The sequence below is a fragment of the Rothia endophytica genome (assembly GCF_928381505.1).
Lineage (GTDB): Bacteria > Actinomycetota > Actinomycetes > Actinomycetales > Micrococcaceae > Rothia > Rothia endophytica_A.
In genome coordinates this window covers 1-57,671 of the sequence record NZ_CAKMSJ010000004.1, presented here as the reverse complement: position 1 = coordinate 57,671, position 57,671 = coordinate 1, and the positions used below count along the sequence as shown (strand labels likewise).

At 55.3% G+C, this 57,671-nt stretch carries 52 protein-coding genes (1 of these 52 running past the window's edge); 27 read left to right on the top strand and 25 right to left on the bottom strand.

Going from position 1 to position 57,671, the window contains the following annotated elements:
- Positions 1 to 1,512: the 3' portion of a M13 family metallopeptidase gene (locus tag L6990_RS05950; RefSeq protein WP_237203165.1), read on the top strand. The gene continues 468 nt to the left of window position 1, outside the view; 1,512 of the gene's 1,980 nt are visible here — the last part of the coding sequence; its start codon lies off the left edge, out of view; it ends in the stop codon at positions 1,510 to 1,512.
- Positions 1,513 to 1,595: 83 nt separating this feature from the next.
- On the opposite strand, the gene L6990_RS05945 is transcribed toward L6990_RS05950, so the two are convergent.
- Complete coding sequence (locus tag L6990_RS05945) at positions 1,596 to 2,780, bottom strand: tyramine oxidase subunit B (protein WP_237203164.1); 1,185 nt, start codon at positions 2,778 to 2,780, stop codon at positions 1,596 to 1,598.
- A gap of 524 nt (positions 2,781 to 3,304) precedes the next feature.
- On the opposite strand from L6990_RS05945, the gene L6990_RS05940 reads away from it, so the two are divergent.
- Entirely contained in the window at positions 3,305 to 4,543 is a 1,239-nt protein-coding gene (locus L6990_RS05940) for a sensor histidine kinase (protein WP_237203163.1), read from the top strand.
- A gap of 40 nt (positions 4,544 to 4,583) precedes the next feature.
- Positions 4,584 to 5,246 carry a response regulator gene (locus L6990_RS05935; protein ID WP_237203162.1) on the top strand — a complete coding sequence of 221 codons (663 nt, stop codon included), beginning with the start codon at positions 4,584 to 4,586 and terminating at the stop codon, positions 5,244 to 5,246.
- A 20-nt stretch (positions 5,247 to 5,266) separates the two neighbouring features.
- Here the strand turns inward: L6990_RS05935 and L6990_RS05930 are convergent, their stop codons facing one another.
- From L6990_RS05930 to L6990_RS05880, 11 genes are all read right to left on the bottom strand, one after another.
- Positions 5,267 to 6,181, bottom strand: a complete 915-nt coding sequence (locus L6990_RS05930; RefSeq protein ID WP_237203161.1) for a hypothetical protein — start codon at positions 6,179 to 6,181, stop codon at positions 5,267 to 5,269.
- A gap of 13 nt (positions 6,182 to 6,194) precedes the next feature.
- On the bottom strand, positions 6,195 to 7,454 hold the full coding sequence (locus tag L6990_RS05925; protein ID WP_237203160.1) for a M16 family metallopeptidase: 1,260 nt from the start codon (positions 7,452 to 7,454) through the stop codon (positions 6,195 to 6,197).
- 23 nt (positions 7,455 to 7,477) lie between these two features.
- On the bottom strand, positions 7,478 to 8,341 hold the full coding sequence (locus tag L6990_RS05920; RefSeq protein WP_237203159.1) for a phosphotransferase: 864 nt from the start codon (positions 8,339 to 8,341) through the stop codon (positions 7,478 to 7,480).
- The gene (locus L6990_RS05915; protein ID WP_237203158.1) at positions 8,338 to 8,973 is read right to left on the bottom strand and encodes a flavoprotein; all 636 of its coding nucleotides are present in this window, start codon (positions 8,971 to 8,973) and stop codon (positions 8,338 to 8,340) included. Before L6990_RS05915 ends, L6990_RS05920 begins: the two co-directional genes overlap by 4 nt.
- 207 nt (positions 8,974 to 9,180) lie before the next feature.
- Positions 9,181 to 9,336 (bottom strand): hypothetical protein, encoded by a 156-nt coding sequence (locus L6990_RS05910; protein ID WP_237203157.1) that lies wholly within the window; start codon positions 9,334 to 9,336, stop codon positions 9,181 to 9,183.
- 215 nt (positions 9,337 to 9,551) lie between these two features.
- On the bottom strand, positions 9,552 to 9,710 hold the full coding sequence (locus tag L6990_RS05905) for an LxmA leader domain family RiPP (RefSeq protein ID WP_237203156.1): 159 nt from the start codon (positions 9,708 to 9,710) through the stop codon (positions 9,552 to 9,554).
- A 91-nt stretch (positions 9,711 to 9,801) separates the two neighbouring features.
- The gene (locus L6990_RS05900) at positions 9,802 to 10,752 is read right to left on the bottom strand and encodes a T3SS effector HopA1 family protein (RefSeq protein ID WP_237203155.1); all 951 of its coding nucleotides are present in this window, start codon (positions 10,750 to 10,752) and stop codon (positions 9,802 to 9,804) included.
- Positions 10,749 to 11,861 (bottom strand): class V lanthionine synthetase subunit LxmK, encoded by a 1,113-nt coding sequence (gene lxmK / locus L6990_RS05895; RefSeq protein ID WP_237203154.1) that lies wholly within the window; start codon positions 11,859 to 11,861, stop codon positions 10,749 to 10,751. Before lxmK ends, L6990_RS05900 begins: the two co-directional genes overlap by 4 nt.
- A 61-nt stretch (positions 11,862 to 11,922) precedes the next feature.
- Entirely contained in the window at positions 11,923 to 12,060 is a 138-nt protein-coding gene (locus L6990_RS05890; protein WP_237203153.1) for a hypothetical protein, read from the bottom strand.
- Positions 12,061 to 12,127: 67 nt separating this feature from the next.
- Positions 12,128 to 13,033 (bottom strand): ABC transporter permease, encoded by a 906-nt coding sequence (locus tag L6990_RS05885; protein WP_237203152.1) that lies wholly within the window; start codon positions 13,031 to 13,033, stop codon positions 12,128 to 12,130.
- Between the two features lie 11 nt (positions 13,034 to 13,044).
- Entirely contained in the window at positions 13,045 to 14,019 is a 975-nt protein-coding gene (locus L6990_RS05880; RefSeq protein WP_237203151.1) for an ABC transporter ATP-binding protein, read from the bottom strand.
- Between the two features lie 213 nt (positions 14,020 to 14,232).
- Here L6990_RS05880 and L6990_RS05875 point away from each other — a divergent pair, with 213 nt between their 5' ends.
- From L6990_RS05875 to L6990_RS05865, 3 genes are read left to right on the top strand one after another with little or no spacing between them, the layout of a single operon-like run.
- On the top strand, positions 14,233 to 15,954 hold the full coding sequence (locus L6990_RS05875) for an urea amidolyase family protein (RefSeq protein WP_237203150.1): 1,722 nt from the start codon (positions 14,233 to 14,235) through the stop codon (positions 15,952 to 15,954).
- A complete protein-coding gene (locus L6990_RS05870) occupies positions 15,947 to 17,698 on the top strand; it encodes an acetyl/propionyl/methylcrotonyl-CoA carboxylase subunit alpha (protein WP_237203149.1) in 1,752 nt (583 codons plus the stop codon). Before L6990_RS05875 ends, L6990_RS05870 begins: the two co-directional genes overlap by 8 nt.
- 60 nt (positions 17,699 to 17,758) lie before the next feature.
- Positions 17,759 to 18,445 carry a GntR family transcriptional regulator gene (locus L6990_RS05865; RefSeq protein WP_237203148.1) on the top strand — a complete coding sequence of 229 codons (687 nt, stop codon included), beginning with the start codon at positions 17,759 to 17,761 and terminating at the stop codon, positions 18,443 to 18,445.
- An 87-nt stretch (positions 18,446 to 18,532) separates the two neighbouring features.
- Here L6990_RS05865 and L6990_RS05860 read toward each other — a convergent pair whose 3' ends face one another.
- Positions 18,533 to 19,765, bottom strand: a complete 1,233-nt coding sequence (locus tag L6990_RS05860) for an NRAMP family divalent metal transporter (RefSeq protein WP_237203147.1) — start codon at positions 19,763 to 19,765, stop codon at positions 18,533 to 18,535.
- Between the two features lie 326 nt (positions 19,766 to 20,091).
- Between L6990_RS05860 and L6990_RS05855 the strand changes: the two genes are divergently transcribed.
- From L6990_RS05855 to L6990_RS05835, 5 genes are read left to right on the top strand one after another with little or no spacing between them, the layout of a single operon-like run.
- On the top strand, positions 20,092 to 22,155 hold the full coding sequence (locus tag L6990_RS05855) for a TIGR03773 family transporter-associated surface protein (RefSeq protein ID WP_237203146.1): 2,064 nt from the start codon (positions 20,092 to 20,094) through the stop codon (positions 22,153 to 22,155).
- The gene (locus tag L6990_RS05850; RefSeq protein WP_237203145.1) at positions 22,148 to 23,722 is read left to right on the top strand and encodes an anchored repeat ABC transporter, substrate-binding protein; all 1,575 of its coding nucleotides are present in this window, start codon (positions 22,148 to 22,150) and stop codon (positions 23,720 to 23,722) included. Before L6990_RS05855 ends, L6990_RS05850 begins: the two co-directional genes overlap by 8 nt.
- A gap of 54 nt (positions 23,723 to 23,776) precedes the next feature.
- On the top strand, positions 23,777 to 24,817 hold the full coding sequence (locus L6990_RS05845; RefSeq protein WP_237203144.1) for a choice-of-anchor M domain-containing protein: 1,041 nt from the start codon (positions 23,777 to 23,779) through the stop codon (positions 24,815 to 24,817).
- Between the two features lie 5 nt (positions 24,818 to 24,822).
- Positions 24,823 to 25,536 carry a metal ABC transporter ATP-binding protein gene (locus tag L6990_RS05840; protein WP_237203143.1) on the top strand — a complete coding sequence of 238 codons (714 nt, stop codon included), beginning with the start codon at positions 24,823 to 24,825 and terminating at the stop codon, positions 25,534 to 25,536.
- On the top strand, positions 25,533 to 26,375 hold the full coding sequence (locus tag L6990_RS05835; RefSeq protein WP_237203142.1) for an anchored repeat-type ABC transporter permease subunit: 843 nt from the start codon (positions 25,533 to 25,535) through the stop codon (positions 26,373 to 26,375). The genes L6990_RS05840 and L6990_RS05835 overlap by 4 nt, the downstream gene beginning before the upstream one ends.
- A gap of 74 nt (positions 26,376 to 26,449) precedes the next feature.
- Here L6990_RS05835 and L6990_RS05830 read toward each other — a convergent pair whose 3' ends face one another.
- Both L6990_RS05830 and L6990_RS05825 read right to left on the bottom strand, forming a co-directional pair.
- Complete coding sequence (locus tag L6990_RS05830; RefSeq protein ID WP_237203141.1) at positions 26,450 to 27,508, bottom strand: zinc-dependent alcohol dehydrogenase family protein; 1,059 nt, start codon at positions 27,506 to 27,508, stop codon at positions 26,450 to 26,452.
- A gap of 159 nt (positions 27,509 to 27,667) precedes the next feature.
- Positions 27,668 to 29,125: a protein adenylyltransferase SelO gene (locus L6990_RS05825; RefSeq protein ID WP_237203140.1), complete on the bottom strand. Its 1,458-nt coding sequence runs from the start codon at positions 29,123 to 29,125 to the stop codon at positions 27,668 to 27,670.
- A gap of 132 nt (positions 29,126 to 29,257) precedes the next feature.
- On the opposite strand from L6990_RS05825, the gene L6990_RS05820 reads away from it, so the two are divergent.
- The 3 genes from L6990_RS05820 to L6990_RS05810 all read left to right on the top strand — a co-directional run bounded on the left by L6990_RS05820 (position 29,258) and on the right by L6990_RS05810 (position 31,368).
- Entirely contained in the window at positions 29,258 to 29,578 is a 321-nt protein-coding gene (locus L6990_RS05820; protein WP_237203139.1) for a putative quinol monooxygenase, read from the top strand.
- 125 nt (positions 29,579 to 29,703) lie between these two features.
- Positions 29,704 to 30,531, top strand: a complete 828-nt coding sequence (locus L6990_RS05815; protein WP_237203138.1) for an NUDIX hydrolase — start codon at positions 29,704 to 29,706, stop codon at positions 30,529 to 30,531.
- The gene (locus L6990_RS05810) at positions 30,532 to 31,368 is read left to right on the top strand and encodes a thermonuclease family protein (RefSeq protein WP_237203137.1); all 837 of its coding nucleotides are present in this window, start codon (positions 30,532 to 30,534) and stop codon (positions 31,366 to 31,368) included.
- An 86-nt stretch (positions 31,369 to 31,454) separates the two neighbouring features.
- Here L6990_RS05810 and L6990_RS05805 read toward each other — a convergent pair whose 3' ends face one another.
- Positions 31,455 to 32,087: a superoxide dismutase gene (locus L6990_RS05805; protein ID WP_237203136.1), complete on the bottom strand. Its 633-nt coding sequence runs from the start codon at positions 32,085 to 32,087 to the stop codon at positions 31,455 to 31,457.
- Between the two features lie 710 nt (positions 32,088 to 32,797).
- Positions 32,798 to 33,316: a MarR family winged helix-turn-helix transcriptional regulator gene (locus L6990_RS05800; protein ID WP_237203135.1), complete on the bottom strand. Its 519-nt coding sequence runs from the start codon at positions 33,314 to 33,316 to the stop codon at positions 32,798 to 32,800.
- Between the two features lie 297 nt (positions 33,317 to 33,613).
- Between L6990_RS05800 and nhaA (L6990_RS05795) the strand changes: the two genes are divergently transcribed.
- The 8 genes from nhaA (L6990_RS05795) (at position 33,614) to L6990_RS05760 (ending at position 44,982) form a co-directional block, all read left to right on the top strand.
- On the top strand, positions 33,614 to 34,960 hold the full coding sequence (nhaA, locus tag L6990_RS05795) for a Na+/H+ antiporter NhaA (protein ID WP_237203134.1): 1,347 nt from the start codon (positions 33,614 to 33,616) through the stop codon (positions 34,958 to 34,960).
- A gap of 223 nt (positions 34,961 to 35,183) precedes the next feature.
- Positions 35,184 to 36,530, top strand: a complete 1,347-nt coding sequence (gene nhaA, locus L6990_RS05790) for a Na+/H+ antiporter NhaA (RefSeq protein WP_237203133.1) — start codon at positions 35,184 to 35,186, stop codon at positions 36,528 to 36,530.
- A 227-nt stretch (positions 36,531 to 36,757) separates the two neighbouring features.
- A complete protein-coding gene (locus L6990_RS05785) occupies positions 36,758 to 38,308 on the top strand; it encodes an alanine/glycine:cation symporter family protein (protein ID WP_237203132.1) in 1,551 nt (516 codons plus the stop codon).
- 180 nt (positions 38,309 to 38,488) lie between these two features.
- On the top strand, positions 38,489 to 39,151 hold the full coding sequence (locus L6990_RS05780) for a hypothetical protein (RefSeq protein ID WP_237203131.1): 663 nt from the start codon (positions 38,489 to 38,491) through the stop codon (positions 39,149 to 39,151).
- A complete protein-coding gene (locus L6990_RS05775; protein ID WP_237203130.1) occupies positions 39,144 to 40,244 on the top strand; it encodes an XRE family transcriptional regulator in 1,101 nt (366 codons plus the stop codon). Before L6990_RS05780 ends, L6990_RS05775 begins: the two co-directional genes overlap by 8 nt.
- A gap of 38 nt (positions 40,245 to 40,282) precedes the next feature.
- The gene (locus tag L6990_RS05770) at positions 40,283 to 40,729 is read left to right on the top strand and encodes a hypothetical protein (protein WP_237203129.1); all 447 of its coding nucleotides are present in this window, start codon (positions 40,283 to 40,285) and stop codon (positions 40,727 to 40,729) included.
- Between the two features lie 73 nt (positions 40,730 to 40,802).
- Positions 40,803 to 42,275, top strand: a complete 1,473-nt coding sequence (locus tag L6990_RS05765) for a TIGR01777 family oxidoreductase (RefSeq protein ID WP_237203128.1) — start codon at positions 40,803 to 40,805, stop codon at positions 42,273 to 42,275.
- A gap of 226 nt (positions 42,276 to 42,501) precedes the next feature.
- Positions 42,502 to 44,982 (top strand): 5'-nucleotidase C-terminal domain-containing protein, encoded by a 2,481-nt coding sequence (locus L6990_RS05760; RefSeq protein WP_237203127.1) that lies wholly within the window; start codon positions 42,502 to 42,504, stop codon positions 44,980 to 44,982.
- A gap of 184 nt (positions 44,983 to 45,166) precedes the next feature.
- Here the strand turns inward: L6990_RS05760 and L6990_RS05755 are convergent, their stop codons facing one another.
- Positions 45,167 to 46,417, bottom strand: a complete 1,251-nt coding sequence (locus tag L6990_RS05755) for an amidohydrolase (protein ID WP_237203126.1) — start codon at positions 46,415 to 46,417, stop codon at positions 45,167 to 45,169.
- Positions 46,418 to 46,465: 48 nt separating this feature from the next.
- The gene (locus L6990_RS05750) at positions 46,466 to 48,103 is read right to left on the bottom strand and encodes an AbgT family transporter (protein WP_237203125.1); all 1,638 of its coding nucleotides are present in this window, start codon (positions 48,101 to 48,103) and stop codon (positions 46,466 to 46,468) included.
- Positions 48,104 to 48,267: 164 nt separating this feature from the next.
- Here L6990_RS05750 and L6990_RS05745 point away from each other — a divergent pair, with 164 nt between their 5' ends.
- The 3 genes from L6990_RS05745 to L6990_RS05735 all read left to right on the top strand — a co-directional run bounded on the left by L6990_RS05745 (position 48,268) and on the right by L6990_RS05735 (position 50,945).
- Entirely contained in the window at positions 48,268 to 48,507 is a 240-nt protein-coding gene (locus tag L6990_RS05745; protein ID WP_237203124.1) for a PLDc N-terminal domain-containing protein, read from the top strand.
- 52 nt (positions 48,508 to 48,559) lie between these two features.
- Complete coding sequence (locus L6990_RS05740; protein WP_237203123.1) at positions 48,560 to 49,624, top strand: NAD(P)-dependent alcohol dehydrogenase; 1,065 nt, start codon at positions 48,560 to 48,562, stop codon at positions 49,622 to 49,624.
- A 136-nt stretch (positions 49,625 to 49,760) separates the two neighbouring features.
- The gene (locus L6990_RS05735; RefSeq protein WP_237203122.1) at positions 49,761 to 50,945 is read left to right on the top strand and encodes an acetyl-CoA C-acetyltransferase; all 1,185 of its coding nucleotides are present in this window, start codon (positions 49,761 to 49,763) and stop codon (positions 50,943 to 50,945) included.
- Between the two features lie 123 nt (positions 50,946 to 51,068).
- On the opposite strand, the gene L6990_RS05730 is transcribed toward L6990_RS05735, so the two are convergent.
- Positions 51,069 to 52,142, bottom strand: coding sequence for an alkene reductase (locus L6990_RS05730; RefSeq protein WP_237203121.1), 1,074 nt, complete (start codon positions 52,140 to 52,142; stop codon positions 51,069 to 51,071).
- 178 nt (positions 52,143 to 52,320) lie between these two features.
- Between L6990_RS05730 and L6990_RS05725 the strand changes: the two genes are divergently transcribed.
- On the top strand, positions 52,321 to 53,337 hold the full coding sequence (locus L6990_RS05725) for a DUF808 domain-containing protein (RefSeq protein ID WP_237203120.1): 1,017 nt from the start codon (positions 52,321 to 52,323) through the stop codon (positions 53,335 to 53,337).
- Between the two features lie 419 nt (positions 53,338 to 53,756).
- Positions 53,757 to 54,149: a Gp19/Gp15/Gp42 family protein gene (locus L6990_RS05720; protein WP_237203119.1), complete on the top strand. Its 393-nt coding sequence runs from the start codon at positions 53,757 to 53,759 to the stop codon at positions 54,147 to 54,149.
- A gap of 200 nt (positions 54,150 to 54,349) precedes the next feature.
- On the opposite strand, the gene L6990_RS05715 is transcribed toward L6990_RS05720, so the two are convergent.
- From L6990_RS05715 to L6990_RS05695, 5 genes are all read right to left on the bottom strand, one after another.
- Positions 54,350 to 54,568 carry a hypothetical protein gene (locus L6990_RS05715; RefSeq protein ID WP_237203118.1) on the bottom strand — a complete coding sequence of 73 codons (219 nt, stop codon included), beginning with the start codon at positions 54,566 to 54,568 and terminating at the stop codon, positions 54,350 to 54,352.
- 397 nt (positions 54,569 to 54,965) lie between these two features.
- Positions 54,966 to 55,799 (bottom strand): RHS repeat-associated core domain-containing protein, encoded by an 834-nt coding sequence (locus L6990_RS05710; RefSeq protein ID WP_237203117.1) that lies wholly within the window; start codon positions 55,797 to 55,799, stop codon positions 54,966 to 54,968.
- A 146-nt stretch (positions 55,800 to 55,945) separates the two neighbouring features.
- A complete protein-coding gene (locus L6990_RS05705) occupies positions 55,946 to 56,227 on the bottom strand; it encodes a hypothetical protein (RefSeq protein ID WP_237203116.1) in 282 nt (93 codons plus the stop codon).
- A gap of 22 nt (positions 56,228 to 56,249) precedes the next feature.
- Positions 56,250 to 56,606, bottom strand: a complete 357-nt coding sequence (locus L6990_RS05700; RefSeq protein WP_237203115.1) for a hypothetical protein — start codon at positions 56,604 to 56,606, stop codon at positions 56,250 to 56,252.
- Between the two features lie 50 nt (positions 56,607 to 56,656).
- A partial coding sequence (locus L6990_RS05695; protein WP_237203114.1) for a hypothetical protein occupies positions 56,657 to 57,671 on the bottom strand: 1,015 nt, incomplete at its 5' end.

Genomic DNA, 57,671 nt, shown 5'->3' with positions numbered 1-57,671 from the left:
TACCGCGAAGAAAAGTACGCTGAACTGCGCGACGCCTACACCGCCCATATGGGCCGCATGTTTGAGCTGACTGGTCTGGCCGAACCCTTTGGTCTCAGCCCCCAGGACGCCTCCAAGGCGGTCATGGCGCACGAGACTCTGCTGGCCTCCCACCACTGGGATAACGTCAAAAACCGTAACGCTGACCTACGCTACAACCCGGTAGCTGCCGCTGACCTGGACGCCACGTTCCCCGGCTTCCCTTTTAGCAGCTGGATTGATGCTATGGGTTCCTCCACCGATCAGTGGGGCACCGTAATTGTTAGCCAGCCCTCCTATTTTGAGGCCGCCGCACAGATGTGGGCTAGCGAGCCGCTCTTCATCTGGAAGCTCTGGTATATCTGGCACATGGCGCACAGCCGCGCCCCTTACCTGACCGAAGCGATTGTTGAAGAGAACTTCGATTTCTACGGCCGCACGCTCTCTGGCTCTGAAGAACTGCGTGACCGCTGGAAGCGCGGCGTTGGCCTGGTTGAGAACGCCCTGGGTGAGGAGGTTGGCAAGGAATATGTTGCCGTTCACTTCCCGCCGGCTCATAAAGAGAAAATGCTGGCCCTAGTCGATGATCTGCTGGAGGCCTACCGTCGGTCGATTATTAACCTGGATTGGATGACCAATGAGACCCGCGAGCGCGCTCTAGAGAAGCTGGGCAAGTTCGTCACCAAGATCGGTTACCCCGATAAGTGGCGTGACTACTCAGCGCTGAGCCTGACCGATGATCTCTTTGAGAACCTGCGCCGCTCTGCTTTCTTTGAGCACGAGTTCCAGTTGGGCCGCATTGGTCAGCCGGTGGATAAGACTGAGTGGCTGATGACTCCGCAGACCGTCAACGCCTACTACATGCCCCCAGCTAATGAGATTGTATTCCCGGCAGCGATTCTGCAACCGCCTTACTTTGACCCCGAGGCTGACGATGCGGTCAATTACGGTGCTATTGGCGGCGTGATTGGTCACGAGATTGGCCACGGTTTTGATGATCAGGGCTCTAAGTATGATGGCACCGGTGCACTGAATAATTGGTGGACCGACGCTGACCGTGAGGAGTTCACCCAGCGCACTGCTACCCTGGTGGACCAGTACAACGGTTACACCCCGGATGGTCTAGACGCTGAGAAGTTTAAGGTCAACGGTGAGCTGACCCTGGGTGAAAATATTGGTGACCTGGGCGGTCTTTCCATTGCCCTGAAGGCATACAAGATTGCTCTGGAACGCCAGGGGCTGACCCTTGAGACCGCTCCCGAGCTGGACGGGATGACCGCCACCCAGCGGGTTTTCTACTCCTGGGCGCAGGCGTGGCGCATGAAGACTCGACCCCAGACCGCGGAGATGTTCTTGGCGGTGGACCCGCACTCGCCCGAGAAGTTCCGCGTCAACGGCGTGGTACGCAATGTGGACGAGTTCTACACCGCCTTCGATGTTCAGCCCGAGGACGCCCTCTACCTGGCACCCGAAGATCGCGTACGCATCTGGTAGTTCCACGCCAGCGTAGGTAAAACCCGAAGGACGCCGCACACTTACTGCGCGCGGCGTCCTTTCACCTTAAAAGCGAGGGCAGGCTATGCCATAGCGGGTGCGTCCCAGAGGTTCAGCACGGTGCCAACGCCCTTGCGCACGGCGTTGCGGTAGACCACAGTACCCCAGGCGACATCCTCAATAGGCATGCCACCCACGGAGTAGACGGTGATTTTCTCTTCATCATCCTGCGGCTCGGGGTGATTGAGTGCCTCACCCAAATCGCGCAGACGCTCGGCAGGGATCAGGCCGTTGTGCACGCGGTCGTTGAACTTACAACCAATGATTGAGACATAGTTATGGGAGGCTCCGGGTTCGGTTTCTTCAGCCCAAGCGTCGTACATGCCGGCGTTATCGACCAGTAGACGCACGTCGTCTTCAAACATCCCTTCATCCAAGTTGCAGGCAGCGGGCATGGCGAAGAAAGCGCCGGGCTTGACCCATTCGCGGCGCACGGTGGGGTAGGTTTCGGGGTCGCCCACGTGAATGGAGGTGCAAAAGGTGACGATGTCAGAATCGCGCACAACTTGCTCTAGTTCTTCAACCACTTCCACAGTTTTGGTGGGGTACTTGTCCTGCGCCCATTCAATGAAGCTCTCAATACCCTTGGTGCTACGCCCCAGCACCTTAATGTACTCCACGGTGGGTCGGGCATCGATGAGGGCAGCTACGGTTGCCTTGGCAATAACGCCAGGACCTAACAGGCCGAGCACCTTGGCGTTTTTGGGGGCGTAGTGGCGGGCGCCGACGCCGGAGGTGCAACCGGTGCGGTAGGCAGAGAGCAGGTTGGCGCTCATGTAGGCAAGAGGGGCACCAGTCACGGTGTGGTGCAGGGCCAGCATGAGAATGGAGCGGGGTAGACCCTGCTCGCGGTTACTCACATTAGAGCCGTAAGACTTCACACCGGTCATGCGGAATGAGCCGCCCAGGTAGGCGGGCATGGTGACAAAACGGCGGTCGGGGCCGTCCGCGGGCATACCCTCGTGCGTGGGGTTGATAGGGAACTGCACCTTGGAGCCATGGGATTCGCCCAGGTGACCTGCCATGCGGTAGTCGCCGCGAGCGTGCAGTGCCAGGGTTTCTTCCATGGCGTCGATGCAGGCGGTGACATCTTCAACGCCGGCTGCAATCATGTCGGTTTCGCTGAGATAACGGAACTCTGCTGCGGGGTAGCCGGGGTTCAGCTCAGCATCGACGGCTGCTTTGAGGTAAGCATCATTAGTGGGCAAGCGGGGGCACCTCGTGATTGTGTGGTAAAGATTTAGACGACTTAATCTACCATCTTTGAGAGCGCGAGATAAGAGAGTTTCTAGGCACAGCGACCGCTCATCTTCTGGTCGTAGAGGTATGCGAGCAGAGATTGCTTGTTAGGTGCAGAAGGCGGAATCTACAGATATTGAACTTAAGTACAAAAACAAGTACTCCACTTCTGAACTTTTGTATAGGTCCTAGCGGGACTCGTTATTTCACAATAGATAACGAAACAACAGTTTGACTCACACCACCAAGGACTCCAAACCATGAAGAATATCCGTAAGGCACTGGCAGTTACATCTATCGTCTCAGCTCTTACCCTCGGCTTTTCGCCTGCGCATGCTGCTACTTTGCCGCAGGATACTGATGTTAAAGCTTCCCCTGCCTCAGCATCTAGCATGTCTCCTACTTTCTTTCATTGGCTTTGCAAGTCAGGAATATGTGACTAACCCTCATACGTTCCGAGGTAGCACTGCACGAGGGTTGATAGCATAAACCCATGACGACGAGCCTCACTAGTGCTTCCCGTAAGAAGTGGTTTCCCCTTGGCCCCTACCTGAGGGCGCTGCTTATCTGCCTGGTATTTATTTTTATTGCGGTCGATTTATATTCGGGAATCTATGAAAATACAGATACGCAGAATCGTGTATGGGCTGTTGCAATTGCCTATCTGCCCGTTTTTATGATGGGATTCGGGCTCATGCCCGGCATTTATGGCTGGTATTTTTCTCTTGCCAACATCACGGTGCTTTATAACGATTCCAGTTTCGTTTGGGCTGGGTTCTCATCGGCGTCAATTCTGGTACCTGTGTATTGCGCTTACCTGGCTACAAAACGTCAGGTCGTGGTATTCGGTATTGTCCTGTGTGTTTTTGTTGTGTATCCGGGTTGGGACTTCGGCGCTTCAATCACTCAGCTCTTTACATCATCCGTGGCACTTTTTTCATACATCACAGGGCTAGTCCTCAGAAGGTTCCGGCTTCAGCGGGAAAAAGACCAGCAAAAGATTATCTCTATTCAGGAAGCCCAGCTCCAGGCACGGAATGAGGAACGCACGCGCCTTGCCTACGAGTTACACGATATTGTTGCCCATGAAGTCACCATCATTGCTATGCAGGCTCGGCGTGCACAGTTTGCAAAGGATCCAGAAAAAATAGCCGCTATTCTGACCGGAATCGGGGACTCTGCGAGTCAAGCGCTCGAGGATCTTCGCAAGCTGGTGACTGTCCTTAAAGCCGAGAAAAATGACTCACTGAACGGCGAGCTACCCAGCGCTCCCCAGGCGGAAGAGAATTTGCTGCTGGGCGACGCCTCTCTTTCAGGGGAAACCACATCGGCTCTAGCCCTGACTTACGATTTACATAAAATATCTGATGCCCTAGAAAATGCAGGCTTTACTGTTACGCTGACCGCTGATGGGGATGTAAGCCTTATTCCTTTGGCATCTCGACAGGCGCTAAGACGTACAGCTCGCGAGATAGGGACCAACGTTCTCAAGCATGGTTCCCCTGAGGGACCTGTAAAAATAGACCTCACAGTGGATCAGCGTAACGTCACGCTATCCTCAGAGAACCTCATCTCTCATAACAAACCCGTTTCTTCATCTTTGACCGGGTTAGAATCATTGAAGGCTAGGTTTCATGATTTGGGTGGAACATCGTCTTATCAAAATGACCACGGTGTGTGGAAAATTCAGGTGAGCCTTCCCCTGCCTAAAACAGTGACCAAAGCTTTTTAAGCTGCCGCTCTAGCTTGTACAGACAGTGAAGGAACCATTGATGGTTAAAGTCCTCCTCGTAGATGATGAATCCCTTATTCGTAATATTTTGAAGGATTATCTTTCCTCCGATGAAAGCCTGGAAGTGGTGGGGGAAGCTTCAAATGGCAAGCTGGCAATTTCACAGGCAAGGGCCCTACAGCCAGATGTAATTTTGATGGATATGCAGATGCCTCTGATGGACGGTGTCGAGGCAACCCAGTATATTCATCATTCTTTCCCCAACATACGAATATTGGGGCTGAGCACCTTTGCAACTGATCGCTATGTTGTTGAACTCTTGCGGGCAGGTGCCTCAGGGTACTTGGTAAAGGACTCCCGCCCCGAAGAGGTCACCAGCGCAATCCACACCGTTCATGACGGAGGATCAGTACTGTCCCCCGAGGTTACCCGCTATGTGGTGCAAGGGCTTGAGCAGTCAGTTCCTGCCGAAATTTCTCCCGACGAAGAACTCATGTCAGTTCTTACCGCAAAAGAAATAGAGGTCATTGAGCTTCTCGCGCGCGGTCTAAATAATAAAGAGATGGCCGCAGAACTTTTCGTTACTGAATCCACCATTAAAGCGCGTTTTGTGAAAATTATGGAAAAAATGCAGGTGCGCGATAGGGTTCAGATTCTAGTTAAAGCTATTGAACACAACCTAATCAACCTAAAAACCTGGTAAACCCCATAGCTTTGCTATTTTTAGCCGAGATCGATTCCTAGCACAGCCCCGATAGGGTAGACGAGTCCAGCAAAGGCTGGGGCAAGATCTTCCAAGCTAAGGCTGTCGATGCGGTGCATATCTAGCAAAGCGTCAACGCCCCAACCCATCACGCTGTACTGCGCTAAGAATCTCGCTAAATCGTCGGGTGCCAGATGCGAGCGGCTAAGATTACTGAACGCAAATTTTTTGACCTGCTCAAATTCCGTCTCGCTATAAGTTTCAGGAATATTGACGATAGCTTGCGCCACACTCCCTAGAATTTCTAATGTCTCTTTGCTTTCATCGTTGTCTCCGCTGAATCTCCAGATGATGTGTGGTTTGCCTTCAATCAATGCGCGCATCGGCTGAAGGTTAATCCCGGCAGGTAGCCATGATGCTACGAGAGGATTCGCTGGGTTCATAAGCAAACACATGGCCACAAAGGTTTCGAGGCTCCCCGCCTTGGTTGCTGGCTCCGGGCCTGTGATAATGATGTGCTCTGTTGAGCCCTGCTGGTAGCGCTGGAGGTTAGCGGTCACTTCCGCTACCTGAAATGCAGAGGGTTCAGCAGGCTCGGGGAAGCTCTGAACCACAGTTTCAGGAGCAACAATAGCCACTGTAGCTTGAGCACTGGCAGTCTCAGCCTTTTCATCGAGAGTTTGCATAAAGTACTGCACCCAAGCCTGTGCATTTGCTGGGCTGAGCACAAAGGACGCTGACCCCGCCTGCTGATCGTTGTCCTGTTTAGTCAGTAGCGGCTGGTTACCAACGCTTTGGTTGGTCTGCTCTGTCACTGCTGTCACGGCTTCTGCATAGTTTTTGCTAACGGCAGCAGGCCAGCCGATAGTTATAAAAGTATGCTCTGACCTGTGATCGCTAGTAGCAACGAGAGTGTAATTCTTTGGGGTAAACATAGTGGTGTTCCTCTTAGAGGTTAGCGCCAATTACTAAGGACGCGAAGGCCTGGTTTTCAAGGGTAACGGCAGCCTCGTTGGCTAGCTCTCGTACAGCGTCCAGCTGTTCTTCTATGCCACGGAGGCTGTCTGTCAAGGCAGGGATGTAGTGGGGGTCGCGTCGAATAACAGCATCACGAGCCATCACGCGCGAGGCCTTCTGATCGTTAAAAGTGTTGCTTTCCAGTCGAAGTATTGCCCGCTGGACAGCAAGTTTCATAGTGCTATCCGGGGCTGTCTTGACTGAACTAAACCGATCGGCAGGGTCAAGCGGGACGTTTGTATCATCAACCAGAACAAACAAGTCATCGTAAGGGGTATCAGCAACCCCAAAGAAACCTGCGCTGGCATCCAAGGCTCGCACACCCGACAGGGTTTCTGCCACCAGCAAGGTACCCAGCAAGGGGGAGCTGATTGTGTCTGTATCGACAGTGCGGGTCACTGAAATCCTTCGTGAACCCCACTCTACAGGCTGCTCCAAATAGTTGGTGACACTCTGTTGAATAGACTGCCCAGCGCCTTTCCGCTGACTTATTTTTACCAAAGAACCACTGTTTTCTGTGCGAGCCAACCCTAGTTTAGCTAGAGCATCTTCAACATAGCCGAATACTTGTTCAGCAGGCAGAGGACTAATAATGACTAGAGCAGATTCATGCAGCTGGTAATAACGCCGATGGATGTCGATGAGGACGGCAGTGGTGGCTCGGTCTCGGAGATTCAGGTCACCGCTACCATCATGCCCGTTGGCATAATCAGACCAGAACTGTCCGGTTAGGTGGGGCCACGGGAGGACTCCGCCGGGTGCTTTAGCTAACCTGTTAGAACGTTCGGTGGCTACCGCTTGAATCTGGTCGTCAAGCTGATGGAGCTTGAATGCAGGAAAAAATACCTGTTCCAGGAGTCGTTGTAGCGAGGTTTCCAGGTAAAACGGGCTGCCTGTCTCGTAGAACTCAGTGTAGTCCATATGCGTATTACCGCCGAGGATACCTCCCTCACCTGAAATAGCGGCCGCCCTCTGAACGGCGGTTGAACCGTGAGAATCCTGATAAATCATATGTTCAATGAGGTGGAAGAACCCTTCTTGACCAGGTTCCTCATCCCGCATACCAGCAGGTACTGCCAAACTGATGGAAAAGTTAGCTGCTTTTTGATCGTGGATAGCGATAACGCGTAATCCTTCGATCGTAAGTTCTTCGCGCCCGTGGCTATCCAGGGATGTACGGCTAAAACTCATAAGAAGTTACCTTCCTTTCGTACCTATCGATCAAGGTAGTTAGTGGCTAAGTCGATGAGAAGCTGGGCGGCTTGAAGATTTGCCCCCGCATAATGGTGCCAGTCATAAGCGTGATGAATGAGACGGAAGGCGATAGCCGAATTTAAATTATTTTCCGAAAAGTCCCCATACCCAGTAAGGAATCCTTGCTGAAGATCGGTTAGTTTCAGGCGTAGGTTGGGGTAGAAAGCATACAGTTCAGCGAACTCCCCTAGAACCCACCCAATGTCATATTCTGGCAAGGCGTAACCAACATCTTCACCGGTTAGTAGGACTCCGGTGACCTGGTCAGTAGAAATAAGCCAGTTAATAAAGCCGGCATTTCCGTGGGAGACTGCTAGGTTTTCACCCCTTGTGACGGCTTCGATCCACTGCCTCAGCTTTTCAAAATGTTCGGTAGCTAGAACTTTTGTGAGATATTCCCAGCCTTCTTCATTCAACCAGTGGTACGAGCGCACCGCAGTCCGAGGCGTACAGGAAGTGGGCGGCGCCTCCCCCAGGACCGGTAGCTGGTGCATTTCCCGCAGCGCGGAGCCCCAAGCCTTTCCTATCGTCCGATAGTCCAAGCTATCTTGCACTTCTGTTTCGATCAGATAGTTATAGAGCGGGGTGTGCTTAGTCAGTGGGTAGAAACGTTCCTGGACGTTTCCCCGGCCCCAGACCAGAGCTGACGCTTGCTTCTCTTGAGGTTCGAGAACTGCCGAACTGAAGGGCAGGGGCGCTGACTCGCCTAAAGTGTGAACCAGTCCTTCCTGCCCACCGGCAGACCACTTTTCTGTTATCAAAAGACCGGTAGCTGACACCGTAGTTCGTTCGGCTTGACGGGGGGCAGTCTCGGTGAGGGTCATGCTACCTTCTCATAGGCTGAGTTTAGGCGAGCTGCTCGATGCTCCTCGATCGTTCGGAGCACGGAAACAAAGTTTGGGGGAACCCAGGCCAAAGCCGTATTGCTTGACTCGCTAGGGCCCGGGACTGGATCGATGACTAAGTAATTGGAAGGCTGACGAAGTTTCCTCAGCACCTCTTGAATTGCAGGATGTTTTATTGACCGAGGGGGGAAGGAGGGAGCTATACAGACCTGGGCCTCTGTGGCAACTGCGGCCAAAAGAGAGGGGGAGTCGGTGATTCCATGAGCTAGGCGTGATGCGTAGTCCAAGGTTGCCGGGTAAATCAGGATGAGGTCTGCCCACTCTGCTAAATCGATATGTTCAGCAATGATTTCGTCCGTCCAGGTATCATTTTGAATACGAGAACGTGAACTTGATTCGATACCGTGCCTCGTCACGAAACGGTATGCAGATTCGCGCATGATGATGCGGAACTCTACCTGTGGCATAGTCTTTCGGGCCCATTCAATCCAATAGGGCATCACCTGGGTTACTGCTGACCCTGTGAGTACTAACGCTACTTTCGAGTACCCAAAGCTAGGTAGAGAGAAATCTTCTTGCTGCGTGTCCGTAGTGGTTCGTGTTGTTGTCATAGGATTCCTCTAACTGGTAGAGTGGATTTAGTTTATAGATAGTTGCGGTGCTGGAATTTTGATGTGAGGTTAAAATTCCAGCACCGCTCTTTTATTACTTCGGTTATGAAATACGCAGAATAAAAGGACTTCTAAGTACTCATCAGCAGATGGTCTCAAGTTTTTGTCAAAATATTTCTGCGCATATCGTGAGTAACCTTCTATTTATTAGCATCCAGCGGTCAAGGTCAGCCCGATAACAACGCCTGCGCAGAAGGGAGTGGTTGCGGGTGCATCTGAAGCTGCATCTGAGCCCAGTTCTGCTGAGGTTGCGAAAGCAGTATGTGCATCTGCCAGTTCCATGAGGTTTACGTTCTGAGCCATAATCGGTTCTCCTTAGATAAAAATAATTAGGTGTTACTTACGACAGCAAGTCCTAATATAAAAATTTTGTTTATAGTTAGTTGCGGTGCTGGATATTTCATGAAAAATGAAAATTCCGACCACCATTTCTTTGATATATTTTGCGGGTTACTTTTCAACGTCTCTACGCATTATTTGTGCTGCGAGGAAAATTGCAAATAGCTACTTATAATTTTCTAGCAGCCAGCACCCAAAGTTACTCCGCCAATAAATATAGTCACGCATAGAGGTGAAGTTGCAGGAGCTTCAGAGGCAGCATCTGCCCCCAGCTCTGCTGAGGTAGTAAAAGCAGTATGTGCATCTGCCAGTTCCATAAGGTTTACATTCTGAGCCATGATGGTCTCACTTTCTTTTTGTTGTGTTATTAGTTGTGCCCCAGGGGGCCGCAGGGCAAGACTATATAAGTTATAGTTCTTACCTGCTTACTCATACGCTGTTGAAGGCAGGGAAACCTGCGTCAATTCCAGCGCTGAGAGTCTCTTGATTCCAGCACTCTTGCAGAGTCTGGTGAGTATGTGCAGCATTCAATAAAGCATCTACAAGCACCCTTGATCGATGTTGACCAAAGCTGAGGCCCTGATAGGAAGACCGTGCATCATTCGGCTCTGCCGCAATAGCTATATTGTGGCCGACCTGCTGAGTAAAGAGGGAGTGAACGTGGTTATCGGTGGCTGTTGTAATCACTTCAAGCTCATTCAAAGCAGCTATGACGCAGTCACGGTCCTTATCTGCTATGTAAACTACAATCCCATCAGAACGAGGGTAGGATGCTCTAGCTGATAAAGCCTTCACCTGGTAGTTCACATCCAGACGGTCTAAGGTCTCTAAGGTGCTTTTCCACGCTTCTAGAGCTTTTTCAGCAGTTTCGCATCCGATATACAGACGGACTATGCTAGCGTGACTCGTGACGTGGAGGGGCTCTTCACTTAGGGCTAGCAGGTAGCCTGGGGTCGTATTTCTACGCCAACTGGGAAGGGTAACTCTTACTTTTCCAGGCAGATTCGTGTTTTCTACAAGATGGTTAGGAAAACTAACCTTGAGACCCATCATTTGAACTCTGGTGAGCTCTCCTTCTATGGAACTATCCAATAAATCTGCAAGTTGATAGTGGTTTTGGTGAGGAATGCAGTCGATGAGATCTTGGGATAAGTCTTGAACGTCATGAGGGCTGACCCCACTCACCTTCGGATTTTGAAGGTGGAAATGAGCATATATCAAGGCAGCCAACTGTGATTGAAGCTCAAGCAAACTGGTCGCTTGGAGGTCTTCCCCATCAATGCTGGCTCTCAGGCGAGACAGGTCAATATCAACACGTTGCTGCACCTCAGTCACGCTTTCTGCAAACCCAGGAAACCTGGTTTCAGTAGCTAAGGTCATTTCTTTTCACTCCTTTCAAATCCTAAGGTTTGTGCATATTTCTGGGGGTTTAGAAGAATTTGACGCCCAATACCCGCAGCCGCTCTTTCAATTCCCGGTAATTTAGCAACCGAAGAAGCTCTAGCAATTGTTCGATCAATCAGATGCCAGCCTAAAAAGGCAACGGACCGTAAAGCTAAAGCCTGATGGTCATCAGCATGCCGTTCTTGACAGTATGCTTCCCACATCGCTTGGATGTTAGGAACCAGATGCCCCATGCGTTCTGCAATCCGCTGATTCGCAGATTCCTCGCTGAACTGCTGAGGAGGCTGTTCTGCTCCACCGCGAGTAGTTACGGTGTCAAGTACACCTCGGTAAATCCATTCGCCTGCAAAGGTTCCAAGATCCCGAGCAGGATCCCCTACACCAAATTCTTCCCAGTCCAGCAGATGGAGTTGGTTTTGATGCATCTGGTATTGGTCCAGTCGAAGGTCACCGTGCACAGGTGAAACACTATGATCTTCTTCAGCGGCTTTTAGCGCCGCTACGCAATCTACTAACTCTTGATCCTGCTGGAGCTTACTCCACAGAGAAATTTCAGCTAGAGAAAAGTCGGTCAAGCGTTGGTACGAAATTCCTTGCTTGAGCATCTGCACAGGTGGGGAGGGAGGGGTTATCTCTTTCAAGTTTTCCGTTGGCCCTGCATGGAGCTTAGCTAAAGAGCTACCCACTTGCTGCGAAAAACTATCAGGAACAGTCTCGTCAACAAGAAGCTTCGCTAGACTCTCGCCACTGCAATATTCAAAGGCAAGTAAACCGGATGAACGGTGAGAAGCTAGTAGCTTTGGTGAGTTCGGCACATCCGTTGAATTATTGTCAGCAAACTTCGCGAAATTAACCGAACGATCAAACGCATGAGGACCAGCAATAGTCTTATCTACCTGTTTGAGAAAAACCTTTTCGCCACCATCAAAGGTCAGAACCCATGACTTGTTGCGCCCCCGAAAACTGGGGCTAGAAACTGATTTCACCCTGCCGTAATGATCTTCAGGAAACAGTTCCTGCACATGCTGTCTAACATCTGAATCAAGTTCAGTAGTTTTCTGGGCTGAACTATGGTGTGTGCTCATCGTTGTCCTCTTTCCATCGGGTAGGTTGGTTAGCCCCACCCACTAGTAAAGTTCTATCGACTTAGAAAAAGAGGGTTACTACCGCATAGCCTACGCCGCCGCCAACCAAGGCCAGCGCCAGGCTACGAGCCCAGCGGCCAACCGCTGAGGTGCCCTTGGGGGTAGTGGAGTAGGTGGTCTCGTTCTCGTGAGCAGTCATGTTATTTTCCCTTTCAATGATGGTGGGCTAGTAGCCCTTTAAGATGAATCAGGCAGAGAGCCCGATGTTAAGCCCCATTGTCTGAGGCAAATGATTGTTGCAGTGAAACCTTAGAGCCGGTTCGTAAAGCGTTGTTACTGTATACACGGGTTGCCACCCAGAACAGCAGCGGAATAGTTACCCCAGCGATACTGGCGGCGGTCACCATTTCCCAGGTCTGCACGCCGTCCAGACCAAAGCGAATAGGCATCAGGTAGGAAGAGAAAAGCGGGACGAATGACAGCCCCTTAAGCCAAGCCTCTTCAAGATAGGTGGGTGTCAGGTACAGGGTGACCACCAGCAGAACCATCTGCAAAACCGACAGCGGCATCACTGCGGCACTCAAGTCCTCCTGCCGGGAGACTGTTGACGCCAGAATCGTGTTCATGGTTGCAAAGATGATGTAGCCCAGCAAGAACCATACAAGGAACCACAAGAGGGCTGCGCCTACTTCAAGCTCTAGCAGTGACCACCCGTCCACCAGGGTGAAACCCAGCAGACCAGTGCCGCCAATAAGAAGTAGCTGAACCAGCGTTATCGCGCCGATACCAATCATCTTTCCTGCCAACAGAGGTACAACACCGATTTTGGTGAGGAGGATTTCGACGACCCTCGATGACTTCTCTTCAACAACACCAGAGGTTAGGCTCTGGGATGAGTACACCAGAGAGCTGAGCAAAGCACTCACCATCGCTGTGGCAAAGAGCAGGCGGGTATCCAGCTGAAAGCTAGCATCCCCCATTTTCTCCCTCAAGAACCAACCACCAACACCTGCGCCAATGCCCACAGTCAGGGCAAGCAGCCCGGTGGCTAACAGGATGGTCTTATTCTTGGTGCGGGTAAGAACCTCACGTCGAATGACGATTAACATTTCACGGTAAGCAGTGCTCACTGATTTTTCACCTACTTCATGCTGGGTAGTCTGCTGGGTCATGCCTTTAGCTTTCATCGTGTCTGACCTGCCGATTCAAGCTCTGCCTCACGGTCAGGGGTGATACCGCGACCCGACGAAATAAAATCCTGCGATAGGAGTGCGCCCAAGGACCGTTGCACAGGCTCAATACTGCGCAGCCCTCCAAATCGTGTGGCAGTTTCTAGTACGCCCTGGGGAACGGTTGCATCCCGTCCATCAACTGTGATGAAAACTGATGATTGGTTGCTCATCTTGAATTCGATATGGAAGGAAGCGACCAACGATAGTTCGGCAACGAATTCTCCGGCCGGGCGATCAAACTTTAGTTGCCACCGGGTCTGATCAGTATCTTGCAGCTCAGAGACAGCACCGTCCGCCATCACTCTGCCTCGATCAAGTACGCAGACACGGTCGCACAGGCGCTCAACAAGCTCCAGCTGATGCGATGAAAACAGGATGCCCACGCCCTGAGCTGCCTGTTGCTGGATAAGGCCAGCCATTGTATCTACAGCTAGGGGGTCAAGCCCCGAGAAGGGTTCATCAAGCACCAGTAGTTCTGGGTTACCGACCAGGGAAACAGCTAGCTGAACTCGCTGTTGGTTACCTAGCGACAAATCTTGGATGAGGGTTTTCTCTCGACCAGATAGGCCCAGTGTAGCGATAAGTTCGTCAGCTTTTTCCTTCGCCTGCCCCAGGGTTTTCCCTTCAAGTAGAGCAAAGTGAACAATCTGATCTTTGACACTCATCTGGGGGTACAGACCCCGCTCTTCCGGCATGTAACCAATCGACCTGCGGTTCTCGGTTGAGATAGGCTCCCCGTCCCAGGTGATATACCCGCCGGTGGGGTTAAGCATTCCTAGAATGAGTCGCATGGTGGTGGTTTTACCTGCGCCGTTGCCACCGATGAAACCAACAATTTCACCGCGGCGGACGCCGAAATCTACATCCTGCAGCACCTTGTGGTCACCGAAGCTGCGGCTAATCCCGTGAAGTTTAAGACCATTCATTGCGCACCTCGCTTTTCTTTCTCTTGCGCCTTCACTAAAGACTCTAGTGAGGCGTTAGAGCTTGCCACATATACTTTCGTACAGTTCTGGGGTAGACGATAGTTCACACATTTGCGTGCTCGCCGCCACATCTGCAATAATTGTTGAACAATCTTGGGTGGTTTTACTCGGGTTGCTTTCCTTTACAGTCGGCACACCACAAGGGGGGGGCGCATGCACTCGGTTTCCCACACGTCCCGCGCGGTTAAACGCTTCGGCGCACTCGCAGTGCTGGTCGACTGCACCACCCTGGAAGCAGCCTTGCATGTGCATGCCCACCTGGTCGAACGCCCTGCCACTGGGCAAATAGAACTGGTGCCTGCTGCCCAAACCGTACTGGTTCGCTTCAACACCGCTGAACAAGCTGACGCTTTCATGGCGACCCCTGACCTACCCGCCACCAGCGGCGATGTACGCACCCACGGGCAAACCGCCACCATCGATGTGGTCTATGACGGCCAGGATGTTGCCGAGGTTGCTTCTCTGCTGGGCATTAGCCATGAGGCAGTGGTCTATGCCCACACCACCGGGCACTGGTCAGTAGCTTTTGCCGGGTTCGCCCCGGGCTTCTTCTATCTGCACCGCCACGACAACGTGTTGGACGTGCCCCGCCGCACCACCCCGCGCACCGCCGTCCCCGCCGGTTCAGTGGGTCTTGCCGGCGACTTCTCAGGTATTTACCCCCGCACCTCCCCCGGCGGCTGGCAACTTATCGGACATACAGATGCACCCCTCTGGGATCTGTGCCGGGAAACCCCTGCCCTGCTAGAACCCGGCATGCAGGTGCAGTTCCGGGCAGTCCGGGAACTGGTGCAGGTATCCGAACAAGGCCCACAGCAGGGCGCCATTCCCAGCGCTGACACGCTGGTCAAGACTGCGCTTTCTCCGGTGCTTACCGTCAACTCACCCGGTGCGCTGACCCTCTTTCAAGACTCTGGCCGCAAGGGTCTCACCCACTGGGGTGTCTCCCCCTCCGGTTTTGCCGACCCTGCCGCCGCCAAAGAGGCTAACCGACTGGTCGGTAATATACCGGGTGCTACGGTGCTCGAAAATCTGGCGGGCGGGCTAAGTCTCACCGCGCTAGAAGATACCGTGCTGGCTCTAACCGGCGCCAAGGTTACCGCCACGATCACCCAGCCTGAGGGCGCCCAGCCGGACGCTGGGCTACAGGCAGAAGATCCCGAGCCTTTCATCCCGCTGGTTGCCCGCACCTACGCCCCCTTTGCCCTGAAGGCCGGGCAGAAGCTGACCCTCTCCCCCGTTGAGCAGGGCTTGCGGGTCTACCTGGCGGTGCGCGGTGGGTTTGCCGCCCCGGTTGAAGCTGCCAGTAGCTCCCGCGATACCCTGGCGTCCCTGGGCGCAGACCCCCTCACAGCCGGGGATCGGTTGCACCTGGCGTCCCTGCCGACCAGCGTGGTGGGCAACCCTGCCCCGTCTCTACCCCTCCCCGCAGCGGGTGAGACACTGGAGGTTCGGGTTATCCCGGGGCCTCGTGATGACTGGTTTACCGCCGATTCCCTGGCACGCTTTGGCCAGCTCACTTGGCAGGTGAGTGAGGCCAGCGATCGTATCGGTGTGCGTCTACTACCCGCCGAGACCCCCGATACCCAGACCCCGCTGACCCGCGCCATCACGGGAGAGCTACCCAGCGAAGGCATGGTTCCCGGCGCCATTCAGGTGCCCCCTAGCGGTGAACCGGTGGTCTTCCTTGCAGACCACCCAGTGACCGGTGGCTACCCCGTCATCGCTACGGTGCACCCGGCTGACCTGCGGCTTCTCGCTCAGTCACCACCGCAAACCCTCATCCGTTTCGTCACCGAGATGCCCCAAGAGCCCATCGAAATTACACCTCAGACCCTTGCCCTCCCCATCACGAAAGTGCAGAAACATGCGTAAAGTTCTCATTGCTAACCGCGGCGAAATCGCCGTGCGAATCATTGGTGCCTGCGCCCAGGCAGGCATTGGTTCGGTGGCTATCTACGCTGATACAGACGCCGAAGCTCTGCACGTTGCCCTGGCCGACGAAGCCTACGCACTAGAGGGTTTAACACCTGCCGAGACCTACCTGAACATTGAGAAGATTATGGGTATTGCCCTGGCATCTGGCGCCACCGATGTGCACCCCGGCTACGGCTTCCTGGCTGAAAACGCCACCTTTGCGCGCGCCGTGCTGGACGCCGGGCTCACCTGGGTGGGCCCCGCCCCCGAAACCATCGAAGCACTGGGCGATAAGGTCAAGGCTCGTGAACTGGCTCAGTCGGTGGGCGCCCCGCTAGCACCGGGCTCGGACGGGCCGGTTGCCAGCGCTGCAGAAGCTCGCGCTTTTGCCGAAGAACACGGCCTGCCCTCCATCATCAAGGCAGCCCACGGCGGTGGCGGGCGCGGCATGCGCATTGTGCGTGAATTAGATGAAGTTGAGGGGGCATTTGAGTCTGCCTCCCGCGAGGCGGTTGCCGCCTTTGGCAACGGTGAGTGTTTCATCGAACGCTTCCTAGAGCGCCCCCGCCATGTTGAAGCCCAGGTAGCGGCAGATACCCACGGCAACGTCGTGGTGGTTGGCACCCGTGACTGCTCCCTGCAGCGGCGCAACCAGAAGCTGGTGGAAGAAGCCCCCGCCCCTTTCATCACCCAAGAGCAGCAGCAGAGCATCGAACGGGCGTCCGCTGAGATTTTCCGGGCAGCTGGCTATGTTGGTGTGGGCACGGCTGAGTTCATGATTGCTGTGGACGGCACCGTCTCTTTCCTAGAGGTCAATACCCGCATTCAGGTGGAGCACCCCGTGACCGAAGAGGTGACCGGAGTGGACCTGGTAGCCCTGCAACTACTCATTGCTGCCGGCGAGCCCCTACCCCTCACCGAGACCCCGCAGCCCACCGGCCATGCTTTTGAGTTCCGCATCAATGCTGAGGATCCTGCCCGCGGCTTTTTGCCTGCCGCCGGCGTCATCTCATCCCTTACAGTGCCCTCTGGCCCCGGTATCCGTTGGGACGCCGGGGTGCGACCGGGTTCTGTGGTGAGCGGCGATTTTGATTCCATGCTGGCTAAGCTGATTGTTACAGGGGCTACCCGCGAGCAGGCACTGGCACGGGCGCGTTTCGCCCTCAAACAGCTGGATATCGCGGGGGTAGCCACCGTGATTCCCTTTGACCGCCAGGTTCTTGAGGCACAGGCTTTCACCGCGCAGAGCGGAGAGTTCGGGGTGTACACCACTTGGATTGAGGACGAGTTCCTGCCCGGTCTTGACGGTGAACAGCAGGCCTACCGCCAGCCCTTACTGCCCGTGGGTGCTACCAGTTTCCCCGGCACCGGGCTCACCCGCTTCACCATGGAAATCGACGGCCAGCCTCACCAGATTGGCGTGCCAGACACCGTCTTTGCCTCCCTGGGTAGTGCAGGTGGCAGGGCGGCGTCCGCCCCTACGGCTGATACCGAGGTCAGCGTGGCAGCTCCCATGAGCGGGTCGGTGCTGCGTTACCTCGTTCAGGCGGGCGATGAGGTAGAAGCTGGGGCGCAGGTGGCTCTGCTGGAGGCCATGAAGACCGAGGTACCTGTCTTTGCTGAAACCGCTGGCACTGTCAGCGAAATTCTGGTGGAAACCGGGCAACGTGTATCTGCAGGGGAGCCTCTTCTGCGTCTTTAGGTTCTGGGTGTGAGCGGCCGGGCTCCCACCCACAAACTAGGCACCTGTAATATTTCAGGTATGTACCCCGAAACCACAGCCCTAGAAACAGTGCCTTCACTAGAGCAAATAGCCCAGCAGCGCCCCGAGCATGCTCGCTCCACCGAGTGGGCTGCCAGTGTTTTGCGTACCGGCATGAATAATGGAGTGCTGGTTCCTGGCGCTAAACTCGGCGAACAGCACCTTTCCGGTGTCCTGGAGGTCTCCCGCAACACCCTGCGTCAGGCCTTCATGGTGCTTGAGGCGCAGAATCTGGTGGAGCGTATTCCCAATCGCGGGGTTTTTGTGCTCTCCCCAGGCAATGAGCAGATTAAGGAAATGTTCACGATGCGCTGGGCTATCCAGGCTGCCGCCATTGATGTGGCACCTGTAGGTGAGATTGCTGAGGCGAGGGCGGCTCTGACCCAGGGGCGGCAGGCCCGTGAGCGTGGTTCGGTGTTGGGCATGGCGTCCTCCAACCAGGAGTTTCACCGCGCCCTGGTGGACGCGGCGGGGTCCGCTCGACTCAGTAGCGCTATGGAGAGCGTGCTGGCTGAGATGCGTCTGCTCTTCTTTTCGCAGGTGACCGTGCCGGGTTTCCATGCCTCTTTTATTGAGAAGAACGCCAAGATTTTAGAGCTGGTTGAGGGCGGTGACCGCGAAAAGGCGAAGAAGCAGCTGCGGGAGTACCTGTGGGAATCGCGGGACTTTTTCGCGGGACGACTCTAATAAAACACGAAGCGAGAGGGCATTATGAACGGGTTTTCTAGCAAACCGTCGGTAATGCCCTCTCGTGGTTAAGGGGGTAAAAAGTTTCTAACCTGCCCAGAGCTTGGCGATGCCGCTGAGGGACATCACGCCCAGGTAGATGGTGAGTAGCCAGGATGCCCAGCCAATTACAATCAGCCACAGTGGGTACTTGTAGCCTTTGAGCAGGCTCTTGCCCAGGAAGGTTGCTACGAACATCAGCACACCGAAACCAACGGGCAGAATGAGACCGTTGACCGCGCCGGCCACAATGAGCAGGGTGGCCGGTGCCTTACCAGCAATGATGAAGACGATGGTTGATACGACGATGAAGCCGATGGTCAGACCGTTTTTCACAGCAACGCTGGTCTTTGAGCTGGTGAGGAAGGATACCGAGGTAAAGGCGGCGCCGATAACTGAGGAAATGGCTGCACCCCACAAGATAAGACCAAAGAGGCGCGTGCCTACTTCACCGGCGGCGATGCCGAAGGCTTGCCCTGCGATTGATGATTCGGTGTCCATCTGAACACCGGTTGCCACGACACCCAAGATGGCGAGAAAGAGCAAAAAGCGCATGATGCCGGTGATGATGATGCCGGTAACCGAGGAACGGGAGATATCCTTGACGTACTCGGGGCCCGAGATGCCTGCGTCCAGCATACGATGGGCACCCGCGTAGGTGATGTAGCCGCCCACGGTGCCACCGACCAGGGTGGTGATCACGGTGAAGTCAATCTCTTCGGGGAGGACGCTCTGCTTGAGAGCCTCACCCACGGGAGGGTTAGAGACGATAGCGACGTAAAAGGTCGCTGCAATCATGATGACGCCCAGGGCTACCACGATGCGGTCCAGTGCCACACCCGCTCGTTTTGAGATGAAGACGCCAATAGCCAGCAGGGCGGTGATGATGCCGCCAATTTTGGGCTCCATACCCAGCATGGAGTTCATACCGAGACCGCCACCAGCAACGTTGCCCACGTTAAAGACAAACCCGCCCAGCGCCACCAGGATGGCAAGGAAAATGCCCAGGCCAGGGAGCACGGAGTTAGCGAGTTCTTGGGCTTTCATGCCTGAGACACCGATGATGCGCCAGACATTGAGCTGCACGGCGATATCAATGAGGATTGAAATTAAGATAGCGAAGGCAAAAGCCGCGCCTAGGGTATAGGTGAACTGGCCGGTTTGGGTGATAAAACCGGGGCCGATGGCGCTGGTGGCCATGAGGAAGAGGGAGCCGAGTAGCGCCGTCCTGCGTCCCTTTGCTGCCTGCTGGTCCTTGGGGGTTACGAGGGCATCTGCCATGATGTCTCCTTGAAAACGAGGGGCGCGCAGTGATAAGCCATAGAGGCAACAAACGCCAGGTCATAGACATACATTACACCCATTTGTTCAACAATGAATGGGCTTCGCCAGCAATACCAAAAAGTCAAACGTAACAGGTGGCGGGGATGCCCCGGGGGCTGGGTGATTGAGAGCGGTGGGCATGACCACCTTCCTGGCGAGGTGAGCATACAACACTTTTTGATAATGATTATCATTAAAGATATAGTGTCTGTAAATAGAGCCCAAAAGGGTGACCGCCCCAGAACTCACCCGCTTTCAACAGATACAGCACGAGGAAGACGCACATGCGCAGCAAGTTTCTCTCAACCGGTGCCCTGGCACTCTCACCCACCCTCGCCTCCCCCGCACTAGCCGACCAGCCGGCACCCGCCGTCCAGCCCGGCAACTTCACCGAAAACACCCAAAAAACTGTGCTCACCAAAGAACATACCGACGCACTAGCTTTCGCCCTCAAAGGCAACAAGCTCGACATGTTCACCTACGCAGACCTGCCCGGTGCACCGCGCACCCACCTTGACCCAGCAAACACTATTTTCAACCTAGTAAATAACGAAAAAACCCGGGTCGCTGCACCCGGAGGCTTTGAGTTTATTGCCCCCGCAGGTCAAGAAATCTGGCTGGCACCACAGACCCAGGTGCAGGGTGCTATCTGGCCCGGCTGGAACACCGAAGACATCCGCCCCGGCGCTCTCAAAGATGATGCAGTGACCATTGAACTGCTCGATACAAAGACCCCACAGGGGGCCAGCATAGAAGTCTTCCAAGCCTCACCCTTCGGCGTAAACAGGGTTTTCAGCTCAGATGAAAAGTTAGCGCCCCTGGTACAGCCGGTTGCCTCCCACGTACACGCCAACTGGGCTTTTACCGCCACCGGCACCTATGAGCTAACCTTCCGCGCCAGCGCTACCCTAGCAACCGGTGAACAGGTGCAAGCCGACCAGACCTACACCTTTGTAGTGGGTGCGCTGCCTCAAGAAAGCCCTCAAGCAACCCCCATCGCAAGTGCCACCCCAGAACCTAGCGCTCTTCCCACTCTTGAGCCCACGCTAACGCCCACCTCAGCAGCGACACCCAGCGAATCCGCCAGTAAAACTCCCGCACCGGCACCGACCAATGCAGAAACTTCACTTCCGGCCGCAGAAAATGCTGAACACCCTGCTCCCGAGGCAGAAGTGGCGGCACCGACACCAGATACCCCAGCTTCCGAAACCCCTGCACCCCAGGGCTCTACCTCCCAGCAGCCTGACCATCAGGCAGAAGCACCCGCGGCCCCACCTGCCCCTATAGCTCCGGCACCCCAGCAGAAGAACAACCTGGCAGCCCCGCAAGCCCCTGCACCCGCCCCTCTTGAGCAGTGCTTGGCCACAGAAGAAGTAGTAAAAGCTGCCCAAGCGAAAACCACCGCCAACCGCGCCGCCCACACCCCCGCGTCCTTCACCATTCAGCGTGCCACCAACCCCAATGCCGACCGCGCCCTTGAAGGGCACTTCGATTTTGGGGCTGTGCTCTCGGGCGGGCAGTTGACCGCCAAACTGAAGGACGACCGCACCAGCCCCGCCGTCTGGAAGCAGACCGGTGCGCTCAACTTTGTACTCGGTGACAAGGCCTCCATGAAACTACCTGCCGGTATGGAGCACATCGCACCGGCAGGCACCCAGGTCTACCTCATTGGAGCTACCCAGCAAGGTGGCGTGCCCTGGTTAGGGTGGAACACCCAGAATCCTGAGCTCGTTGCAGAAGCAGCCGGGGATGCCACCATGACTCTCAAAAGTGTTAGTGGCCCGGGCAAACTCTCGGTCTTCCTTTCGGGTAACTTCGGTGCAGCGGGTACACCCGTTTTTAACAGCGCCGGGGATTCTTTCAAGGTGCCCATGAACACTCACCAGCACGGCAACTGGGTCTTTACCGAAGCCGGCAACTACAGTGCCACTATCGAGTGGTCGGTGCCGCTGAAGGACGGCTCGGTTAAGGTCGCAGAAGGCACCCTGAGCTTCACCGTGGGTGATGCCCCGGCACAGCAGGACGGCGGTAGCTCAGCTGCCGATCAGCAGCCGGGCGCACCTGCTCAAGACCAGCAGAAGCGTGCTGACACTAAGGGTTCTGTTGATATCGCTACCGGGCTGGTCACTAAACCTGATGGTTCCCAGGTGCGTATCGTAGGTAAAACCGCTTCGGGTAAGGACTGCAACCTACCTGCTGGCGAGCTCAAAGAAGCCCAGCAGGCAGCAGCTGAGGGGCGGCTTGCCTACACCGGTTCTTCAACCAGCGTCTTTATGGTAGGCGGTCTTGCCACCTTAGCCGTGGGTGCAACCCTACTGCTGTTGGCACGTAAACGCCGCCTTGCGTAAGACCCTAGGCCCCCGGCTGGCTGCTACCGTGGCAGCTCTCACCCTTACCCTGACCGGTTGTGCCGCTACCCCGGCACAACCGGAGGGCTTGCAAGTCGTGGCAAGCACCGGTGTGCTTGCCAACCTTGCGACTGCTATAGCCTGCCCGGCAGCTGATGCCTGCCGGGCACAGGTGAGTTCTCTGGTGCCGCCGGGAGCTGACCCACATTCCTATGAGCCGTCCCTGCGTGATGTTCGCGATGTCGCTTATGCCGATGTCGCCTTCACCAACGGGCTGCTGCTTGAACGGCAGAAACTGGTGAAGACTGTTGAGGCTAACCTACCGGCAGGTGCGCAATCAGTAGCGGTTGCTGAAAATATTGAGAGTTACGGTGGGCAGTTGATACCCATTGTTGAGGACGCTTCGCTTGATTCACTCTGGCTGGGTTTGCGCACTGAAGGTGTCGATAGCACCCAGGGCGGGGAGGTTCGTTTTGAGGTTTCTCGGGTGCTCGGGCCGGGTCAGGCATCCGCTTTTATCACCGGCACCTTCGGGGCTGTGGAAATGGTTGCTAACTCAGCGGCACGCGGGGCTGAAATCAACCAGGTGGACGACGCGTCAGAGGCTACCGGGGATCTAGGTGGCACCGACCTGCCACTACAAGCACATACTCACCTGTCTTGGGCTTTTACTCAGCCGGGTTTTTATGAGTTTGATATATCAGCAGCCCCTAGCAGTGATGATCGGCTTCAGGGGGTAAAACCCACCACCGTTCATTTCGCGGTGGGTATTGATCCCGCACCGCTTGCTGCCCGGTTAGGTGAGAGCACACAGGTCTTAGGGGCAGGGCACGCAGATCTTACCGCCCAGCTCGGCGAAGGCAAGCTTTCGATCCGCACGGATGGCGATGGTGAACCCACTTATTATGACCCAGAATCCACTGTCTTAGCGGTGCCCAGCCGTACCTTACAAGAGCTCCCTGCTGGTAGCCAGTACCGTTTTCTGGGCAAACCCGGCAGCCAGGTTTACCTGCTGGCGCAGGCTGTGCTGGGTAAGCATGTCCACGGCGAGATTGACCCGCACATTTGGCATTCTGCGCCCAATATGATGGCCGCTGCCCAACTCATGCGCGATACCCTCATCAGTGCTGATCCTGCTGGGGCGAAGGACTACCGGGCAAATACCGAGGCGTTACTGGCAGAGCTTGCTAGAACCGATACCGAGCTGCGCCAGGTTTACGGGCAGTTACCAGATACTGCCCGCAACCTGATTACCACCCATGATGGTTACCGTTACCTTGCTAGTGAATACGGGCTGACTATAGCTGGTTATGTGTCACCGGGGCCGGGTGTTGAGCCGAGTATTCAGCAGCGTGAACGTCTGCGAAGAACCATTGAAGATGCTGGTGTGACAGCTTTATATACCGAAAATGGAATACTCAGCAGGACGCCGGTGCTAGAGCAGGTCGGTGAAGAAGCAGGGGTGCAGGTCTGCCAACTGTATTCCGATGCCCTGGATGCCCAGGCCCCCACTTACTCCGCCATGATGTTACGTAATGCGCAGACAGTGGCAGAGTGCGGCCAGTAGCAAAAGGTCACTAGGTGGGCGAGTTTTAAGAAATTAAATGAGGAATGAAAACCAATGAATCCTAAAAAAACAATGACTCTAGCGGCGCTGTTACTAACCCTTGCGACACCTTTAGCACCCGCCGTCGCTGAGGATGTTAAAACCGCTGAAGAACGTGCCCTGGAACAAACCGTTACAGGGGACGAGCTTATTTCAACGGATCGGCATGAGATTTCAGCCGGTCACGTAGACATGGGCCCGCGTTTTGTAGAGGGGCGGTGGGAACTCATGTTCCGCGATGATTCTGCCGCGCAACCGGTCTGGCGTGACCCTTCCGATACGGTGCTGGCTACCAGCGATGCCGCGCTTCTGCCGGTGCCCGATGATTCCCGCTATTCCTTTGTGCAGGCTGATCCTGGCAGCGAGGTCTACGTGATTCCGCAGACTGAGCTGGCAGGGGTGGTTTGGCCGGGGTGGAACACGCAAGACCCTGAGGTTGTCTCACGGCTGGGCCGCGGTGTCACTTTCACTCTCGAAGATGTTGAGGGGCCCGGCAACTTTAGTCTTTATCTAGAGAACGGCAATTTTTCAGCACCCCAGGTACTGTGGAGCTCTGATTCAACTGATCCGCAAGACATCTGGGTGGACCCGAACACCCACACCCACGCTAACTGGGTTTTCACTGCCCCCGGTATCTATTTTCTGACGGTGAAGGTGCATGCTGAACTTGCCGATGGCAGTTCGGTTGCCGATACTGCCCGGCTACAGTTCGCGGTGGGCGACCATACCGATGCTCAGCAGGTTTTTGAAGCGGCCGCAGCGCTTCCTGCTCTTGATGGGCAGGACGCCGGGGCCTCGGCAAGGGCCGAAGGTACGGCTGATACTGCCAAGCCTGACGTGGCAACAGAAGATTCTGCTGCAACAGAGTCTGCGGTTGCAGAGGTTTCAGATTCCGCTGTTCAAAACGCTGATAGGCAGGGCGCAAGCCCGCTGCTCTTTGTGGGTGCTGGTTTAGTTCTAGCGGTGCTGGCAGGTGGCATTTTCTTAGCGGTTCGCCGTAGTTCTACGGCGCAAAAGGAAGCTCTTGAACACGTGGGGCGTGGGAAGAAACAGTGAGTGAAGTGACCCTCGATGTTAAAAATTTCTGCGTCAGCTACCCCGGCCGAGACATACTGACCGATGTGAACTTCCAGCTGCACCGGGGGGAGTTTGTTGCTCTCATCGGTGCTAATGGGGCGGGTAAAACTACCCTCTTGCGCGCCATCCTGGGTCTTATTCCTGCCCAGAGCGGCTGTGTGAGCATCAACGGGTTTACCCCCCGACAGGCTCGGTCAGCCATTGGGTATGTGCCGCAGAAGCACCTTTTCCAATGGGATTTCCCTATCACCGTTACCGGGGCGGTGATGAATGGTAAAGCGAAAACGCTGGGCTGGTTGCGCCGCCCTACCCGTGAGGACTGGTTACAGGTGTTCACTGCCTTAGAACGCGCTGAGCTGCTCCATCTGAAAGACCGCATTATCGGCGAGCTGTCAGGCGGCCAGAAGCAACGGGTGTTGCTGGCGCGGGCGTTGGCATCAGACCCTGCCCTGCTACTACTCGATGAACCTTTCACCGGTGTTGATGCCCCTACCCAGGCGTCCCTTAATCGTCTTTACCGGCAGCTGGCAAAGGAGGGCATGACAATTCTGATGTCTACCCATGACATGCTGGCAGCCCGTGAAGAGTGCAGCCGGGTGCTGGGTATTCGGGGCGGGCTGGCACTCGATTCCCCTACCGATACCTTGACCCTTGAGGGCCTGCACCGATTCCTTCACACCCACCACGAGCGCTCATGATTACTCCCCTGGATTTTCTCACCGATCTCACCAACCCCAATTTAACTTTTCTAGTCCGTGCTCTAGCAGCGGTGGTACTTGCTTCCCTGGTAACCGGGGTAGTGGGCTGCCATGTGGTGCTGCGAGGCATGGTGTTTATTGGGGACGCGGTAGCACATTCTGTTTTCCCCGGCCTGGCGGTGGCCTTTGTCTTGGGTGGCTCCCTGGTTTTTGGTGGCCTGGTCGCAGGTATTATTACTGCGGTCTTAGTTGCGGTTTTTAGTCAGAATCGCAAGCTCAAGGAGGACTCGGTCATCGGCATTTTCTTTGCTGGGTCCTTCGCTCTGGGCATCACCATTGTGTCGCTGGCACCGGGTTATTCGGGGTCGGTGCAGGATTTCCTCTTTGGGTCTATCGTGGGTATTTCTGGTGCGGACGTAGCGCAGGCGGCTGGGTTTGCCGCCGTCATCCTGCTGGTGCTGGGGCTCTTTCATAAGGAGCTGGTGGCGGTGAGCCTAGACCGTGAGAGTGCCCGCGCCTGCGGCCTGCCGGTACTGGCATTGGATGTCCTGCTATACGTTACGGTGACCGTTTCGGTGGTAATTTCCCTGCAAACTTTGGGTAACGTGCTGGTTCTGGCCTTGCTGGTGATACCGGCTTCTGCCGCTCGGTTACTGTGTTCCACCCTGCCGCGCATGATGGCTTTCGCTCCGATGTTTGGGGTGGTTTGCTCGGTGGTGGGGCTGTATCTTTCTTGGGCTTTTAACCTGCCGACCGGCGGCGTCATTGTGCTGACCATGATTGCGGGTTTTCTGCTCTGCTGGGTGAGCCTATCTCTTAAACACATGCGCGAGAGGTGAGCTGTTGTCGAAAATTCCCTAAAAATCGACGCTACCTCACCTCTCGCGCATGTTCTTATGAAAGGACGGCGGGGCTAGGCCTCGCGGCGAATAACCACCTTGACTGCCTGATGTTCGGCGGCGTTGGCAAAGAGGTCGTAGGCCTCTTCAAACTGATCAAAGGTGAAGTAGTGGGTTGCCATCTTTTTGGCGTCCAGGCGTCCGGACTTCACCATGTTCAGCAGGTTGCCCACGGTGTTGCAGTTGACCAGGCCCATATTGATGCTGACATTGGAGATCCACATGGTGTTCAGGGGCAGCTCGACCGGCTTGCCGTGGACACCGGCGTTGGCAACGGTGCCGTAGGGGCGAACAATCTTCAGGCAGGTATCGAAGGTCTGAGGAACACCCACGGCCTCGATAGCTACATCTACGCCCAGGCCGTCGTTAGACAGAGCCTTGATCTTTTCAAGGAAGTCGGGGTCTGACGCATTGACCTTGTCGGTGGCACCCAGTTCGAGCGCCTTGTCCATACGGTTCTCGTCCATATCAACGGTAATCACGCGACCAGCACCACAGAGGTTAGCGGTCATAATGGCACCCAGACCCACGGGGCCTGCGCCGATGACTGCAACGGTGTCGCCGGGCTTGGTGTTGCCGTTGAGAATACCAATTTCAAAACCGGTGGGCAGGGCGTCGGTCAGGAAGAGGACTTCTTCATCATCCAACCCATCAGGAACAACGTGCACGGAGGTCTCAGCGAAGGGCACGCGCACGTACTCCGCCTGGGTACCGTCGATCATGTAGCCGAAAATCCAGCCGATACCGCCGGGGTTGGACTGGCAGTGGGACTGCTGGTTTGCCTTACAGTAGGAGCACTTGCCACAGCTTGAGACTGCGGGAATGATGATGCGGTCGCCCACCTTGAGGTCGGTGACGGCGGAGCCAACCTCGGTGATGGTGCCGATTGCTTCGTGACCCAAGATTCTGCCGGCTTCAACCTCGGGCACGTCGCCCTTGAGGATGTGCAGGTCGGTACCGCAGATGGTGGTGGTGTCCACGCGGGCAATGACGTCGGTGGGGTCAATGAGCTGGGGTGCGGGAACCTCTTCCCAGCTGCGCTTGCCGGGGCCGTGGTAGACGAGGGCTTTCATGGTGTTCTCCTCGGAACAGTGTCTGCGCTTGGGGCTTCATTTGTGACCCTACACACAATTTTAAGCCCAGTGCACCCAGGGGGCAATTATTTCAATAATTAACATTTGCGTTACACCGGTTGCCAGCCAAACACCAAAACCTCTTGCCCGGTAATTGCTTTAGGTGCCGCAGAAACTGGTGAAGAAGCGGGAACGGGCTGGCGCGGTCTCTAGATCTTCTAGCCCTGAATGGCGTGTGAAGGGCTGACGCACCGCCCCCAGTAGGCGCAGTATCGGGGCAGTGTCGCCGCTTTCCACCGCCCGCAGGGCAGCTTCTAGGTGCAGATTGCGCGGAATATATACGGGGTTAGCACCCTGCATGAGCTCCTCGGCACGACCCGGGGCTGTGCCGGTGTCTTGGCGCAGGGTGGCAAGGTCAGCCAGCCAGCTTTTCAGCGTCTCTGAGTTTGGCAGTAGCTCCACTAGGTGATCGGGGGTATCCGTCAGCGCCCTAAAGAAGCCGGTGAAGTCCAGGGTGTGCTCGTCTAGCATGTCTAAGGTGCGGTCGATAAAGGCGACCAGCCGTTCATAAGGGGCACCAGCAGCACCCTCTACCGCAATACCTAGCTTGGCGGCAAAAACTCTGGTGCGGGCATCCTCGTAGGTTTCTTCAAAATGTTCCAGCAGGTCAGTTGCCAGGTGGACGGCACGGTCGGGTTGCTCAGGGTCAATGAGGTCTAGCAGGCTTTCGGCAAAGCGTGCCAGGTTCCACTGGGTGATCCCGGGCTGGTTGCGGTAGGCGTAGCGGCCGCCCCGATCAATGGAACTAAAGACCGCCTCGTCCGAGAAACCGTCAATAAAAGCGCAGGGGCCGAAGTCGATGGCCTGGCCGCTAATGCTCACGTTGTCGGTATTAAGCACGCCGTGCACAAACCCCAGACCCATCCACTGGGCTACTAGGTGAGCCTGGTGCTCAGCCACTAATCTCAGCAGGATCAGCGCCGGGTTATCACCGGGGTTCACCTGCGGGTAATGGCGAGATAAAGCATAGCCAGCCAGCTCTATACGCTGGTCAGAGCCTACATTCATGTGGGCGTACTGAAAGGTGCCGACTCGCAGGTGGCTGTCTGCTACACGCACCAGGATGCCGGCGGGCTCGGGTAGGGGTGAGCGCCGACGCACTGTTTCGCCGGTTTCTAGGACGGCCAGTGCTCGGCTAGTAGGTACACCCAGGGCGTGCAGGGCCTCGCCGATTACAGCTTCTCGCCAGACCGCTGAGAGAGGTGCTTTACCGTCTGATCCGGGGCGAGAGTAGGGGGTGATCCCACTGCCTTTGAGATGGATATCTACCCGTTTTTCGGATGTGGGGAGTTCACCGATCAGATGGGCGCGGCCATCGCCAAGCACCGGGGAGAGGTGCCCGAATTGGTGGCCAGAATAAGCGAGAGCCGTAGTTTTTTCGTCACCACCGGTCAGCCAGCGTAGGCCATCTGCACCCGCTAGCCAGGTGGCGTCCAGCTCCAGTTCGGCCGCTAAGTCTTCATTAATCCAAAGCACCGTAGTCGCAGCGGGGATCTCAGGCACAGCTGGTGTGGCAAGCTCGGGGAAGCTACTGGCGTAGGTGTGCTCTAGGTTCATGACTGCGCTTTCTTGCTGGTGGCTCTTTCCACCAATCTATTAGGTTAACGCTGATAACTTAATCCCTGTTCACGCTGGGCACCGCCTGCCTAGGATGAGATGGACAGATAATCTCACGAGAAGGAGCACCCCATGATTTTTATTGTTGTGAAATTTCAGGTTAAAGACGGCGACCGCGAAGGCTTTCTAGCTGCCGCCCGCGAGTTCACCGAAGCCACCCGCGCTGAGCCCGGTAACAAGTGGTACGAATGGTCACTGAGCGTTGAAAACCCCAATGAGGTTGTGCTCGTTGAAGCTTTCGAGGACGACGCAGCTGAAGCGCACGTGAACTCCGATCACTTCGCCAAGGGCATGGAGACCCTGCGCCCCTGGCTGACCGCTACCCCCAAGATTATTTCCCGCCAAATCGATGGTGACGATTGGGACGAGATGGGCGAACTGAAAGTCGACTAAAACCGGTCAGTGGCGCACCCTATAGCCTGTGGGCACCTCCCTTTGCAGTTGAATTAACTACAATGGGAGGTGCCCACCTTTTTTATGAACTGACTCTAACTTTTGTTATAGCACCGGGGAGCCCCATGACTTTGCCTGACTCAACCTCTCACACAGCGCACGATGAGCACCTTGAAGCCGACCACGCGTCCGTTTCGCTGGCTGTCTCCACGGTCATTCTGGCGTTGCGCCGCAAAGAGGGCCAGCAGCATCATTCCCTGTGGCTACCCCTAGTACGCCGTCTGCGGGAGCCCTATAAAGGCCAGTGGGCGCTACCCGGCGGCCCCCTCTTGCCCACCCTTTCTCTAGAAGAAGCTGCAGGTTCCACCCTCAAGCGTGCCACCGGTCTGGTACCCGGCTATCTTGAGCAGCTCTACGCTTTTGGCGACGTTCACCGCACCCCCGATTACAAGGTCATGCGTGAGGGTGGCTCCCTGCCCATCCCGGCTGAAGAAGACACCCACGAGCGCGTCGTATCAGTGATTTACTGGGCTTCGATTCCCCAGACCGAGGTCAACCGCACCCGCGTCCACGCAAACATTAAATGGTTCCCCATCGACGAGCTACCCGTGCTCGCATTCGACCACAACGAAATCATTGAGTACGCCCGCTACCGCCTGCAGAACAAGGTGGAATACTCACGTATCGCCCACTCCTTCTTGGGTGAAGAGTTCACCCTGGCTCAGTTGCGTGAGGTCTACGAGGCTATTCTTGCCCGCCCGCTTGACCCCGCAAACTTCCGCCGTCAAATCGCGGCATCCAAGTCCATTATTGATACCGGCAAGCGCGTGGAGGGCACCCGCCACCGCCCACCGCGTCTCTACCGTTACGACCACTCACGCGCTTTCGCCGATCAGGGCCCGCTGGGCATGTACCGCGAGGCCGCCTACCACGCCCAAAATCAGGAGGAATAAGTGAAGCGTTTTGCTCACCTAGCAGCCGTCGCCCTGCTCGCTCTCACCGCCTGCGGTTCTGGTAGCAACGAACCTGAGGCCCCTTCGCCGTCCATTAACTACCAGGACGGCATGAGCGCCACGGTAGTTTCAGTAGAAACCGGCAATACCTTTACAGCCCAGATAGAGGGCGTGCAGAAGCCTGTACGTCTCATCAACACGGCCGCTCCCTCAACCCACGGGGTAGCACTCTCTAACACCTGCCTGGTCGAGGAATCCACCAGCAAACTTGCCGAGAAGCTACCTGAAGGCGCTGAAGTCACTCTCAATTTTGATGAGGGGCAGCGCGGAGGAACCGGTTACGTTGAGGCCGCTGTGTACGCCGGTGAAACTTTTATCAATGCTGACATGGCTCGTTCCGGTCTGATCTCCACTACCTTTGCTACCTCAAGGGACGAGTTCTACCCCGAAATTTCTCAGGCCCAACAGGATGCCGCCAACGAGGGTCTCGGCCTGTATTCTAAGAGCACTGACTGCACTATTTCTGCCAGTATCGAGGAGCAGGTGAAAGCTGTCGAGGACGCCCGTTCTTGGGTTGTCCCCGCTGATGACACCACCCGTACGGCTGAACGTGAAGCCGTTTACATGGAGGCTTCTGAACTCTACAACAGTCTCCAAGACGAAGTTCCTGCACCGAGTAGCTGGGTAGGTTCCATCGTCACTCTGGAGGCTGTTCAAAAGGAGATGTCAGATCTTAAGTCCCTGCTAGGCGATGATTACTACCCGAAGCGTGGTAGCACTGTGAACCAGCAGAAGAAGGCAACGGCTGAGGCTACTCCCGTTCGCCCCGGCTCCTAAATAGTCTGAACATCAAAAAGGACGCTGGCCCCCGCCCTCCCAGATGGAAGGTGCGGGGACCAGCGTCCTTTAGTGTTCCTGAGGGTTTATGCCTCGGGAATGATGAGACCCTTGGTCTGTGATACTGCACGATCGAAGCGAGCTGCAACGTCTGCCCAGTTAACAATATTCCAGAAGGCCTTGACATAGTCACCCTTGACGTTCTGGTAGTCCAGGTAGAAGGCGTGCTCCCACATATCCAGCTGCAGAACGGGAATCAGAGCTACGGAGATGTTGCCCTGCTGATCGTAGAGCTGCTCGATAACGAGGCGCTTACCTACAGTGTCCCACGCCAGGATTGCCCAGCCGGAACCCTGAATAGTCAGTGCTACGTTTTCAAAGTGAGCGCGGAAGGCGTCGAATGAACCGAAGTTATCATCGATTGCTGCTGCCAGTTCACCTTCGGGCTTGTCGCCACCCTCGGGGGAAAGGTTTTCCCAGAAGACGGAGTGGTTGGTGTGACCACCCAGGTTGAAGGCGAGATCCTTGGAAAGCTTGCCGATGTTGGCGAAGTCGCCCTTTTCGCGGGCTTCTTCCATCTTTTCAAGAGCGGTGTTTGCGCCACCTACGTAGGTTGCGTGGTGCTTCGAATGGTGCAGCTCCATGATGCGAGCCGAGATGTGGGGCTCAAGGGCTGCGTAGTCGTAGGAGAGTTCAGGGAGAACGTACTTGTCTGCCATGAGGGGTGTTCCTTTCGTTGTAAGACCCAGCGTTGGGTCTTTCTGCTGTCAACTCTACACACTTTGGGTGGGGTCGGTCACGGGACTTTACGCGCAAAGACACCTGTTCAGCGGTCAGCTAACAGGGTGCAGCATGTGGGTTCTAAAGACCGCCCACGAGGGCTCGCTCGAAGCTGAGGTCCCCTTCAACCTGACTTACTCCACACCTTTCCACTTAAGCTCCAAAAAGTTATCCACAGGTGGGGATAAATCTGGGGATATTCGAATTAAATTAATGCGATGTTCGGTCAGATTCGAGCTTCTGCCGGTGATAAGCGGCAGGAACGGAAGTTCTGCTTCAAAAATACACGGCTGATATTCGAAAATGACACCGGTGTAAGTTTTCCACTGTGTGGATAAGACCTGTGGATAACCAGGGTACCTCATTAGTTTTCCCCCTCATATTTACATCGTTGAGGCTTCTTACCCACACCTAGGCAGCCTTTTCCCCACTTTAAGTGGATATTGTTCACAGTCTTATCCACAGCTGGGGAAAACTTTTCTTTAACCTCGCAGACTTCCCCAGATTCCGGTGAACTATACACCCCAAATGCAGACTCTCAGTGTGGATAAGGGCTGTGGAATAAGAAACCCCCGACGGCTGACCGTCAGGGGTTCTAGAACTTTAGGTTTGGGGCAGACTGCACGAGCAGCCCACAGGAGGAGCTCATCTAGTCCAAAGGCTGAACGTTTTCTAGGTTTATGACCGAGCTGGGCTTGTCCCCCAGTACAGCCTCACCGATTTTAGCCAAGGCAGTAATCTGACGGTTCTGTAGACGGTCAAAAATAAGCTGACGCACAGCGGCAACGTGACCGGGTGCAGCCTCGTGTACTTTGATGCGACCTTCAGGGAGCAGGTGACAGATTGAAACTCGGCGGTCCTTCTTCCACACGCTGCGCTCCACAAAACCGTCTTTTTCTAGGCGGGTTACCACACGAGAGAGGCGGGGCAGCAAAGTGTTGGTCTGGCGAGCAAGTTCGGTCATGGTGAGTTTATGCTGCGGAGATTCAGAGAGCATAGCGAGCACCATGTACTCCACGAAACTGAGCCCAGAATCCGCCTGCAGCTGGCTTTCAAGCTGACCCGGCAGGTTGAACATAATGGATGAGAGGAAAAGCCACCCTTCGCGTTCTTCCTCGTTCAGCCACTGTGGATCCTCAGCGGCGGAGGTGACGTTCTGGTGGCTCATAAAATCCTCGTTCTGGGCTGGGGAAGGTGGTACTTGCTCTATTCTAGTTTCCCAGATGGCACTTCGTATCCAACCAGGGTATGAAATAGTTCCCGCATTATTTCTCACATGATGGAGCAGGCGGCGCAAAAATAACTTAACACCTCCCCCTCCAGGTTTGGTAAGCTGACATATCTAGGTGTGCCGGGAAGACTGGTCGGCTCGCCAGCCTAACCTGTTACTCGCCATCTTAGGGCGGTAAAGGCCATAAGCTGGCGGTAGATATTCTCGCAGAAGAACCACGAACCAGAAGGCTTTATGACTACCGATAACACCGTGCTCTCGCGGGGTTCCTATAAGGAATCCCAGCGTATTAGCGATATCCTCTCTAAAGAATCAACCGGCGGCATCATTCTGCTGATCGCCACGGTTTTGGCTCTCATCTTTGCCAACTCAGCAGCATCAGAACACTATTTTGGTTTGCGCGACACCTATCTGGGCGCAGACTTCTGGGGCCTGCACCTCAAACTCTCCATCGGTCACTGGGCGGCAGACGGTCTACTCGCTGTCTTCTTCTTCTTGGTCGGCCTAGAACTCAAAAAGGAGTTCGTTGAAGGCGATCTACGCAACCCCGGCAAAGCTCTGGTCCCCATCGTTGCAGCAGCCGGTGGCGTCGCGCTGCCCGCTATCTTCTACGTACTGGTGAACCTTAACAGCAGCAGTGAAGCTCTGGGAGGCTGGGCAATTCCCGCCGCTACCGACATCGCCTTTGCTGTTGCGGTGCTGGCCGTCATCGGCTCCCACCTGCCCTCCGCACTCCGCACTTTCTTGCTGACCCTGGCAGTGGTCGATGACCTCATCGCCATCACCATCATCGCCCTCTTCTACACCTCAGATTTGAAGATTGGCTACCTGGCGCTGGCTATTATCCCCATTGCCCTCTACGCACTGGTCGCCCGCAAGGGTGAGAAGCTCTTCCACCTCTCCCCCGCCGCTAGCTGGCTCATTCTGCTGCCCATCGGCTTCGTCGTCTGGGTGCTCTTCCTCAACTCTGGCATCCACGCCACCATCGCCGGCGTCATTCTTGCTTTCATGATTCCTGTGCGTCAGAACGCCCGCACTGAAGCAGCGGACGCCCACCACGGCCTGGCTGAGGTTATGGAACACCGCGTGCGCCCCTTCTCCGCAGGTTTCTGCGTGCCCGTCTTCGCCTTCTTCTCAGCGGGCGTCTTCATCGGTGGCTGGGAAGGGTTCACCAACTCCATCACCGAGCCCATCGCTTACGGCATCGTTATTGCTCTGGTACTGGGCAAAATGATTGGTATTACCGGGTCTACCTGGCTGATTACCCGCCTGCGCGGGGCCAACCTTGATTCCGATATCAAGTGGGTGGACATCTTCGGTGTAGCAGCTCTTGCCGGTATCGGCTTCACCGTTTCCCTGCTGATCGCCGAGCTCTCCTTCGGCTTGGGCTCTGACTACAACGATGACGCTAAGGTAGCTATTTTGACCGCTTCGGTCACCGCCGCGATTCTGGGTAGCATCATCCTTTCCATGCGCAATAAGCACTACAAGCAGATCGCTCTCAAGGAACTTGAGGACGTTAACCAGGACGGCGTGCCCGACGTCTTTACGGACGACAGCGCCAAGCAGCAGCCCTCATAGGCAACGAGCTAGCACCTAGTAGAAGAAGGGGCACCCCATTGGGGCGCCCCTTCTTTATTGACCGGGTACGGGAGGGAAACAGTGCCCATTTTCTTGCTCGCAGTCTTGCATGGTGAACTTCTGGGAACGGCAGGAGCATAATAGGTAGAGCACAGCGTGCAGAAGTGTAGGGTGAGCCCACCTAGACACCCTGGCACGTCCTCCTTGTCAGAGAAAGAACGACATGTCCCAGATGCCCCAGAGCCAGGATCTCTTTTCCCGCGGCTCCTATGCAGAAACTGCCCGCATTTCAGACATCATGCGCAAAGAGTCGGTGGGTGGCTTCATCCTCCTCGCCGCTACCGTGCTTGCCGTGGTGCTGGCCAACACCCAGGCGTCGCACTTCTACGAGACGGTGCGTGACGCTGAGGTCGGCTTCGATGTGCCCGGCTTTAGCCACCTGATGATGAGCGTGCATCACTGGGCTGCAGACGGTCTGCTCACTGTCTTCTTCTTCCTCACCGGCCTAGAACTCAAAAAAGAGTTCGTGGTGGGCGACTTGCGCAGCCCCGGCAAGGCAATTGTTCCGGTAGCTGCGGCTTTTGGTGGCGCCATGACCCCCGCCATCCTCTACTTCGCCATTAACCATGGCAGTAAAACTGCGGTGCACGGCTGGGCTATTCCCGCCGCAACCGATATCGCCTTCGCTGTTGCTGTGCTGGCAGGTGTAGGCACCTTCCTTCCCGCAGCCCTGCGCACCTTCTTGCTGACCCTGGCAGTGGTTGATGACCTGATTGCCATCGTGATCATTGCCCTCTTTTACACCAGCAGTTTCCAGGCCTGGTACCTCATTGCCTCCGTCATTCCCATCGGCATTTACTTCTGGATGACTCATAAGCATGAGCGACTCTTCCACGAAAAGAAGTGGGCTGCCTGGGCTATTCTACTGCCACTGGGGCTTATCACATGGGCTCTTTTCTTGGAGTCCGGCATTCACGCCACCATCGCCGGCGTTATTCTAGGCTTCTGCGTACCGGTGCGCATGACCCGTCAGGCTAAGGCAGCAGGGTCAGACGGCGGCCTGTCTGAGGTACTTGAGCACCGTCTGCGCCCTCTCTCAACCGGCGTCTGCGTTCCCCTCTTCGCTTTCTTCTCAGCCGGTGTAGCGATTGGTGGGCTAGATGGTCTGCAGCGCGCAGTCACCGATCCCGTAGCTATCGGCATCATTGTGGGTCTGGTGGTCGGCAAGACTATCGGTATCACCGGCACCACCTGGCTCATCACCCGCTTCCGCGGTGTTAACCTGGACTCCGACATCGCCTGGATAGATATTGTGGGTCTGGCAGTGACCGGCGGTATAGGCTTCACCGTCTCCATGCTGGTGGCCGAGCTTTCCTTCGCGGCAGGCGACGCTCACACTGAGGACGCCAAAATCGGCATCATGATTGGCTCTGTTACCGCGGCTATCTGTGGCGCTATCATCCTGTCGATGCGCAACAAGCACTACAAGGTAATCGCCCAGAAGGAAACCCTGGATGAAAACCAGGACGGAATCCCCGACGTCTTTACCGACGACACCGGTAGACGCTAAACCGGTCAAACCCAGGTCAGAATACGAAACGACAACGTCACAGTCCCGCCCCTTTGCACATTTGTGGTAGAGCTGTGAGAATTACCTAGGTATTTACGGGGGCATCTCGCCTCCACTCACCGGCAAGCCCCCGCCCTACGTGCCGCGGCGGTTTGCTGATTAGCAGCGCAGCACCACCCCACCCATACAATCGGGGTGGTGTTGCCCATTAAAGATTTGGAGCACGCATGGATATTTTGCTGGACGCGGTTCACTGGATTAACCAGTCCACCGCAGGAGCAACCGAGGTAATTACAGGTTTCTCAGATAACCTCTGGGCCAACTTCCTCATGTACGCCCTGGTCGCTGTTGGCCTCTTTATCACGGTAGCTACTCGCGGTATTCAGTTCCGCTCAATCGGCGAGATGTTCCGTACACTCAAGGATCCGGCGGGCACCGAGTACAACGGTAAGAAGAGCATCTCAGCTTTCCGTGCATTCACTGTCTCGGCTGCATCCCGCGTGGGCGTGGGCAATATCGTGGGTGTAGCTCTGGCTATTACCATGGGTGGCCCCGGCGCTGTCTTTTGGATGTGGGTTATCGCGTCCGTCGGTGCGGCATCCGCTTTTGCGGAGTCCCTGCTGGGTCAGCTCTACAAGCGTAAGGGCGAGGACTCCTACATCGGTGGCCCTGCCTACTACATGCAGCGCGGCCTCAACGCCCGCTGGCTGGGTCTTATCTTTGTGGGCTTCATCGTTATTACCTACGCCTTTGTGTTTGTTGCAGTACAGACCAACGCTATTGTGGGGGCCACCGCTGGTTCCTTTGGTGTAGATATTTCTGGCACTAACGGCATGGGCTTCCGCATTCTGGTGGGCGTCGTCATCGCAATTATTGCCGGTTTCATTATCTTTGGCGGTATTCGTACCATCTCCTCAGTCACCGAAGTACTCGTACCGGTCATGGCTGTTTTCTACCTGATTCTGGGTCTGATTGTTGTTGCCCTCAACCTTGACGCTATCCCCGGCGTGCTTGCTGATATCTTTGCCGGTGCTTTCGGCATCCGCGAGTTTGTAACCGGCACCCTGATTGCCGTCATCACCCAGGGCATGCGCCGCGGCCTGCTCTCTAACGAGGCTGGTATGGGTACCGCGCCCAACGCTGGCGCAACTGCCTCAGTTTCCCACCCTGCCAAGCAGGGTTTTGTGCAGGCTCTGGGCGTCTACTTTGACACCATGCTGGTTTGCTCCGTAACCGCCTTTATCGTGCTGGTTTCTGGCAATATCCCCTACGGCGATCGTGACCAGGCAGGCACTCTCACTCAGACCGCGCTGGCTACCCAGCTAGGCCCCTGGGCTATTCACTTCTTGACCGTAGCAATTGCCCTCTTCGCCTTCTCATCCATCATCGGTAACTACTACTACGGCGAGTCAAACATTCGCTTTGTAACCGAGAAGCATCTGCCCATGAACGTCTTCCGCCTCGTGGTGATTGTGTTTGTGTTCTTCGGTGCTATTGCGTCACTGGATCTGCTGTGGAACCTGGCTGACCTGCTCAACGGCGGCATGGTTATTGTGAACCTGACCGCGGTTTGCCTGCTGATGCCCAAGGTCATCAAGGTGCTGCGTAACTACGAGTCCCAGCGTAAAGCTGGTCTTGAGCCCATCTTCCAGGCTTCTGATCTACCCGAGATTAAGAACTTGGACGCCTGGGACGGCACCGACGAGCTGACCCAGCGCTCCTACTGGGATGAAATAGAACGTAAGACCGCTGAAAAGAAGGCAGCTCAGGGCAAGTAGCCCTCAACCCTTTTTAGCGTTTCGCTCAGGCGGGCTGGCACAGAGAGTTCTCTGTGCCAGCCCGCCTTCTTTTTGTCCCCTGACTTTGAACGGAAGGGCGAAGAAAAGAAGATTACAGTCAAAAGTTCTGGTTTTGTGCAATAATTTGAGGAAGCTTTACCTCTATCGAGACGAGACGAGATGCCACTTCTACAGCCCACCCCTCAGGTGCCCTTCGTAGTACCCGCCAACGATGCGGTAGCTTATCTTGCCCAGATGGGTATTGATGTCTCTCGTGTACTCGATGCACTCAGTGCTGGAGAAGTGGCCGCCGGTAATACACGTAGATCAGCACCGGTAACAGCAGCAGGATCGCGCCGCTGGTTCAGCACAACCGAGGAGTTCCGTGACTATCTGAGCACTGAAAATGCCTGGGCTCTCGCTGACCCTAACAACCGCCCGCTAGCCACCAGCCCCGATGAAAGGTACACGCTAGGTATCGTTGGCGGCAACGAAGCAACAGGAAGCCCTGACCCCGCTGTAGCCCCCAAAGCTCACCGCAAGAAGGGTAAGGCAACAGAGGAAGCGGTTAACCAGCCCACGCTCTTTGAACTCGAACGTCCCACCAAAAACCCCTTGAGTCTCGCAGCAGTTAATACCCCTCCTCCGGGTGGCTGGTTCCTGCTCTATTACAGAGCGGAAGATGAAATCCGGTGCGAGGTGTCGTTACCTGCACCAGATTTTCAGGACGGGCAGTTCGGCTCCTGGCTTGTCCGGGTGATTCTTCCCGCCATTCCCACCACAGCAACCGCGAACAAGATTACAGATATAGGTGGCGGAGACATTGACTTCCTCATTGCCTAATACGCTCGACCCTGACCGTATTAGGCTTGCCCGGATGAGGCGCGGTCACACCAAGCTGTCCTTAGCGCGTGCTCTGGGGGTAACCGATCGAACCATCCACAAGTATGAAACGGGGCTTGCACCCCTCAGCACTGCGGAGAAACTAGCCTCATCCCTCAATTACCCGGTAGCGTACTTCACCCGCCCCCTGGAAATAGAAATCGAAACAGGCAGCACCAATTATCGGGCGGGGCGGGACACCACCAGTAAGAGCAGAAACGCCGCAGAGGCAGCTGGTATTACCGGTATTGAAATTAGCCAGTGGATTAGGGAACACTTCACCCTGCCTCTTCTGCATGTGCCGGTTTTTGGTAAAGAAAAGCCACAACTTGCGGCCCAGATGTTGCGGGAAGAATGGGCACTGGGCACCAAACCCTTACCCAATTTGGTGCAGCTATGTGAATCCAAAGGTATCACTGTCTTTGGCTTGCCCCAGCTTGCAAAGTCTGTTGATGCCTTTTCCTGGAGGTATGATTCCCAGCCTTATATTTATTTATCGCGCCAAAAAACGCCGGAACGTACCAGGTTCGATATTGCCCACGAGCTGGGGCATCTCGTCCTGCACAAAAATGCAGAGGTAAAAACTACGCCTGAGCAGGAGAGAGAAGCAGATCAATTCGCCTCAGAATTTCTTATGCCGCGTTCGACTCTTGCAGAATATCTGCCACGCAACGCCACTATTGACGCTATTCTTGACGCCAAAAATGCCTTTAAGGTGTCCGCGCTAGCTCTCACCTACACCCTTCATAAGAACGGCTATATGACCGACTGGATTTACCGTTCAACCTGTCTTGAACTCAGCCAACGAGGTTATAGGAGAGGCGAGCCTGAAGGCATGCTCAGCCACGAATTTTCAAGGGTCTTCCCTCAGGTTCTAGGTGCAGATAAGGGCGGAACGGTGACGGTTGGGCGCATCGCAGAAGAGCTCGCTTTACCCAGTGATGACGTCACTACCCTCATGATGCAACCTAAATTTGAGGTACTCGAAGGTGATAAAGATGAAAATAACCGAGCGAGGACTAACAAACCACCCAAGCTGTCACTAGTACATTAGTTGCACTCCAGCCACCAGAGAATTATCTAAGGAGCCCCATGCCCGTTGACCCGCAGCACACCCAGATTAAGGAAACCGCCTACGCCCTGGCTCAGAAATTCGGCTGGGCGCTGGAATACAATGGCGGGTTAGAACTCGATGGGGAGTTCTTAGATGACGCCGACCTTTCCACCGAACGCACCGAGGACGGGCTGACCGTGGAGTACGTGCTCAACCTCAGCTACGCTGACAGCACCGCCTACGGTTTCACCCTCACCCGTGAGGACGCTGGGGGTCAGCTGACGGCGGGCTCCAGCTTCGGTGCGGGGGCAGGTTTTGGTGCACCCGCAGCGTCCATGCCCGGTGGCGCGTTGGGAGCTGGCTCCTTCGCTACTGGCGGGGTTCCGAGTGAGAATGCGATAACTCTGGCAGAGAAGTACTACATCACCACAGTTGCAGAGCTAGTGGAGGCGGTAGAAACAAAGCTGACGGCACTGGGTATCTAGCAGGGTGCGTTGGTGCTCCATCTACAATAAAGGTAAGCTCACTTATACTATCGCCGCTGCAAAGGAGCACCCCGTGGCAATCTTCACCCACACGTCAACCTTCCCGCTCAACCAAGAAACCGTGAAAACTTGGCTGACCCGCCCCGGTGCGCTCACCAGAGCCACTCCCCACTGGTCCGGTTACGTCAAGAAAGAGGGCGACCCCCAAACCCCCGGGTCACAGGCCCACCTCGCCTCAGCCGTCCCCTTCACCTCAGGCCTACTCACTCTTCCCTGGACTGCCGAGCACGTGGCAGCAGGGGAAGATACCTTTACCGACCAGCAGGCTAAAGGCCCTTTTAGTTCCTGGCAACACACTCACGATCTGTTTGAGACCCCCGGGCGCACCGTTATGCGGGACACCGTGACCTATGAGCTACTTCCTGGCGAAGAACTAGGTAAGGCCGCTCAAGAGGCAGAAGGCACAGCAAAGCAGCAGGGACTTAAACTGCTGGGTATCGGGCGGAAGGGTGCCGAAAAAATTGGCGACACTTTGGCCAGCAAACACTTGACCAGGGTATTTGATGCTCGCGAGCGCCGCATCACTGCTGATCTTGAGTTCCAGGAGCGGTACGCCCACGAGCCCATCACGGTGGTTATTGCTGGTGCTTCGGGTATGGTGGGGCAGCAGGTTTCTGCCCTTTTGACCGGCGGTGGGCACACGGTGCGCACGCTGGTGCGCCGTGAACCTAATGCTGAGGGCGAGTTCCACTGGAACCCTGCCGCTGGTGAGATTGATACTGCGGCCTTTGATGGCGCGCAAGCTGTTATTCATCTGGGTGGCGCAAGCATCAATCAGCGTTTCACGGAGGAGAACAAGAAGGCGATTCTTGAGTCCCGCATCCATTCCACCACTCTGCTGGCTAAGTCGCTGGCAGATGCTGCCTGCAAGGACGGCGGCGCCGGCCAGGTGCCTCACACCTTCATTTGCGCTTCTGCGGTTGGTTTCTATGGAGCTGACCGGGGCACTGAGGTGCTGACCGAGGACGCCTCAGCCGGTTCCGGCTTTTTGGCCGAGGTATGCCAGCAGTGGGAGGCAGCTACCGAACCTGCTAGGGAAGCTGGTCTGCGCACCGTCAATATTCGCACCGGGTTGGTGCAGTCAGCGCTCGGTGGCATGCTCAAAGTACAGCTGCCCCTCTTTCTCACCGGTACCGGTGGGTATGTGGGCAGCGGTGAACAGATGCAGAGCTGGGTCAGCCTAGACGATATTGCGGGTATCTACGTGCATGCTCTCTTTACCGATTCCCTGCAGGGACCAGTTAATGCGGTTGCTCCCACCCCTGTTACCGCCAAGGAGTTAGCTAAGACTGTGGGCGCTACACTCAAGCGTCCTGCAGTTCTACCGATTCCCCCGGCAGTACCTGCTCTCCTGCTCAAAAAGGAGGGCGTGCAGGAGCTAGCACTTGCTAGCCAAAACGCCAGCGCTGAAAAATTGGTTAAGAGCGGTTATGTTTTCTTTGAACCTAACTTGCGCCAGGCGCTAGAGCACGAGCTGGTGCGCTAAAGCCAGCCCAACTAAGGGTTCACGTGCGTGGACGCCGCCTCACCGCTTTCTGTTAGCAGAGTTAGCGGGCGAAGGCGGCGTCTTTTTATTGCCCTGTACCTCAGTTTTATTTGATAGTTCAACCTTTTTCTTTACCCGTATTCTGCCTTAGCACCTCCAAAATTTCACCGTCAGACACTATGCTGTTGTCTAGCACACTGCCCTATACACACACGAAAGATGAGCGATGGCTTCTTCTCTCTCACGCCGCATTGCGGGCATCACCGCAACCGGCGCAACTGTACTTGCCCTCATTGCAGTACCGGTTGACCATGCCAACTCAGCAGATGCTCCTAGCACTCTAACCCTGCTGAACATCAACGATTTTCATGGCCGTATTTCCCCCAGCATCGCCATGGGTCTAGCCAACACAGTGCAGACCGAACGCGCAGCAGCTTCTGGGGATTCCATGTTGCTCGCTGCCGGTGATAACGTGGGTGCCTCCCTTTACGCGTCCAGCGTGCAGAAAGACAAGCCCACCATCGACTTTCTCAATGCTCTGGGCCTGCAGGCAACTGCCGTTGGCAACCATGAGTTTGATGCCGGCTGGGATGACCTGATCAACCGTATCGTCCCCGCTTCTAACTATTCCCAGCTGGGCGCTAACGTCCTCACCCTTGACGGCGCACCCGCTCTGGAGCCCTACTACACTTACACCACCGCCGACGGTGTAAAGATAGCTGTTATCGGTGCCGTTACCACCGAAACACCCCAGCTGACCAACCCATCAGCCCTCAGCACCATCCAGTTCACCGACCCCGTCGCCGCGGTTAACCGCTACGCCGAGCAGCTCTCGGATGGCAACGAAGCCAACGGTGAAGCTGATGTTGTCATCGCCGAGTACCACGAGGGTGTTAATACCTCTGCTACCGCCACAGATACGATCATCAACCAGACCAGCGGTGCTGTTGACGTTATTTTCACTGGGCATACCCACGCAGAGTACGTCATTGACGCCCCGGTACCCGGTGAGAACCGTACCCGCCCAGTTATGCAAACCGGTAGCTACGGTCAAAACCTGGGTAAGGTAGTGCTCAATCTGAGCGCCGATGGCGCCGTGGAAAGCTACACCGCTGGCCTGGTGCCCAACATGGGTGCGCCCAGCGCTGATCAGATTGCAGCTGACCCTGTGCTGGCAGCAACCAACGCCATCATTAGCGAGGCTGATGCTTACGCCATCGAGCAGGGTTCAGTGGTTGCCGGTCAGATTACCGCTCCCATCACCACCGGCTATGACCCCACCACTGACGCCAAGGGCGGCTTTGACATGCGTGACCGTGAATCAACCATGGGTCACCTGGTAGCTGACATGTACCTGCACGCCGCTAACTCCACCGGCCGCACCCCCGCCGACATTGGCATCGTCAACCCCGGCGGTCTGCGTGAGGAACTACCTGCGGGCCTGCGCACGTCACTTGACGCAGCTGCCGGAACTGACCTGCGCGTCAGAGATATCGTCAATGTAACCCCCTTTGCTAACAACCTCTGGACAACCCAACTGACCGGTGCGCAGCTGCGTAGCGTGCTAGAAGAGCAGTGGCAGCAGACCTTAGCCGGCAACATGGCTGGTCGCCCCTACCTGCAGCTGGGCTTCTCATCGAATGTCACCTACACCTACACCGGTGCTCCCACCGCTGAAGGGTACGCAACCCGCGGCTCTAACATCCTGGATGTTTTTGTGAACGGCACCAAGGTTTCGGACACTAACATCTACACCGTAGCGATCCCCAGCTTCTTGCTGGGCGGCGGCGATAACTTCGGCACCCTAGCAGCAGGGGCAAATGCCAAGGACACCGCTCTGGTTGATTCAGACGCTTTCGTTGCCTACATCAAGGAGATGGGTAGCGTTTCACCGAACTACGCCAAGCAGGCAGTGCAGGTGCAGAACCTGGCTGATGCCTACGACGTCAACGGAGCGCTCACCTTTAACCTGGCAGATCTGAACGTGGACAGCTACGGCGTGCCCGCGCTAACCGAGCTGAAGGTCACCGTGGGCGGTATTGAAGTAGGCACCGCCACCGTGGCTGCTGACGGCACCGCGACTATCAACCTTGACCTGGCTGGCAAGGGCGTTTCCAACGGCACCCACGAGGTTGTGCTGACCGATGGTACCGGCGTAGCTGGCACCGTGGTTCGCCTGAGCGCTAACTTCACCGGCGAGCAGAGCGTCCCACCCGTGGTTGAACCCAGCCCGGAGCCCAGCGAGCCTGCTCCTTCACCCGAGCCCAGCCAGCCTGCGCCCTCTGAGCCTGCGCCTTCAGCAGAGCCTAGCGAGCCTGTACCTGCCGAACCTACGGTAGACCCCTCCGCAACCCCTGCACCCACCTCTGAGCCCACCACTTTTGAGTACGAGAACTGCCGTGCAGTTTGGGATGAGCTGGGCGGTCCCATCAAGGAAGGCGAGCCCGGCTTCCACACCGGTCTTGACTCAGATAGCGACGGAGTTGGGTGCGAGGTTAACCCCGACTACATCAATGACTCTGATAACTCCGGCTACTCCAACGCTTCAGGCTCATACGGCTCTCACGGTTCTAACTACGGCTCGAAGGGCTCTTCGCAGCGTCTGGCTCACACCGGTTTCACCGCAACTATGATTGCTGCAGCTGGCGCGCTGGCAGTCTTCGCCGGTGGTGCCGTATTGGTAGCTAACCGCCGCCGCAAAGCCTAAGCTGACCCACCCCCTATAGAGGGGAAGTCAGCAGAAAGCCCCGCAGACTACATATCAGTCTGCGGGGCTTCTTTGCGCCTTGTAGAAGCTTAATCTTCAAGCACTTTAGGCAACATCCCTAGCTGCGGGGTCTGACCATAAGGGCAAGTTCACCGTGTGCTGATGATACTGAGAATACTCAAGATCAGTCTTTGCGTACGTGCGAGTAGATTGCTGCGGCAGCTGCTCGTACACCCACCGACAGCGTCGGGTCAGGCAACGGGGCAAAGAAAGGTGAATGATTGCTGATAGGCACCTCAGCGTTGAGATGCTCATCAGAAAAGCCGCCCAACATCCAAAATGTATAGGGAATATCAGCAGCGTCCCCCAGCTCACCGAAATCTTCGCTACCCATCATGCGGTAATCCGGATCAAAGGTCACCAGTTCTTCTCCTAGTTCCTGAGTTAAGGTTTCTGCTAATTTTTCCGAAAGAGCAACGTCATTCATCACGATATTTGAGGCATGATAATTCTCAATTTCTGGTTCATCAGCGCCAGAAGCCTGGCACTCACTACGAATAATACGTATAACTTTGTGCAAGACCTCTTCCCGAATTTCCTGAGAGGCAGATCGGATACTCAACCTAAATTCAGCCTGATCAGGAATAATATTCTCCTTTTTCCCGGCATGAATATAGCCACAAGTAACCACTGCTGAATCCAAGGGACCAACTTCACGGGAAACCACCGACTGCAGGCGCACCAGAATGTAGGCACTCAGAATAACCGGATCAATAGTGTCCTGAGGCTGAGACCCATGCCCACCCTTACCCTTAACAATGACTTTCAACGAGTCAACGGAGGCTGAGACCTCATTTTTTGTCATCATGAGGGTTCCTGCTTTGAAAGGAAAAACATGCTGACCGTACAAAGCCTCAGGACGGGGCACTGATTGCCACAACCCCTGACTAACCATAAGTTTGGCGCCGTCCTTACCTTCTTCTCCAGGCTGGAAAATGAACTCAATAGTCCCAGCCCAACTTTCCCCGTCGCGGGCAAAGAGATCCATGGTTTTCAGACCCATGGCGATATGGGTATCATGGCCGCACCCGTGCATAACCGCAACCTCCTCGCCGTCTAGGACGCCTCTTGCCTCTGAGGCGTAGTCCAGTCCGGTTTGCTCCAGGATGGGTAAGGCATCGATATCTGCCCGATAGGCAACAACTGGCCCCTCACCATTCCGCAAAATTACCACTGTTCCGGTTTCACCAATAGGAACAATCTCTCGCTCTACACCGGGAGCCAGAAGCAGGCTTTCCGCCCTTTCCCTAATTTTGCGGGTTGTTTCAAACTCCTGCAGAGACAGCTCTGGGGAGGCATGATACTCCTTGTATTCAGTAATAAGAGCAGCGATGTCCTTATCGCGGAGGTTTAGGGTAGCGGGAAGGTAAGACATAAATAATTTCTTTCTATCAATTAGTTACGTGCGAGAGTTAGTTACGGTTTAGTCGATAAAAATACCTGCCCCGGGACCCATAGGCAGCCCGAAGGTGTAGAACACAAAGAGAACCGCCAACCAGGCCAGCCAGAAAGTGAAAACGAAAGGTAACAGGCGGGCTATCATGGTGCCCAAACCAGCCTGGGGCTCGTACTTTTTGACCATTGCTAGTACTAAGAAGAGGTAGGGGTTCATGGGGGTTATGATTTGAGTCGCAGAATCCCCCACACGGAAGGCACCCTGGATAAAGGCAGGTTCAAAGCCCAGAAGCCCAAACATCGGAACGAAGACCGCTGCCATGATGGTCCACATACCTGATCCAGAGATGATGAAAAGGTTGAGGAAGGAACAGAGGATGATGAAAAGGATGATTACGGGGAAACCGGTCATACCAAGATTTTCAAGCCCTTCTGCACCAGTTACAGCGATCCAGGAGCCGAGGCCACTCCAGTTGAAGAGGGCAACAAATTGTCCCAGGACAAAGGCTAGAACCAAGAAACCGGTCATATCTTTCAGTGCTTCGCCCATGAGAGTGGGCACATCTTTATACCCACGAATTGACCCCGAAACCCTGCCATAGACATACCCGCTGATGGAGAAAAACAAAAAGATAATGAAGACAATGGACGCGAGCAAAGGCGATTTAGGCAAAAAGCCACCATCTTCATTACGCCAGGGAGATTCTGGAATGAGTACAGCCATGAGAACCACAATGGCAGTCAGGAAAATGGAGATGCCTGCCCAACCCAGAGCTTTCTTTTCTACTTTGCTGAGGCGAGCTTCAACAACCATGTTGGGAGTAGTTGGGGGAACCTGTTCATTAACTATGACGCGTTGTGCACGGGTAGTGGGGTTTAGATTTTCTGTTTCGCTATCATGGATTTCCTCCCATGAAACTCCGTCTTTTACGATTCGGGGCTCTAAAAATTTATCGATGATAAAGCCCGCAACCAACGACAGGACGATGGCCGAAGCGACGTTGTAGTAATAGTTTGAAATCGGTGAAACTTCGGCCACCGAGTCTACTAAAGCAGGAACGGTCGGCAACACTGCATTGGTGATACCTGCAAAGAGAGCATCAAGGGATGTGGGAACGACGTTTGTTGAGTAGCCAGCACCAGTGGCAGCGAATCCACCCATCAAACCCGCCAAGGGGTGCCTGCCTGCCGCCTTGAAGGCAAGGGCAGCCAGAGGTGGTACTACCAGGAAGGCTGTATCTGCCATGATCGAGCCAACAACACCAATAAAGCCCACCGCATAAGGCAGAATCCAGCGAGGGGCGCCGCCGATAGTGTAACGAATGGAGGCAGCGAGAAAGCCTGATTTCTCTGCTATTCCAATGGCTAGCAGAATAGTGACCACCGTGAGCAAAGGTGGAAATCCAATGTAGTTAGCTCCAATAGTGGTGGTAAACCATGTAAGACCTTCTGCGCTGAAGAAACCTTTGATGGCTACAGGCTCTTCTGCACCTGGTACTTCGATGATGATATTTTGCCAGGCCATGATGCTCGACAGAAGAGCGGTGACAAGGAAGAGCAGGGTGAAGAGGGTGAAAGGTTCGGGTAGTTTATTACCGACGCGCTCAATACCTGTTAGCAACCGGTCTGTAACGCTCTTTTTTGGGGCTGTTGCGGGGGTTGTCATGCCAGTCTCTTTTTCGTGAAAGCAGTAGGTGTGTTGAGACAACAGTCTAACCAAAACGAGAGCTGCATCACGTGTTTTACATCACACATTCTACGTGTGCCGGGGCTCTCCCCACCCCGGGTAGGCGCGGTGCCCTGCATGGAGTCTCAGATAAGCTAGATGCTATGACTCTAGCCAGCGTTACCACCAGCACCGACCTCACCGTCTTCGGCATTTTCTTTTACACGGCGCTGTTCGTTTCTATGGGCCTGGCACTTTTTTGTGTAGCAACCGTGCATAAGCAGCCCCATTTCACCGAGATGCAGAAGCTCAAGTGGGTGCTCTTCACAGTCTTCGTGCCCATCGTAGGCCCCATCGCCTATCTGCTGAGATTACGCAGTGATAAGAAGGAGGGGACGCACTAGGAGCCGCGTAGTAGGGTGGTTAATACACAGACCTATTCGAATGGAGAAGACCGTGCCCATCACTGTAAAAGCCCTACAAAAATTTGGCCCTGACCAGCCTTTTAAGATCACCGAGATTGAACGTCGTGACCCGCGTGAAGATGACATCGTTATCGATATCAAGGCTGCGGGCATCTGCCACTCTGACATTCACACCATCCGAAACGAGTGGGGTGAGGCGCACTTCCCTCTAGCAGTAGGTCACGAAATCGCCGGCGTAGTTGAAGCCGTCGGTTCCAAGGTCACCAAGTTCAAGGTGGGCGACCGCGTAGGCGTTGGTTGCCTGGTCAATTCTTGCGGTGAGTGCGAGCAGTGCGCCGCAGGTTTTGAGAACAACTGTCTGAACGGGGCAGTGGGCACCTACAATTCAAAGGACGTAGACGGCAGCATCACCCAGGGCGGCTACGCTCAGAAGGTGACCGTCAATGAGCGTTTTGTTCTGTGTATTCCCGATGCCATGGAGTTTGACGTAGCCGCCCCCCTGCTCTGCGCAGGTATTACCACCTACTCGCCGCTCGCTCGCTGGAAGGTAGAACCCGGCCAGAAGGTCGCTATTTTGGGGCTGGGCGGTCTGGGGCACATGGGTGTGCAGATTGCTGCCGCTATGGGCGCTGATGTCACCGTGCTTTCTCGCAGTCTCAAGAAGGCGGATGCCGCTAAGGAACTGGGTGCCCACCGCACGCTGGCGACCACCGAAGATGGTTTCTTTACTGAGCACCGCGGTGAGTTTGACCTGATCCTTAACACCATCTCTGCCCCCATCGATCTGGATTCCTACCTGGGCCTGCTGAAGCCCCGCGGCATCATGAGCGTGGTGGGCCTGCCACCGGAGGCACTGCCCCTGCACCTCAACCGTCTGATTGGTGGCGGTAAGGTACTGACCGGTAACAACATCGGCGGCATCCCCGAAACCCAGGAAATGCTGGACTTCTGCGCGCAGCACGGCATTGCCGCCGTCATCGAAAAAATCGGTGTTGATGAAGCGGACGCCGCCTACGACCGTGTGGTCGCCGGTGATGTGAAGTTCCGCGTCGTCATTGACACTGCAACTTTCAATGACGCTGAGGTTACCGCCTAAAAGCTGAGATAAGCAGCATCCAGCTGCCCATTCCTCTGAGACCCTACCTGTTATCTCTACCTCGCGGTAGTATCTGAAACAGGTAGGGTTTTAACTTTTAAAGCCGTATTCATAGCACTGTCAAAGGAGATTCGCTGTGACCACTGTTCACGATGCTGTTATTTTGGGTGGAGCCCGCACCCCTCAGGGCAAGCTACTGGGGCAACTTTCATCGTTGACCGCTGCTCAGCTAGGGGCTCATGCCATTGCAGCAGCTATTGAGCGTGCGGGTGTACACAAGGATGCCGTTGAGCACGTCTATATGGGGCAGGTTTTGCAAGCTGGCTGTGGTCAGAATCCCGCTAAACAGGCGGCCCTGGACGCTGGACTCGCAAGGAGTGTACCAGCAGTGACCGTCAATAAGGTCTGCCTCTCAGGGCTGGTATCCATTATTGATGCTGCGCGTATGATCCGGCTAGGTGAGGCGTCGGTGGTGGTAGCAGGTGGCCAAGAGTCCATGTCACAGGCACCCCACCTGGCTGGTGTCCGTGCCGGTCACCCCTACGGCAACCTGAACCTGGTGGATGCCATGGCTCGTGACGGGTTAACCGATGCTGGCGAGGGTATCTCAATGGGGGACTTGACCGAGCGCGGTAACAGCAACTTTTCTATCACCCGCCTGCAGCAGGATGAAGTGGCGGCAACCTCTCACCAGCGCGCAGATGCAGCTCAAAAGGCCGGTCTTTTCGACTCTGAAATCGCTCCACTGACCGTTCCCCAGCGCAAGGGCGATCCACTCGTCCTTTCGGCTGATGAAGGTGTGCGAGGCGAATCGACCCCTGAGACGCTATCTCGCTTGCGCCCAGCTTTCAGCAAGGAGGGCACGATTACCGCGGGTAATTCATCCCCCATCTCTGACGGCGCCGCCGCCCTGGTGCTAGCTTCTAAAGACTACGCAGAGGCTCACGGGCTTACCTGGCTGGCTGAAATCGGAGCAGCGGGTCAGACCGCGGGGCCGGATAACCAACTGCACCACCAGCCCTCAAGTGCCACTGCTGCAGCCCTGCAGAAGGCAGGCTGGCAGGCTAGTGACCTCGACTTCTGGGAAATCAACGAGGCATTTGCTGCTGTTTCTCTTGCTTCAGCGCAGGAGCTGGGTGTTGATGCACAGAAGGTCAATATCCACGGTGGAGCCATCGCCCTGGGCCACCCCATCGGCGCCTCGGGAGCTCGTATCACCCTGCACGCAGCCCTTGAACTGGCACGCCGCGGTAGCGGTAAAGCAGCGGTCTCCCTCTGCGGCGGTGGCGGTCAGGGTGAGGCCCTGCTGCTCTTCCGTTAGAAAGTGCTGACACCTCAACACAGTAACCAGCTGGGCTCAATAAACACTCAGCGGTGCCCACCCCGGTAATGCTCTACAGTTAGCGCATCACCGGGGCGGGCACCGCTTTTATAGGGATAAACCCTAGTCAGCGAAGGGGTAATCGATATAGCCGTGAGCACCTGGGGTATAGAAAGTTTCCATATCCGGGGTGTTGAGCTCCAAGCCCTCACGCCAGCGGCGCACCAGATCCGGGTTAGCAATGAGCAGACGGCCCACTACTGCGGCGTCTGCCAGGCCCTCTTCAACGATGCGCTGCGCCTCTGCCAGGTCAGTGACCTCAGTAAAACCGCTGTTGAGTTGGGTGAAGCCACCGAAGGTCTTGCGCAGGTGTGCCACGAAATCACCGGCAATATCGATGTGCAAAATCGACAGGTAAGCAAGATCCAGGTCAGCTACCCCCTCAAGGAGAGCGTTGTAGGTTGCCAGGGTCTCTTCGCGGTCGTCTTCGATATTGCCCTGGACGTTGTGTTCGGGTGAGATACGCAGAGCAGTGCGGTCAGCACCAATAGCATCAGCAACCGCGCGCACCACCTCAATGACCAGGCGGGCACGGTTGGCCGGCGATCCGCCGTACTCGTCAGTGCGCTGGTTAGCTGAGGGTGCCAGGAATTCGTGCAAGAGGTAGCCGTTAGCGCTGTGTAGCTCCACGGCGTCCATGCCAGCCTCGATAGCGTTGCGGGCTGCCGTGACAAACTCTTCTACGATGCGGGGCAGCTCCTCGGTTGCCAGGGCGCGGGGTTCGGGCACATCTTCTCTGCCGTTGGCTCCATGCAGGGTTACCCCGGGTGCGATAGCGCTGGGGGCCTCAGCTTGCTCACCGTTATTGATGCTGGGCAAGGTTAGGCGTCCACCGTGCATAATCTGCATGGCAATGGTGCCACCCTTGGCGTGCACAGCATCGCTCACGCGGCGCCAACCAGCCACCTGCTCGGCGGTGTAGATGCCAGGTTGCCCTAAGAAAGCCTGCCCTACGTGACTGCTGGCGGTGCCTTCGGTGACGATGAGACCGGCGGTGGCGCGCTGGGTGTAATACTCTACGTGCAGGTCAGAGGGCACACCGTCAGCGCCGGCGCGGGAACGGGTGAGAGCTGCCATGGTAATACGATTGGTGAGATTAAGAGCGCCAGCTTGAGCCGGGCTAAAGAGGTCAGTCATTGAACATGCCTTTCGCAAATTGCTTTCACCACTGCACAACCGCCCGCGGCACCGACCTATTCCCTGAAGACCCCCACTAACTTGTTTTATCTTCTTAAAATGTGCTCAGCATCCTACCCTTTTTAGCTGGTGGGGGCAGTATTGTTAGAGCAGATATCACTTTTCTCAAGGAGTTCTTATGGCCGGTGGTTTGGCCGCCCTTTTAGATGACGTTGCAGCCCTAGTGCGCCTCACCGCAGCAAGCGTCGATGACATTGCTGCCGCAGCTGGCCGCGCCAGTGTTAAAGCTGCAGGTGTGGTGGTGGACGACGCCGCGGTGACCCCCCGCTACGTTGAAGGCCTCTCCCCCGCCCGCGAGTTGCCCATCATTAAAAAGATTGCGATGGGTTCACTGCGTAACAAGCTACTCTTCATCCTGCCGGCTGCACTTCTGTTGAGCCAGTTTGTGCCTTGGATCTTGACTCCGCTCCTCATGCTGGGTGGCACCTACCTTTGCTTTGAAGGTGCCGAGAAGGTCATTGAGGTGCTTTCAAAGAAGGATCACCAGAAGAACAAGCCCGCTATCAAGCAAGGCCCTGAAGCTGAGAAGCAAGTGGTGTCTGGGGCAGTACGTACCGACTTCATTCTTTCCGCCGAAATCATGGTGATTGCACTCAACGAGGTTGCCGCAGAGGGCTTTGTTTCGCGTGCCATCATTCTGACTGTGGTAGGCGTAGGCATCACTGTGCTGGTTTACGGCGCGGTGGCGCTGCTGGTCAAGATGGACGATATTGGGCTTGCGATGGCAAAGCGCGAATCCGCCGGTGCCCAAAAGTTCGGCATGGGGCTGGTTAAGGCTATGCCCATCGTGATGAACTTTATTTCTATCGTTGGTATCTTCGCTATGCTCTGGGTGGGTGGCCACATCATTCTCGTAGGTCTGGATGAGCTAGGCTGGCACGCTCCCTACGCTTTCGTACACCACATGGAGCACTACGGCGCAGTAGTTCCTGCCGTTGGCAGTGTGCTGGCCTGGTGCATCAACACCTTCTTCTCCATGGTGCTGGGTCTCATCTGGGGTAGCGTCATCGCTGGCATCATGCATTTCCTTCCTTTTGGTCACGGCAAGGGCCACGAAGAAGACCACGCTGTTGAAACTGACCAGCAGGAGGCAACCGCCCCTACTGGTGAGCACAGTGGGTCTGTAAAAGCCTAAACTTTCTGCGCGAGCCCCGGTGGTTCAGCAATATTCGCTGAACCACCGGGGCTTTACTGTATCCAGCTACTGTGACCTGTTCCATGCGCAGAGTGAGAATGGGCGTGCTATAGTTACTCAAGGTTCAACCCCGGCATGGTTGCCGGTGAGCTAACACCACTGACGTGGCTTTAGGGTTACCCCACATCGCTGATACGCGATGGGGACCTCATCTATGAACTTCTCAGCTCAGCACTTTGGCACTGACGAGCACCGAGAAAATACTTCATCATCCGCACCCCTGGTGCACCTCTGCTTTTGGCGCTTTTCTGCACAAGAGTGGGTTTAGCTGCGTCCCCTGCCCGCTCCGGGCACCACTGGGCTCTGACCCCTCAAAATTGGGTTCTGCCCGCAAGAAAGACTAAGAAGGTAAAGAAGAAATGACTTACGCATCCATTAAAAATATTGAAACCGCACTAACCCGCGAGCTGACTGCCCAAGAGGCTCAGTACGCGCCGGCACTGCTAGCTCAGGCCGAACAGCTGATTAGTGATCGTGTACCTAGCCTGGATAATCTGTGCGCATCAGACGCTGATTTTGCTGCCACCGTAGCACAGATTCAGGGTGAAGCAGTTGCCCGCGTCTACCGCGCTCACCGCGTGGGTGAGGGCACCGGCAGTTACCGCATGAACATTGATATGGCAGCGCAGATTCTCTACATCAGTGAGGACGAGGCCGCCCGCTTGCGCCGTAATAGCGGCTTTTCAGCCCGCGACCGCTTCCTGCAACTGAGTATGGAGCAGGCTCCAGCACGTGAGGTGTTGGCGGTCTAGCAGATCACGCAGTGTGAGCTAGTAAGTTTTATGTTCAGGGGGAGGGTAGTAATGCCCTCCCCTGACTTCTTTAATCAACAGGCCCACTAAATGAGAAAACATCACGAGCCCCAGACTTCACACCCACCTGAGAACGCCTCATCATAAACTCATACTTCCTACCCACCTGAATATCATCAACCATACTTTGGACATCATCATCAGTTGATGATTGACAGAAGAATAGTGCGACATTCTTCGGTATCAAAAGCAATGTAGTCCTTGCTGGAACTGTGGGATCTACCGGCTCCAGTGCTGGTGTACTGCTCAGCACCGGTAACGGTACAGTTAATAGGAACCTGGTGGTCTGCATCGTAGAAATCAAACTTCCAAATCGCATACAGGGGTGTACCGAAAATCAGCAAGACCGTGGGAATCATCAACCAGTATCTTGGTCTCTTTCTCTTAACCGGGGGGCTTCGGTTCTGTTTCTTGCCTTCTGCTATTTTCAGTGTTCATCACGATGAAAAACCTCCTCCGCAGCAACGCCATTGGCGCTCACCGCAACACCACTCAAACCACTAATAGTAGCTCTCTGCCCAGAAGAAGTCCCCTGAGCACCAGTGCGTAAAGGAGCCTCAAACACAGGCGACTTTACAGGATCCGACGTTAAAGCAGAGCTAGAAGCACCCTTGGCAAATTCTTGAGCGGCTCCACCCCAGCCGCCTGGGGAAAAAAGAAGAAAGGGGGTGCTGGCACCCAGCCAACACCCCTCAACCAGCCACCATCAAAGCAGCAAGCAAACCAAGAATCATAACGTTTTACCTTTCCAAAAAGTTATTCAACAGGAGTCGTCGAAGTAATACCACCAGAATCACGGGCATCATTACCTAATGACAAGCCCTTCACCTCAAACTCAAACTTCTTACCAATATTAGCCTCAAGAAATTCAGCCAACCCAGCCTTATTCATCTCCTCAGGCATGGTCATATTGGTAATACCTAAACTACCGCATTCTTCAGTTTCAACACGCAAAAACATAGATGTCACCCCACCAGATGGTTCTGACACCATCTTGACCGATGACACGGTACATACCTTATAAGTCGCATCCCGATCATTGATATACAAGGCCACCGCCACCGTAATAACAATCATCAGAGCAATAACAGCAGTAATATTCCCAGCCACAGAACTTTTCCTCCGCCCCATAACACTCCTTCCACACAAAAAACTCTTATCAGCGTTCTTATTGGTAAACGCTGAAATGCCGCCTGATATCAGGGCGCCGCCAACAATAGCAGCACCCAAGGGACCCAGCAGAGCGGTAGCAGCAATGCCACCGGCAACCATGGCGATTCCCACCCAGTTGTCTTTCACCCAGTCAAGGGCTGATGAGGCCATTGACTTCACACCAGAGACAATCCGCTCACCAGCACGGCCCCGAGTATCAGCCCGATACTCCCTAAACTCAGAAGCCGTCATCGGCGACAAACCCCACGGATCCACCAACCCCACCGGATCATTCCCCACAAACGCATACACATTAGAACCCCAACCAGCACCCACCGGCGAGACCAGCGGATCAGGAGAAATAAACCCACGAGAGGCCGGGTCATAAGCCCGCACCCCCAGGATCTCCAGGCCAGCGACCTGCAAAGACCCAGCCACGGTCACACCAAAACCAGGGGTTGCGGTAGAGGGAAGCTCCTAGTAACCGGTCAGGACGCCGCCACCCCAGCCACTGAGGACAAAGGAAAGGAAGGGGTGCTGGCACCCAGCCAACACCCCAACAGAAACAACTATCAGCTCAGAACCTAAGCCACATCACCAGACTCCGCAATACGCCTAGCACGTAACCCACGCACCTTATCCCCACCAATCGAGGCATAGGTCATCAACCCAACAAACCAATACACCTGAGCAGAAAACGTCAAAAACAAGGACAAAAGAACAAACCCAAGAACCACACTCACCAAACCCAAAGGGAAATACAAGACCCCAAACTTCAGCGCACTAGACGTACGCCCCGCCAACATATTAGCCAAGGGAATATTCACACCAGCCACCATCAAAGCAGCAAGCAAACCAAGAATCATAACGTTTTACCTTTCCAAAAAGTTATTCAACAGGAGTCGTCGAAGTAATACCCTCCGAACTATAAGCATCATTACCCATCATAGAAAGACCCCCAACCTGAAACTCAAACTTCTTACCAATATTAGCCTCAAGAAACTCAGTCAACCCAGCCTTATTCATTCCCTCTGGCATACTCATATCGGATACGCTCAAAAGACCGCATTCTTCAGTTCTAACATCCACATAAGAAGTCGGAGCACCCCCAGGCGAAATTGACACCAGCTTAACCGACGAGACCGTACACACCTTATAAGTCGCATCCCGATCATTGATATACAAGGCCACCTGTATCGCACCGATAATAATAATTAAAATACCAAAAATAATATATCCAGCCACAGAACTTTTCTTCCGCCCCATAACACTCCTTCCACACACAAAACTCTTACCTAATCATCAGAATTCAAAGCCCTACTACCCGCCTTACCTAAGCCGGTAGCCATACCCGTTCCCGTTGATTTCAGACCTTGTTCGTTGATTTTATTAAAGTTCCAGTCAGACGGTGCCGTCAAAACCATAGCGTTCCCCGCACCCACCACATAATCCTTCGCCCGATCTAACCCATAATCCGCCACAGCATTACCTGTCTTCGGCACCACCGGCTTCAAACCACCCATCAAACCGCCACCACCAGTAGCCACAACCATACCCCCAACACTCCAATCCTCACGCACACTAAAACTACCAGCACCCGGCATCGTATAAGCCAAACCATTGGACACCCCACCAGCAGCAGAACCATTCACGCCCTTACCCAAGAAGGTCTTCTCACCAAACTTCGCAGCATCCCCAGCCACATCAGCACGGTTACCCCACAAGGTAGCCTTAGCATCAAACTTTGCATACTTGGCCTCATTCACCCCCGCACGCCAATTGTGGTACGTCTTAGAACCAGGAATACGGAAGAACCCCAAATTATCAGCCTTATTAGCGTGAGCGGTGGACTTATTCAAGAACCCACTAGCCTTGCTTCTAGCGGCATCAGCAACCTTGGAGAACTTCGGGGCAAGAGCCTTACCTGCCCAGCCCATCACCTTATAGGCCGCGCCACCGGATACAGCACCAAATAAAGCGTCCTTACCAACAGCAGCCCAGTTAATGGACCCATCAGCGTTCTTATTGGTAAACGCTGAAATGCCGCCTGATATCAGGGCGCCGCCAACAATAGCAGCACCCAAGGGCCCCAGCAGAGCGGTAGCAGCAATGCCACCGGCAACCATGGCGATTCCCACCCAGTTGTCCTTCACCCAGTCAAGGGCTGATGAGGCCATTGACTTCACACCAGAGACAATCCGCTCACCAGCACGGCCCCGAGTATCAGCACGATACTCCCTAAACTCACCAGCGGTCATCGGCGACAAACCCCACGGATCCACCAACCCCACCGGATCATTCCCCACAAAC

Bases quoted from the DNA above. Each gene is read 5' to 3' on its own strand.
- L6990_RS05905 (WP_237203156.1), bottom strand. From the start codon at position 9,710: ATGGCTCAGAATGTAAACCTTATGGAACTGGCAGATGCACATACTGCT.
- L6990_RS05910 (WP_237203157.1), bottom strand. From the start codon at position 9,336: ATGGCTCAGAACGTAAACCTCATGGAACTGGCAGATGCACATACTGCT.
- L6990_RS05835 (WP_237203142.1), top strand. From the start codon at position 25,533: ATGATTACTCCCCTGGATTTTCTCACCGATCTCACCAACCCCAATTTA.
- L6990_RS05820 (WP_237203139.1), top strand. From the start codon at position 29,258: ATGATTTTTATTGTTGTGAAATTTCAGGTTAAAGACGGCGACCGCGAA.
- L6990_RS05870 (WP_237203149.1), top strand. From the start codon at position 15,947: ATGCGTAAAGTTCTCATTGCTAACCGCGGCGAAATCGCCGTGCGAATC.
- L6990_RS05920 (WP_237203159.1), bottom strand. From the start codon at position 8,341: ATGACCCTCACCGAGACTGCCCCCCGTCAAGCCGAACGAACTACGGTG.
- L6990_RS05860 (WP_237203147.1), bottom strand. From the start codon at position 19,765: ATGGCAGATGCCCTCGTAACCCCCAAGGACCAGCAGGCAGCAAAGGGA.
- L6990_RS05885 (WP_237203152.1), bottom strand. From the start codon at position 13,033: ATGACCCAGCAGACTACCCAGCATGAAGTAGGTGAAAAATCAGTGAGC.
- L6990_RS05800 (WP_237203135.1), bottom strand. From the start codon at position 33,316: ATGAGCCACCAGAACGTCACCTCCGCCGCTGAGGATCCACAGTGGCTG.
- L6990_RS05925 (WP_237203160.1), bottom strand. From the start codon at position 7,454: ATGAGTTTTAGCCGTACATCCCTGGATAGCCACGGGCGCGAAGAACTT.
- L6990_RS05880 (WP_237203151.1), bottom strand. From the start codon at position 14,019: ATGAATGGTCTTAAACTTCACGGGATTAGCCGCAGCTTCGGTGACCAC.
- L6990_RS05750 (WP_237203125.1), bottom strand. From the start codon at position 48,103: ATGACAACCCCCGCAACAGCCCCAAAAAAGAGCGTTACAGACCGGTTG.
- lxmK (WP_237203154.1), bottom strand. From the start codon at position 11,861: ATGAGCACACACCATAGTTCAGCCCAGAAAACTACTGAACTTGATTCA.
- L6990_RS05855 (WP_237203146.1), top strand. From the start codon at position 20,092: ATGCGCAGCAAGTTTCTCTCAACCGGTGCCCTGGCACTCTCACCCACC.
- L6990_RS05900 (WP_237203155.1), bottom strand. From the start codon at position 10,752: ATGACCTTAGCTACTGAAACCAGGTTTCCTGGGTTTGCAGAAAGCGTG.
- L6990_RS05815 (WP_237203138.1), top strand. From the start codon at position 29,704: ATGACTTTGCCTGACTCAACCTCTCACACAGCGCACGATGAGCACCTT.
- L6990_RS05940 (WP_237203163.1), top strand. From the start codon at position 3,305: ATGACGACGAGCCTCACTAGTGCTTCCCGTAAGAAGTGGTTTCCCCTT.
- L6990_RS05720 (WP_237203119.1), top strand. From the start codon at position 53,757: ATGACTTACGCATCCATTAAAAATATTGAAACCGCACTAACCCGCGAG.
- L6990_RS05715 (WP_237203118.1), bottom strand. From the start codon at position 54,568: ATGATTCCCACGGTCTTGCTGATTTTCGGTACACCCCTGTATGCGATT.
- L6990_RS05890 (WP_237203153.1), bottom strand. From the start codon at position 12,060: ATGACTGCTCACGAGAACGAGACCACCTACTCCACTACCCCCAAGGGC.
- L6990_RS05930 (WP_237203161.1), bottom strand. From the start codon at position 6,181: ATGTTTACCCCAAAGAATTACACTCTCGTTGCTACTAGCGATCACAGG.
- L6990_RS05825 (WP_237203140.1), bottom strand. From the start codon at position 29,125: ATGAACCTAGAGCACACCTACGCCAGTAGCTTCCCCGAGCTTGCCACA.
- L6990_RS05915 (WP_237203158.1), bottom strand. From the start codon at position 8,973: ATGACAACAACACGAACCACTACGGACACGCAGCAAGAAGATTTCTCT.
- L6990_RS05805 (WP_237203136.1), bottom strand. From the start codon at position 32,087: ATGGCAGACAAGTACGTTCTCCCTGAACTCTCCTACGACTACGCAGCC.
- L6990_RS05830 (WP_237203141.1), bottom strand. From the start codon at position 27,508: ATGAAAGCCCTCGTCTACCACGGCCCCGGCAAGCGCAGCTGGGAAGAG.
- L6990_RS05875 (WP_237203150.1), top strand. From the start codon at position 14,233: ATGCACTCGGTTTCCCACACGTCCCGCGCGGTTAAACGCTTCGGCGCA.
- L6990_RS05770 (WP_237203129.1), top strand. From the start codon at position 40,283: ATGCCCGTTGACCCGCAGCACACCCAGATTAAGGAAACCGCCTACGCC.
- L6990_RS05935 (WP_237203162.1), top strand. From the start codon at position 4,584: ATGGTTAAAGTCCTCCTCGTAGATGATGAATCCCTTATTCGTAATATT.
- L6990_RS05755 (WP_237203126.1), bottom strand. From the start codon at position 46,417: ATGTCTTACCTTCCCGCTACCCTAAACCTCCGCGATAAGGACATCGCT.
- L6990_RS05705 (WP_237203116.1), bottom strand. From the start codon at position 56,227: ATGATTCTTGGTTTGCTTGCTGCTTTGATGGTGGCTGGTGTGAATATT.
- L6990_RS05745 (WP_237203124.1), top strand. From the start codon at position 48,268: ATGACTCTAGCCAGCGTTACCACCAGCACCGACCTCACCGTCTTCGGC.
- L6990_RS05725 (WP_237203120.1), top strand. From the start codon at position 52,321: ATGGCCGGTGGTTTGGCCGCCCTTTTAGATGACGTTGCAGCCCTAGTG.
- nhaA (WP_237203134.1), top strand. From the start codon at position 33,614: ATGACTACCGATAACACCGTGCTCTCGCGGGGTTCCTATAAGGAATCC.
- L6990_RS05785 (WP_237203132.1), top strand. From the start codon at position 36,758: ATGGATATTTTGCTGGACGCGGTTCACTGGATTAACCAGTCCACCGCA.
- L6990_RS05865 (WP_237203148.1), top strand. From the start codon at position 17,759: ATGTACCCCGAAACCACAGCCCTAGAAACAGTGCCTTCACTAGAGCAA.
- nhaA (WP_237203133.1), top strand. From the start codon at position 35,184: ATGTCCCAGATGCCCCAGAGCCAGGATCTCTTTTCCCGCGGCTCCTAT.
- L6990_RS05760 (WP_237203127.1), top strand. From the start codon at position 42,502: ATGGCTTCTTCTCTCTCACGCCGCATTGCGGGCATCACCGCAACCGGC.
- L6990_RS05845 (WP_237203144.1), top strand. From the start codon at position 23,777: ATGAATCCTAAAAAAACAATGACTCTAGCGGCGCTGTTACTAACCCTT.
- L6990_RS05730 (WP_237203121.1), bottom strand. From the start codon at position 52,142: ATGACTGACCTCTTTAGCCCGGCTCAAGCTGGCGCTCTTAATCTCACC.
- L6990_RS05780 (WP_237203131.1), top strand. From the start codon at position 38,489: ATGCCACTTCTACAGCCCACCCCTCAGGTGCCCTTCGTAGTACCCGCC.